General features: G+C 73.3%; 52 protein-coding genes, 1 tRNA gene and 1 pseudogene (2 of these 54 only partly in view). 31 read left to right on the top strand and 23 right to left on the bottom strand.

The window, feature by feature from the left end; genetic code table 11:
• A protein-coding gene (locus ACZ404_RS09095; protein ID WP_468437503.1) for a sensor histidine kinase crosses the window boundary here: on the bottom strand, positions 1-1,571 show its 5' portion. It extends 124 nt beyond the left edge of the window; 1,571 of the gene's 1,695 nt are visible here — the first part of the coding sequence; it begins with the start codon at positions 1,569-1,571; its stop codon lies off the left edge, out of view.
• A gap of 502 nt (positions 1,572-2,073) precedes the next feature.
• Between ACZ404_RS09095 and ACZ404_RS09090 the strand changes: the two genes are divergently transcribed.
• Positions 2,074-2,373 (top strand): SHOCT domain-containing protein, encoded by a 300-nt coding sequence (locus ACZ404_RS09090; protein WP_468437501.1) that lies wholly within the window; start codon positions 2,074-2,076, stop codon positions 2,371-2,373.
• A gap of 67 nt (positions 2,374-2,440) precedes the next feature.
• Complete coding sequence (locus ACZ404_RS09085; protein WP_468438134.1) at positions 2,441-3,361, top strand: DUF1918 domain-containing protein; 921 nt, start codon at positions 2,441-2,443, stop codon at positions 3,359-3,361.
• 345 nt (positions 3,362-3,706) lie between these two features.
• Here ACZ404_RS09085 and ACZ404_RS09080 read toward each other — a convergent pair.
• Positions 3,707-3,800: transfer RNA gene (locus tag ACZ404_RS09080), tRNA-Sec, on the bottom strand.
• Between the two features lie 35 nt (positions 3,801-3,835).
• Here ACZ404_RS09080 and selD point away from each other — a divergent pair.
• Positions 3,836-4,846, top strand: a complete 1,011-nt coding sequence (selD, locus tag ACZ404_RS09075) for a selenide, water dikinase SelD (protein WP_468437500.1) — start codon at positions 3,836-3,838, stop codon at positions 4,844-4,846.
• Between the two features lie 9 nt (positions 4,847-4,855).
• On the opposite strand, the gene fdh is transcribed toward selD, so the two are convergent.
• Positions 4,856-8,116 carry a formate dehydrogenase gene (fdh, locus tag ACZ404_RS09070; protein ID WP_468437498.1) on the bottom strand — a complete coding sequence of 1,087 codons (3,261 nt, stop codon included), beginning with the start codon at positions 8,114-8,116 and terminating at the stop codon, positions 4,856-4,858.
• A gap of 271 nt (positions 8,117-8,387) precedes the next feature.
• On the opposite strand from fdh, the gene coxB reads away from it, so the two are divergent.
• Genes coxB through ACZ404_RS09050 form a run of 4 tightly spaced genes read left to right on the top strand, consistent with a single transcriptional unit; the run spans position 8,388 to position 11,604 of the window.
• Positions 8,388-9,044, top strand: coding sequence for a cytochrome c oxidase subunit II (coxB, locus tag ACZ404_RS09065; protein WP_468437496.1), 657 nt, complete (start codon positions 8,388-8,390; stop codon positions 9,042-9,044).
• Complete coding sequence (locus tag ACZ404_RS09060) at positions 9,041-10,726, top strand: cytochrome c oxidase subunit I (RefSeq protein WP_468437494.1); 1,686 nt, start codon at positions 9,041-9,043, stop codon at positions 10,724-10,726. Before coxB ends, ACZ404_RS09060 begins: the two co-directional genes overlap by 4 nt.
• Positions 10,723-11,082, top strand: coding sequence for a hypothetical protein (locus ACZ404_RS09055; RefSeq protein ID WP_468437492.1), 360 nt, complete (start codon positions 10,723-10,725; stop codon positions 11,080-11,082). The genes ACZ404_RS09060 and ACZ404_RS09055 overlap by 4 nt, the downstream gene beginning before the upstream one ends.
• 6 nt (positions 11,083-11,088) lie before the next feature.
• Positions 11,089-11,604: a cytochrome c oxidase assembly protein gene (locus ACZ404_RS09050; protein ID WP_468437490.1), complete on the top strand. Its 516-nt coding sequence runs from the start codon at positions 11,089-11,091 to the stop codon at positions 11,602-11,604.
• Between the two features lie 3 nt (positions 11,605-11,607).
• Here the strand turns inward: ACZ404_RS09050 and nrfD are convergent, their stop codons facing one another.
• From nrfD to qcrB, 3 genes are read right to left on the bottom strand one after another with little or no spacing between them, the layout of a single operon-like run.
• Positions 11,608-12,627, bottom strand: coding sequence for an NrfD/PsrC family molybdoenzyme membrane anchor subunit (gene nrfD, locus ACZ404_RS09045; protein WP_468437488.1), 1,020 nt, complete (start codon positions 12,625-12,627; stop codon positions 11,608-11,610).
• Positions 12,624-13,649, bottom strand: coding sequence for a 4Fe-4S dicluster domain-containing protein (locus ACZ404_RS09040; protein ID WP_468437487.1), 1,026 nt, complete (start codon positions 13,647-13,649; stop codon positions 12,624-12,626). The genes nrfD and ACZ404_RS09040 overlap by 4 nt, the downstream gene beginning before the upstream one ends.
• Before the next feature lie 16 nt (positions 13,650-13,665).
• Complete coding sequence (qcrB, locus tag ACZ404_RS09035; RefSeq protein WP_468437485.1) at positions 13,666-15,303, bottom strand: cytochrome bc1 complex cytochrome b subunit; 1,638 nt, start codon at positions 15,301-15,303, stop codon at positions 13,666-13,668.
• A gap of 187 nt (positions 15,304-15,490) precedes the next feature.
• Here qcrB and ACZ404_RS09030 point away from each other — a divergent pair, with 187 nt between their 5' ends.
• The 3 genes from ACZ404_RS09030 (at position 15,491) to ACZ404_RS09020 (ending at position 24,502) form a co-directional block, all read left to right on the top strand.
• A complete protein-coding gene (locus tag ACZ404_RS09030) occupies positions 15,491-17,191 on the top strand; it encodes a thiamine pyrophosphate-binding protein (RefSeq protein ID WP_468437483.1) in 1,701 nt (566 codons plus the stop codon).
• Between the two features lie 260 nt (positions 17,192-17,451).
• The gene (locus ACZ404_RS09025) at positions 17,452-21,711 is read left to right on the top strand and encodes a HAMP domain-containing protein (protein ID WP_468437481.1); all 4,260 of its coding nucleotides are present in this window, start codon (positions 17,452-17,454) and stop codon (positions 21,709-21,711) included.
• A 415-nt stretch (positions 21,712-22,126) separates the two neighbouring features.
• The gene (locus tag ACZ404_RS09020; protein ID WP_468438132.1) at positions 22,127-24,502 is read left to right on the top strand and encodes a SpoIIE family protein phosphatase; all 2,376 of its coding nucleotides are present in this window, start codon (positions 22,127-22,129) and stop codon (positions 24,500-24,502) included.
• 13 nt (positions 24,503-24,515) lie between these two features.
• Here ACZ404_RS09020 and ACZ404_RS09015 read toward each other — a convergent pair whose 3' ends face one another.
• The 3 genes from ACZ404_RS09015 to ACZ404_RS09005 form a co-directional block, all read right to left on the bottom strand.
• Positions 24,516-24,872 (bottom strand): STAS domain-containing protein, encoded by a 357-nt coding sequence (locus tag ACZ404_RS09015; protein WP_468437479.1) that lies wholly within the window; start codon positions 24,870-24,872, stop codon positions 24,516-24,518.
• A 19-nt stretch (positions 24,873-24,891) separates the two neighbouring features.
• On the bottom strand, positions 24,892-25,332 hold the full coding sequence (locus ACZ404_RS09010) for an ATP-binding protein (RefSeq protein ID WP_468437477.1): 441 nt from the start codon (positions 25,330-25,332) through the stop codon (positions 24,892-24,894).
• A gap of 227 nt (positions 25,333-25,559) precedes the next feature.
• On the bottom strand, positions 25,560-25,733 hold the full coding sequence (locus ACZ404_RS09005) for a CsbD family protein (protein WP_468437475.1): 174 nt from the start codon (positions 25,731-25,733) through the stop codon (positions 25,560-25,562).
• Positions 25,734-25,890: 157 nt separating this feature from the next.
• Between ACZ404_RS09005 and ACZ404_RS09000 the strand changes: the two genes are divergently transcribed.
• From ACZ404_RS09000 to ACZ404_RS08990, 3 genes are all read left to right on the top strand, one after another.
• Complete coding sequence (locus ACZ404_RS09000) at positions 25,891-26,325, top strand: MarR family winged helix-turn-helix transcriptional regulator (RefSeq protein WP_468437473.1); 435 nt, start codon at positions 25,891-25,893, stop codon at positions 26,323-26,325.
• Positions 26,322-26,531 (top strand): hypothetical protein, encoded by a 210-nt coding sequence (locus tag ACZ404_RS08995; protein ID WP_468437471.1) that lies wholly within the window; start codon positions 26,322-26,324, stop codon positions 26,529-26,531. The genes ACZ404_RS09000 and ACZ404_RS08995 overlap by 4 nt, the downstream gene beginning before the upstream one ends.
• Positions 26,532-26,907: 376 nt before the next feature.
• Positions 26,908-28,080, top strand: coding sequence for a GAF domain-containing protein (locus ACZ404_RS08990; RefSeq protein ID WP_468437469.1), 1,173 nt, complete (start codon positions 26,908-26,910; stop codon positions 28,078-28,080).
• Positions 28,081-28,094: 14 nt separating this feature from the next.
• Here the strand turns inward: ACZ404_RS08990 and ACZ404_RS08985 are convergent, their stop codons facing one another.
• The 3 genes from ACZ404_RS08985 to mgrA form a co-directional block, all read right to left on the bottom strand.
• On the bottom strand, positions 28,095-28,718 hold the full coding sequence (locus tag ACZ404_RS08985; protein WP_468437467.1) for a DedA family protein: 624 nt from the start codon (positions 28,716-28,718) through the stop codon (positions 28,095-28,097).
• A gap of 40 nt (positions 28,719-28,758) precedes the next feature.
• Positions 28,759-28,926, bottom strand: coding sequence for a hypothetical protein (locus ACZ404_RS08980; RefSeq protein ID WP_468437465.1), 168 nt, complete (start codon positions 28,924-28,926; stop codon positions 28,759-28,761).
• 116 nt (positions 28,927-29,042) lie between these two features.
• On the bottom strand, positions 29,043-30,086 hold the full coding sequence (gene mgrA / locus ACZ404_RS08975; protein ID WP_468437463.1) for an L-glyceraldehyde 3-phosphate reductase: 1,044 nt from the start codon (positions 30,084-30,086) through the stop codon (positions 29,043-29,045).
• 126 nt (positions 30,087-30,212) lie between these two features.
• Between mgrA and ACZ404_RS08970 the strand changes: the two are divergent.
• Positions 30,213-30,389 (top strand): annotated as a pseudogene (locus ACZ404_RS08970) (MFS transporter); the annotation flags it as partial.
• 155 nt (positions 30,390-30,544) lie between these two features.
• Complete coding sequence (locus ACZ404_RS08965; protein WP_468437461.1) at positions 30,545-31,393, top strand: chitosanase; 849 nt, start codon at positions 30,545-30,547, stop codon at positions 31,391-31,393.
• A gap of 30 nt (positions 31,394-31,423) precedes the next feature.
• Here the strand turns inward: ACZ404_RS08965 and ACZ404_RS08960 are convergent, their stop codons facing one another.
• The gene (locus ACZ404_RS08960; RefSeq protein ID WP_468437459.1) at positions 31,424-32,044 is read right to left on the bottom strand and encodes a DUF4328 domain-containing protein; all 621 of its coding nucleotides are present in this window, start codon (positions 32,042-32,044) and stop codon (positions 31,424-31,426) included.
• Between the two features lie 189 nt (positions 32,045-32,233).
• Here ACZ404_RS08960 and pgm point away from each other — a divergent pair, with 189 nt between their 5' ends.
• Complete coding sequence (gene pgm, locus ACZ404_RS08955) at positions 32,234-33,874, top strand: phosphoglucomutase (alpha-D-glucose-1,6-bisphosphate-dependent) (RefSeq protein ID WP_468437457.1); 1,641 nt, start codon at positions 32,234-32,236, stop codon at positions 33,872-33,874.
• 57 nt (positions 33,875-33,931) lie between these two features.
• Here pgm and ACZ404_RS08950 read toward each other — a convergent pair whose 3' ends face one another.
• Complete coding sequence (locus tag ACZ404_RS08950; RefSeq protein ID WP_468437455.1) at positions 33,932-34,837, bottom strand: SGNH/GDSL hydrolase family protein; 906 nt, start codon at positions 34,835-34,837, stop codon at positions 33,932-33,934.
• A gap of 149 nt (positions 34,838-34,986) precedes the next feature.
• A complete protein-coding gene (locus tag ACZ404_RS08945; protein WP_468437453.1) occupies positions 34,987-35,217 on the bottom strand; it encodes a DUF5133 domain-containing protein in 231 nt (76 codons plus the stop codon).
• 260 nt (positions 35,218-35,477) lie between these two features.
• Between ACZ404_RS08945 and ACZ404_RS08940 the strand changes: the two genes are divergently transcribed.
• The 4 genes from ACZ404_RS08940 (at position 35,478) to ACZ404_RS08925 (ending at position 39,980) form a co-directional block, all read left to right on the top strand.
• The gene (locus ACZ404_RS08940) at positions 35,478-36,092 is read left to right on the top strand and encodes a DUF6417 family protein (RefSeq protein ID WP_468437451.1); all 615 of its coding nucleotides are present in this window, start codon (positions 35,478-35,480) and stop codon (positions 36,090-36,092) included.
• A gap of 128 nt (positions 36,093-36,220) precedes the next feature.
• Positions 36,221-36,865, top strand: coding sequence for a maltokinase N-terminal cap-like domain-containing protein (locus tag ACZ404_RS08935; protein ID WP_468437449.1), 645 nt, complete (start codon positions 36,221-36,223; stop codon positions 36,863-36,865).
• A 267-nt stretch (positions 36,866-37,132) separates the two neighbouring features.
• Positions 37,133-38,995, top strand: a complete 1,863-nt coding sequence (locus ACZ404_RS08930) for a M1 family metallopeptidase (RefSeq protein WP_468437447.1) — start codon at positions 37,133-37,135, stop codon at positions 38,993-38,995.
• A 145-nt stretch (positions 38,996-39,140) separates the two neighbouring features.
• Entirely contained in the window at positions 39,141-39,980 is an 840-nt protein-coding gene (locus tag ACZ404_RS08925; protein ID WP_468437445.1) for a lysozyme, read from the top strand.
• Positions 39,981-39,998: 18 nt separating this feature from the next.
• Here the strand turns inward: ACZ404_RS08925 and ACZ404_RS08920 are convergent, their stop codons facing one another.
• A complete protein-coding gene (locus ACZ404_RS08920) occupies positions 39,999-41,198 on the bottom strand; it encodes an SMI1/KNR4 family protein (protein WP_468437443.1) in 1,200 nt (399 codons plus the stop codon).
• A gap of 85 nt (positions 41,199-41,283) precedes the next feature.
• Between ACZ404_RS08920 and ACZ404_RS08915 the strand changes: the two genes are divergently transcribed.
• Positions 41,284-41,802 (top strand): molybdenum cofactor biosysynthesis protein, encoded by a 519-nt coding sequence (locus ACZ404_RS08915; protein ID WP_468437441.1) that lies wholly within the window; start codon positions 41,284-41,286, stop codon positions 41,800-41,802.
• Here the strand turns inward: ACZ404_RS08915 and ACZ404_RS08910 are convergent.
• Positions 41,786-42,910 (bottom strand): FUSC family protein, encoded by a 1,125-nt coding sequence (locus tag ACZ404_RS08910; RefSeq protein WP_468437439.1) that lies wholly within the window; start codon positions 42,908-42,910, stop codon positions 41,786-41,788. The two genes, ACZ404_RS08915 and ACZ404_RS08910, sit on opposite strands and share 17 nt — an antisense overlap.
• Positions 42,911-43,015: 105 nt before the next feature.
• Entirely contained in the window at positions 43,016-44,185 is a 1,170-nt protein-coding gene (locus tag ACZ404_RS08905) for an AI-2E family transporter (RefSeq protein WP_468438130.1), read from the bottom strand.
• Positions 44,186-44,415: 230 nt separating this feature from the next.
• On the opposite strand from ACZ404_RS08905, the gene ACZ404_RS08900 reads away from it, so the two are divergent.
• Positions 44,416-44,574: a hypothetical protein gene (locus ACZ404_RS08900; RefSeq protein ID WP_468437437.1), complete on the top strand. Its 159-nt coding sequence runs from the start codon at positions 44,416-44,418 to the stop codon at positions 44,572-44,574.
• Here the strand turns inward: ACZ404_RS08900 and ACZ404_RS08895 are convergent.
• From ACZ404_RS08895 to ACZ404_RS08885, 3 genes are all read right to left on the bottom strand, one after another.
• Positions 44,547-44,894 (bottom strand): ANTAR domain-containing protein, encoded by a 348-nt coding sequence (locus ACZ404_RS08895; protein WP_468437436.1) that lies wholly within the window; start codon positions 44,892-44,894, stop codon positions 44,547-44,549. The two genes, ACZ404_RS08900 and ACZ404_RS08895, sit on opposite strands and share 28 nt — an antisense overlap.
• Positions 44,895-45,004: 110 nt before the next feature.
• Positions 45,005-45,436: a DUF2267 domain-containing protein gene (locus tag ACZ404_RS08890; protein ID WP_468437434.1), complete on the bottom strand. Its 432-nt coding sequence runs from the start codon at positions 45,434-45,436 to the stop codon at positions 45,005-45,007.
• Between the two features lie 83 nt (positions 45,437-45,519).
• The gene (locus tag ACZ404_RS08885) at positions 45,520-46,011 is read right to left on the bottom strand and encodes a DUF1360 domain-containing protein (protein WP_468437432.1); all 492 of its coding nucleotides are present in this window, start codon (positions 46,009-46,011) and stop codon (positions 45,520-45,522) included.
• 197 nt (positions 46,012-46,208) lie between these two features.
• Between ACZ404_RS08885 and ACZ404_RS08880 the strand changes: the two genes are divergently transcribed.
• Positions 46,209-46,733 carry a hypothetical protein gene (locus ACZ404_RS08880; protein ID WP_468437430.1) on the top strand — a complete coding sequence of 175 codons (525 nt, stop codon included), beginning with the start codon at positions 46,209-46,211 and terminating at the stop codon, positions 46,731-46,733.
• Positions 46,734-46,743: 10 nt separating this feature from the next.
• Here the strand turns inward: ACZ404_RS08880 and ACZ404_RS08875 are convergent, their stop codons facing one another.
• Positions 46,744-48,171: a carotenoid oxygenase family protein gene (locus tag ACZ404_RS08875; protein ID WP_468437428.1), complete on the bottom strand. Its 1,428-nt coding sequence runs from the start codon at positions 48,169-48,171 to the stop codon at positions 46,744-46,746.
• Positions 48,168-48,800, bottom strand: coding sequence for a DUF3159 domain-containing protein (locus ACZ404_RS08870; protein WP_468437426.1), 633 nt, complete (start codon positions 48,798-48,800; stop codon positions 48,168-48,170). The genes ACZ404_RS08875 and ACZ404_RS08870 overlap by 4 nt, the downstream gene beginning before the upstream one ends.
• Positions 48,801-48,971: 171 nt before the next feature.
• Here ACZ404_RS08870 and ACZ404_RS08865 point away from each other — a divergent pair, with 171 nt between their 5' ends.
• The 8 genes from ACZ404_RS08865 to hypD form a co-directional block, all read left to right on the top strand.
• Positions 48,972-49,433, top strand: coding sequence for a phage holin family protein (locus tag ACZ404_RS08865; protein ID WP_468437424.1), 462 nt, complete (start codon positions 48,972-48,974; stop codon positions 49,431-49,433).
• Positions 49,434-49,465: 32 nt separating this feature from the next.
• Positions 49,466-49,834: a hypothetical protein gene (locus ACZ404_RS08860; protein ID WP_468437422.1), complete on the top strand. Its 369-nt coding sequence runs from the start codon at positions 49,466-49,468 to the stop codon at positions 49,832-49,834.
• A 66-nt stretch (positions 49,835-49,900) separates the two neighbouring features.
• The gene (locus tag ACZ404_RS08855) at positions 49,901-51,607 is read left to right on the top strand and encodes an enoyl-CoA hydratase-related protein (protein WP_468437420.1); all 1,707 of its coding nucleotides are present in this window, start codon (positions 49,901-49,903) and stop codon (positions 51,605-51,607) included.
• A 14-nt stretch (positions 51,608-51,621) separates the two neighbouring features.
• Positions 51,622-52,212: a hydrogenase maturation protease gene (locus ACZ404_RS08850; protein ID WP_468437418.1), complete on the top strand. Its 591-nt coding sequence runs from the start codon at positions 51,622-51,624 to the stop codon at positions 52,210-52,212.
• 62 nt (positions 52,213-52,274) lie between these two features.
• Positions 52,275-53,000, top strand: coding sequence for a hydrogenase nickel incorporation protein HypB (hypB, locus tag ACZ404_RS08845; RefSeq protein ID WP_468437416.1), 726 nt, complete (start codon positions 52,275-52,277; stop codon positions 52,998-53,000).
• Positions 52,997-55,351, top strand: coding sequence for a carbamoyltransferase HypF (gene hypF, locus ACZ404_RS08840; RefSeq protein ID WP_468437414.1), 2,355 nt, complete (start codon positions 52,997-52,999; stop codon positions 55,349-55,351). The genes hypB and hypF overlap by 4 nt, the downstream gene beginning before the upstream one ends.
• Before the next feature lie 3 nt (positions 55,352-55,354).
• Complete coding sequence (locus tag ACZ404_RS08835; protein WP_468437412.1) at positions 55,355-55,645, top strand: HypC/HybG/HupF family hydrogenase formation chaperone; 291 nt, start codon at positions 55,355-55,357, stop codon at positions 55,643-55,645.
• Positions 55,642-56,553, top strand: the 5' portion of a protein-coding gene (gene hypD / locus ACZ404_RS08830) for a hydrogenase formation protein HypD (RefSeq protein WP_468437410.1). It continues 234 nt past the right edge of the window; only the first 912 of its 1,146 coding nucleotides appear in the window; the start codon lies at positions 55,642-55,644; its stop codon lies beyond the right edge, outside the window. Before ACZ404_RS08835 ends, hypD begins: the two co-directional genes overlap by 4 nt.

Below are 56,553 nucleotides of genomic sequence, written 5' to 3'. Positions count from 1 at the left end.
CGGGTGATCGCCGGGTCGATTCCGCGGCCGTTGTCGGCCACATGCAGCCGCAGAGCGGAGTCGGTGACCTCGGCACCCACATCGACGCTGGTGGCATGCGCGTGCCGGGCGGCATTGGACAGGGCCTCACCGAGCACGGCCAGCAGTTGCTCGGCTTGTTCGGCGGATACGGCGGTGTCCAGCAGCCCTGTCATGCGGAGCGCGGGGGCGAAGCCGAGCGGTTCGACGGCCCGTTCGGTGGCCGCCACCAGTTGCGCGCGCAGCCCGCTGCCGCGCCGGGTCTGGTCGTGCTCGCGCAGGCCGTAGATGGTGGACCGAATGATCTTGATGGTGTCGTCCAGGTCGTTCACGACGCGCTGGATCCGTTCGCTGACCTGCGGCCGGTCGGAGACACGGCCCAGCGTGGACTGCAGCGACAGCGCGCCTGCGAACAGGCGCTGGATGACCAGGTCGTGCAGGTCCCGGGCGATCCGGTCACGGTCGTTGAGCACAACCATGCGTTCGGTGTCGCGCCGGTGCTCGGCGACGTCCAGGGCCAGCGCGGCCTGGTTGCCGAACCCGGTGACCATGCCGATGACGGCGTCGGTGAAGAGAGGACCGCCGGGTAGGTTCGCGACCTGCAGCACGCCGCGGACGTGCTCGCGGGTGCCGAGGGGGACGAAGAAGGCCGGCCCGAGCTCCACCACCGAGGCGCTGCCGCCTTCGGCGCGCGGATCGGCGCTGACGGCCTCGCTGGTGATCGTCTCGCCGGATGTGTAGACCTTGGCGGCCAGTGTCGAGGCGGGCAGCAGCAGCCCGCGGACCTCTTCGGCCGGCGCGCCCGAGGCGGCCTCGATGACGAGCTCGCCCTTGTCGCCGACCGGCACGGCCAGGGTGACCAGGTCCGCGCCGGCGATCTCGCGCACGGTGGTGGTGAAGGAGTCCAGCACGGCGGCGGGCTCCGCGCCGGACAGCAGGCTGCGGGTCAGTTCATTACTGGCCGCCAGCCACCGCTGCCGGCGGTGCGCGTCCTCGTAGAGACGTGCGTTGTCGATCGCCACGCCGGCCGCCGCGGCCAGTGTGCGCAGCACCGCCTCGTCGTCGCTGTCGAACTCCGTGCCGCTCTGCTTGTTGGTCAGGTACAGGTTGCCGAAGACCTGGTCGCGCACACGGACGGGGGCGCCGAGGAAGCTGGTCATCGGCGGGTGCCCGTCAGGGAAGCCGGCGGACGCCGAATGGTCCGCCAGGTTCGCCAGACGCAGCGGCTCCGGGTGCCGGATGAGCAACCCGAGGATGCCCTCCCCGCGCGGGTAGTGCCCGATGCGTGCGATGGCTTCCTCATCGATGCCGACGGTGACGAACTGCTTGATCGTGCCTTCCTCGCCCAGCACGCCGAGCGCCCCGTACTGGGCATCGACCAGGGAGACCGCGGACTCCACGATGCGGTACAGCACCACTTCCAGGTCGAGATCGGAGCCGACCGCCAACACCGCGTCGAGCAGCGTGTGGACTCGGTCACGGGCCGCCCGCACCTGGGCCACCTGCTGCTGCAGGTCGTCCAGCAGTACGTCCAGCCGCAGCTGTGGATACATCCCCGGCGCCTCAACCTCACGCGAACCCTGCGCGCGTTCGTCCACCACAGCTCCCCTCGCCGTCTCGCGGCACACTCCCCAAGGATGCCCGACGAGCCGAATCCGTTCGACGGGACCTGGCGGATAGCGTGGGCGCGACTCACGAACGGCGGGCTGCCGACGGGCCGTCGCACCGACCGGGCCGCTGACATCGGGCAGGTGAGCGTGCGCGGTGGCCACTGCGGAGAGGGCGCGCGGACCGTGTCGATGGACAGTGCGGGGTGTTCGACCCAGCCGTCCGTGAAGAAGATCCCGGTGGCGTCCGCCGGCAGGGGGTGGTCGTGGGCGAGGCGGGGCTGCCCGGTGTCGACGCCGACTCGTGCCGAGCAGGGCTCGGTGGCCCTTGAAGCAGGGCCGTCCGGCCCGTCGCACCTACGCCCGGCGGCGGGCGATGATGGATGCCGAGAGAGATCTGCCGCCGCGGGCCTCGTACCCCGGACGACCTGGGAAGGTGAGGCAGAAAATGATGTTCTGGTATGGCCACGGCATGAACGGCTGGGGCTGGTTCGTGATGTCGCTCAGCACACTGCTGTTCTGGGCGCTGATCATCACAGTCGGCGTCCTGCTCTTCCGGGCTCTGGCCCGCCCCACTCCTGCCATCGGAGGCCACGGCTCCTGGCGGAAGACGCCTCCGGGTAGCGGCCCTGAGCAGATCCTCGCCGAGCGGTACGCGCGCGGCGAGATCGACGACGAGGAGTACCACCGCCGTCTGGCCACCCTCCGTGGATCACCCAGGGACGCGGCCAAGCCCTCAGCCCCGTAGCCGATCGCCCGACCGTGGCTGGAACTCATAGAGACTACGAAATCACCTCGAGGAGACGGTGGCGATCATGCGAGCTCAACTCGGCGATCAACTCGTCATCGAAAGTCCGACGACGGGCACCACCCGGCGCGACGGCGAGATCGTCGGACTGCACCATGCGGATGGAACACCGCCGTACGACGTGCGCTGGTCGGACACGGACGAGGTGACGCTGGTGTTCCCCGGGCCCGACGCGCACGTCCGTCACCTCGAACATGAGCCGGGGGGTACCAGCGGGCCTTCCGGACGAGGCACTGCCGAGGCGGAAGGCGCGTCCTACTACACCCCACGGGAGACGCGACCGAACCCTGGCGACATCGGCCGGCGTGTGGCCGCTGAGCGCGAGCGACAGGGCCTGAGCAGGGAGGAGACCGCCCGCCGTGCCGTGATGGCGCCGGACTACCTTGCGTACCTCGAAGAACGTTCCCCGGCCGATCCAAGCCTGGCGACGCTCATCCGACTCGCCTCGGCGCTTGGTACCAGCGTCGCAGCCCTGCGCGGGGGCGGTGTCGAACTGCCGCCGGGCCAGGGCCACGCCCTCCTGCACCCTCAGCTTCGTGACCTCAGCCCCGACGAATGCCGCGCTCTGCTCTCCACCCACGGTGTGGGACGCGTAGCGGTGTCGACCCCCGACGGTCCGGCGGTCGTCCCGGTGAACTACGAGGTCATCGATAACGCGGTCGTCTACCGAACGATGCCCGACTCGGTCCCTGCAGCGGCTGTGGGAGCGGAGGTCGCCTTCGAGGTCGACCACGTGGACGAGGCCATGAGTCAGGGCTGGAGCGTTCTCGTCGTCGGTCCCGCGCGAGTCGTGACAGAGCCTGACGTTCGGCGACGGCTGGTGGAGCAGACCCACACCGAACCGTGGGCGGGCGGCAAGCGTGAGATGTGGGTGTCGATCCAGCCCAAGCGGCTCACGGGCCGCCGCATCAGGCCGGCCGACCAGTGACCCGCCCCGACGGGCGTACTCCTCGTGTTCCAGGAAGCACATCAGCTGCGGCCTGCACGATGGCCGACAGCAGCCCGTGCCGGTTCGCGAGTGGCGGGTGCGTTCGTCGATTCCGGTGAGGCGAGCGATGTAGCGGTGCGCCCATTCGGTCAGTGGCATGTCGCCGTCGAGTACGGTCACCTGGACGAAGCTCTTGCTCCGGCTGAGGTCTCGTCGCCGAACTTCTCGGTCTCCCCGTCGCCGCCGCGGCTGCCTTGGATGCTCGCCATGGCGGGAGGGTGGGGGAGTGGAGGCGTTGGGGTTGGGGCCGTGTTTGGCCGGTATTTACATCGGTACAGGTAGAGATCGGAGGCGGACGGGAATCGAACCCGCCTGCCCGAGATCCTCGGGCACCTCGGTTTTGAAGACCGGGAGGGCCACCAGGCACCCACACGCCTCCACCGCTCGCCCAGGCTAGTGCCCCAGGAGACAGCCATGACACCGACCCGCCAGGCGTCCGTCCGCCTCACGCAGTTCGCCCACGGCGGCGGCTGCGCCTGCAAGATCCCGCCCGGTGAACTGGAGGAGGTGGTCAGCGGCCTCGGCGCGCCGCTGCCCGGGGGCGACACGCCGCTGCTGGTGGGCATCGGCACCGGAGACGACGCCGCCGTCGTGGGGCTGCCGGGGCAGGGCACGGCCCTGGTGTGCACCGCCGACTTCTTCACCCCCGTCGTCGACGACCCCTACGACTGGGGCCGCATCGCCGCCGCCAACGCCCTGTCCGACGTGTACGCGATGGGCGGCCGGCCCGTCCTCGCCGTCAACCTCCTCGCCTGGCCCCGCGACCGGCTTCCCTTCGAGCTGGCCCGCGAGGTGCTGCGCGGCGGCCTCGACGTCGCGGCCGAGGCCGGCTGCCACGTCGGCGGCGGGCACAGTGTCGACGATCCGGAACCCAAGTACGGCATGGCCGTCACCGGTCTCGCCGACCCCGACCGGCTGCTGCGCAACGACACCGGCCGGCCCGGTCTGCCGCTCTCGCTGACCAAACCGCTCGGCCTCGGCGTGCTGAACAACCGTCACAAGGCCACCGGTCAGCGGTTCGAGCAGGCGATCGCCACCATGACCGCCCTGAACCGCGACGCGTCCGCCGCCGCCCTCGCCGCCGGCGCCACCTGCGCCACCGACGTCACCGGCTTCGGCCTCCTCGGCCATCTCCACAAGCTCGCCCGCGCCTCGGGTGTGACCGCCGTGCTCGACACCGCAGCGGTGCCCTGCCTGGACGGCGCCCGGGAGGCCGTACGCGACGGGTACGTCAGCGGTGGCACCCGGCGCAACCTGGAGTGGGTCGCGCCGTTCACCGACTTCGGGGACACCGACGCGGACACCCGGCTGCTGCTCGCCGACGCCCAGACCTCCGGCGGGCTGCTGGTCGCCGGGGAGATCCCCGGGGCGCCGGTGGTGGGGGAGCTGGTGCCCCGCGGGTCCCACACGATCGTGCTCAGGTAGGGCCGTCCCTCACGGCTCCGTTCCCGTCTCCTCGTCGATGCCCGCCCGGACCCGGTAGGCCCGCACCAGTTCCAGCGAGGCCGGTCCCCGCGGCCGGCGGCCCGGGCGGATGTCGACGGCGAACGCCTTCGTCTCCTGGATGTGCGTGTTCGGGTCCAGGGACAGATGCACCAGCTCGTTGGCCGCGTCCCCGGTGCTGTAGCCGTTCGGGCCCCAGTGGTAGGGCAGCCCCACCTGGTGCAGCGGCCGCCCGTGCACGGTCAGCGGCGCCATCCGGTCGGTGACCAGCACCCGCGCCTCGATCACCCCCCGGGCGCTGACGACGGTCGCCCAGCCGGTGTGCGTGAGGCCCCGTTCGGCGGCCAGCTCCGGGGACACCTCGCAGAAGAACTCCGGCTGCAGCTCCGCCAGGTACGGCTGCCAGCGCGACATGCCGCCCGCCGTGTGGTGCTCGGTGAGCCGGTAGGTGGTGGCCACGTACGGGAACACCTCCGAGCCGGGCTCACCCGCACTCGGCTGGTAGCGGTTGACCGGACGCGAGGGCATCAACTGCCGTACGGGGTTGCGCTGCTGGCCGTAGAGCAGGTTCGGGAAGGGGGAGTCCTGCGGCTCGTAGTGCGTCGGCAGGGGACCGTCCGTGAGCCCCGACGGGACGTACAGCCACGCCTTGCCGTCGGCCTGCATGATGAACGGGTCCGTGCCCGACAGGGCCTGCGGGCCGGTGGCGTCGCCGGGCGGCCGGTGGTCGGGCGCCTTGTCCTTCTTGAAGTCCGGGACGTCGTGCCCGGACCACTCGCCCTTCTCCGCGTCCCACCACACCAGCGCCTTGCGCTCGCTCCACGGCCTGCCCTCCGGGTCCGCGGAGGCGCGGTTGTAGAGGATGCGCCGGTTGGCCGGCCAGGCCCACGCCCACTCGGCCGCCACCCAGTCCTGCTCCCGGCCCGGCTTGCGGCGGGCGGCCTGGTTGACACCGTCGGCGTAGACCCCGCAGTAGATCCAGCACCCGCAGGAGGTCGAGCCGTCGTCCTTCAGCTCCTCGTACGAGGAGAGCGGCCGGCCCTCGGCGTCGTGGCCGTTGATCTCGGCGAGCACGGCCTCCGCGTCCGGCTCGGCGACCGCGCCCTTGGTCGGGTACTGCCACGCCAGGTCGAGCACCGGACGGTCCATCTCGTCGGCGGACCCGGCGAGCTTGTGCCGGATCAGCCGGCCCAGGTGGTAGGTGAACCACAGGTCGCTGCGCGCCTCGCCGGGCGGCTCCACGGCCTGGTGGTGCCACTGCAGCAGCCGCTGGGTGTTGGTGAAGCTGCCGTCCTTCTCGGTGTGCGCGGCGGCCGGCAGGAAGAACACCTCCGTGCCGATGTCCTCGGTGCGCAGCTCCCCGGTCTCGATCTCCGGTCCGTCCTTCCACCAGGTCGCCGACTCGATGAGCGAGAAGTCCCGCACGACCAGCCAGTCCAGGTGCGCCATGCCCAGACGCATCATCTTGGAGTTGGCGTTGCCGACCGCCGGGTTCTCGCCCAGCAGGAAGTAGCCCTTGCAGGTGCCCTCCAGCTGCGCCATGGCCGTCTCGTAGGCGGAGTGGGAGCCGGTCAACCGCGGCAGGTAGTCGAAGCAGAAGTCGTTCTCCTCGGTCGCCGCGTCACCCCAGTACGCCTTGAGCAGGCTCACCAGGTAGGAGCGCATGTTGCCCCAGTAGCCCCTGCGGGCCGCCTCGGCCTGCACGAAGGCGTCCAGGTCCTGCCGCTCGTGGGCGTGCGGCATCGGGATGTAGCCGGGCAGCAGGTTGAACAGGGTCGGGATGTCCGTCGAACCCTGGATGGAGGCGTGCCCGCGCAGCGCGAGGATGCCGCCGCCCGGCCGGCCGATGTTGCCGAGCAGCGTCTGCAGCACGGCGGCCGCGCGGATGTACTGGACGCCCACTGTGTGCTGGGTCCAGCCGACCGCGTAGGCGAACGCCGTCGTGCGCTCGCGCCCGGAGTTCTCCGTGACCAGCTCGCACACCTGCCGGAACAGGTCCCGAGGCACCCCGCAGATCTCCTCGACCAGCTCGGGCGTGTAGCGGGCGTAGTGCCGTTTGAGCACCTGGAACACGCAGCGCGGATGGGTGAGCGTCTCGTCCCGCTCCGGCCAGTCCTCGCCGATGTCGGCGCCGCCCGAGCCGTGCGACTCGCCGCGCGCCGCCTCGGACACCGAACTGCCGCCGCCGGTGCGCTCGTCGTACTCCTCGTCGCGCTGGCCCGAGGCGGCCTGCACCTCGCTGCCCTCGTACTGCCAGCTGCTGTTGTCGTAGGAGCGGCTGTCGGTGTCCAGGCCGGAGAAGACGCCGTCCAGGTCCTCGGTGTCCCGGAAGTCCTCCCGCAGAATCACCGGCGCGTTGCTGTAGGCCACCACGTAGTCGCGGAAGTACTTCTCCTCCCGCAGGACGTGGTTGATGATCCCGCCGAGGAACGCGATGTCCGAGCCCGCGCGCAGCGGCACGTGCACGTCGGCCAGCGCACTGGTCCGGGTGAACCGCGGGTCGACGTGGATCACCTTCGCGCCGCGCGCCTTGGCCTCCATCACCCACTGGAACCCGACCGGGTGGCACTCGGCCATGTTCGAGCCCTGGATGACGATGCAGTCGGCGTTCTGCAGGTCCTGCTGGAAGGTGGTCGCGCCGCCGCGTCCGAACGAGGTTCCCAGACTGGGAACGGTGGAGGAGTGTCAAACACGCGCCTGGTTCTCGATCTGGATCGCGCCCAGAGCGGTGAACAGCTTCTTGATCAGGTAGTTCTCTTCGTTGTCGAGCGTGGCCCCGCCCAGGCTGGCGATGCCGAGCGTGCGCCGGGTGCGGGTCTCGTCGACCTCCCACTCCCAGCCGGCCCGGCGCGCCTCGATCACCCGGTCGGCGATCATGTCCATCGCCGTGTCCAGGTCGAGCCGCTCCCACTCGGTGCCGTGCGGCCGCCGGTAGAGCACCTGGTGCTCGCGGGCGCTGCCGGTGGTCAGCTGGAGGCTCGCCGCGCCCTTGGGGCACAGCCGGCCGCGCGAGATGGGCGAGTCGGGGTCGCCCTCGATCTGGGTGACCCTGCCGTCCTGGACGTACACGTTCTGTCCGCAGCCCACCGCACAGTACGGGCAGACCGACTTCACCACCCGGTCGGCACTGGCCACCCGGGGCTCGAGCCGTGCGCTCGGCCCGCTCTTGGCGGCGGCACCCCGCCCCAGCGGGTCCGTCCCGGTGAGCTGGCGGTAGACCGGCCAGGAGCCGATCCACGTGCGTACACCCACGACGCCCTCCTCCCGCTCGGTGCCTCGATTCTCGCGCAGCGGCGCGCCCGCGGCATCCCCGGCCGCGGTGTGCGGCGGAGTACCCCCGTCGGTCCCGCCCAAACGGAGCGGGCAGGTGTGAGGCCCCGGTTCCTGGGGACTCCGCCGCTGCGGTGTGTCTGCGTGAGGACCGTACAACCCGACCGTAAGGTCCGGTTGGTCACGGTCCTGAGTGAAGCGACGGGAGCGATCGCATGAGGGTCAGGGGCGTCGAGGAGAGGGCGGCGGTGGGGTGAGGCAGCGTCATGTCTTCGGGACCGTGTTCACGGTGGAGACGGCGGTCGCCGCCTTCGTGTTCCTCGCCGTGGTCGTGGCGCTGGCCTGGGCCCTGCTGCAACGCCGGGCCGGCCGCCGGCAAGCGGCCTCCCCCCGGCCGGAGCGTCCCCGCCTCGAGGCCTTCTACGTCGCCGCACTCGCCGCCTTCGCCGTCTTCCTGGTCGCCTGGACCGCCTGGCAGAACCACGAGGAACACGACCCGCCCGCCGCCGCGCCGCCCCTGCGGGTCGACGTCACCGGCTTCCAGTGGTGCTGGTCCTTCAGCTACCCGCAGTCACCCGGGCACCGGACGGTCTCCGGCACCTGCCGCGGCGGCGACATGCCCACCCTCGTGGTCCCGACCGGCCGCACCATCCAGCTCCACCTGACCTCCAAGGACGTCATCCACTCCCTGTGGGTGCCGGACCTGCGCTACAAGATGGACGCCTTCCCCGACCACGTGAACACCTTCAGCCTCACCCTCGACCGGGAGGGCCGCTGGCGCGGCAGGTGCGCCGAGTTCTGCGGCCAGCGGCACTACATGATGGACTTCTGGATCAAGGCCGTCTCGCCCCAGGAGTACGACCGCTGGCTGCACGGCCACGGCGGCGGCACCGGGACGGCCCCCGCATGACCGTCGCGCCCCCCACCGCCGCACAGCGGGACGGCGACGGCCGCCCCGTGCCGCCGAGCGGCTGGCTCGGCTGGGTCTCCACCACCGACCACAAGCGGATCGGCCTGCTCACCGTCGGCACCGCCCTGCTCTACATGCTGGTGATGGGCGTCTTCGCGCTCTTCATGCGCGGCCAGCTCGCCCAGCCCGAGGAGACCTTCCTCGCCCCGCAGACCTACGACCAGCTGTTCACCATCCACGGCTCGGGCATGATCTACATGGTCATGACGCCGTTCGCCATCGGCATGGGCATCTACCTCGTGCCGCTCCAGATCGGCGCCCCCGGTCTCGCGATCCCCCGGCTGACCCTGCTCGGCTACTGGCTCTACGCCCTCGGCGGCCTCACCATGCTCGCCGGCTTCGCCACCCCCACCGGGGCCCACGCGAGCGGCTGGTTCTCCTACCCTCCGCTGGCCGACAGCGTGCACTCACCGGGCGCCGGCTCGGACCTGTGGATCGCGGGCGTGTTCCTCGCCGTCACCGGGACCATCGTGATGGGCTGGGCGGTGCTGTGGACCGTGCTGCGCCGGCGCACGCGGGGGATGACCATGCTGCGCCTGCCCGTGTTCTGCTGGTCGATGATCGCCTCCTGCCTGATGGTCATCGGCGCCTTCCCCGCCCTGCTGGCGGCCCTCGTCCTGCTCGCCGTCGGCCGCGCCGACCCCTCGGTGTTCGCGTCCAACGTGTGGAACATCGGCTACCAGCACATCTTCTGGTTCTACGGCCACCCGGTCGTCTACGTGATGTTCTTCCCGTACCTGGCGGCCGTCGCCGAGGTGCTCGCGGTGTTCTCCGGCCGCCGCTTCTTCGGCTACCGGGGCACCGCCCTGTCCCTGCTGGTCTTCGCCGCCCTGTCGATGAGCGTGTGGGGCCACCACATGTTCGCCACCGGCCAGGCCGCCAACGACTACTACTCGCTGACCTCCATCGCCCTGCTCGTCCCCGCCGGCGTGGAGTACTTCGGGATGCTCGGCACGATCCTCGGCGGCAGGCTGCGGCTGCGCACGCCGATGCTGTTCGCGCTCGCGTTCATCCCGCAGTTCCTGATCGGCGGCCTCACCGGCATCATGGTCGGCACCCCGGTGATCGACTACCACGTCACCGACAGCTACTTCATCGTGGCCCACCTGCACTACGTGCTCTTCGCCGGCAGCGCCTTCGGCCTCTTCGCGGCCGTCTACTACTGGTTCCCGAAGGTCACCGGCACCCTGCTCGACGAGCGCATGGGCCGCCTGCACTTCTGGCTGCTGGTCGTCGGCACCAACCTGACCTTCCTGCCGATGTTCTTCCTCGGCTACCTGGGGATGCCGCGGCGAGTGGCCACCTACGCCTCCTTCGACGGCTTCGGCCTGCTGAACCTGCTGTCCAGCATCGGCGCGGCCTTCCTCGCGGCGGCCATGACCGTGTTCGTCGTCAACATGCTCGGGACGCTGCGCAGGCTCTCCCAGGGCCGCGCGGCACCGGCCGGCGACGACCCGTGGGACGGGCACACCCTGGAGTGGGCCACCCCGTCACCGCCCCCGCGGCTCAACTTCCCGGCGGACCGCCCGCTGCCGCCCGTGACGAGCTTCGCCCCGCTGCTGGACCTGCGGCAGCGCCGGGCGCGTGAGGCATCGCCGGCCACCGGAGGGAGCGGCGCGTGAAACGGCATCTGTCCGTCGTCGTGGTCGCGGGCTGGGGTCTGCTGAACGGGGTGCTCCTCGCGGTGCTGGCGGTCTACCGCGAGAGCTCGCTGACCTACTGGCTGTGGGGGAGCGTCGTCCTGCTCATCGAACTGGCCGCGCTGGCGGTGCTGGTGTCCTCGCGCTCGGCCCCCGACGAGCACGTGCGCTACCGGGTGCCGGACCGGGGAGCCGGGGCCGCGCTGCCCGCCGCGTTCGGGCTGCTCACGCTCACGCTGTGCGTGATCTACAGCTACTGGCTGCTGGTCGTGGCGGTGCCGCTGCTGCTCCTCGCGGCCGCCCTGGCGGTGCACGGCACGACCGCCCGGGAGAGGTGAGCGGCGATGGACCACTCGGCGCACCCGTCCTCGCTGCTGCCGGTCCTGGCGATGGCCTGGTCGGGACTCCTCGTCGCCGCCGTGGTCCCGGCCGTCGTACGGCTCCTGCGGCGCTCCCCGCTCTGGGAGCGCATCAGCCTGCCCGCGGCCGCCGCCCTGCCCCTGCTCGTCCTGACGCACGCCTGGACCGTACTCGGCGACCACCTGGCCCTGCGGCCCCCGGGCGGCGCCCTGGTCACCGAACCGCTGCTGCTCGTCGCGGCCGTGCTGTTCTGGCTGCCTGCCCTCGCCCGCACCCGGCACCGGCTGAGCGACCCCGGCCGGTGCCTGTACCTGTTCCTCACCATGCCGCTGCTCGACCTGCCCGCCGTCGGCGTCGTCGCGTCCGGGCACAGCGCGGAGGGCATCGCCATGATCGTCGGCATGCTGCCCCTCGGCCTCACCGCGGCGACGGTCACCTGGTCCTGGGTGAACCGGGAGGAGCGCCAGGAGCGGGAGGCGCTGCGCGGCGCCGAGGCCTGACCCTCAACGGCCGCGCGCCGCCAGCCGCTCCCGCTGCGGCACGACCGTGTACTTCGGGTCCTCGGCGGACGCGACTCCGGCGTGGAACACCGCGAACCGCAGCGCCGCCGACCCGCTGAGCAGCGCCGCACCGGCCGCCACGGCGAGCCGCCGGTCGCGCAGCCGCCCGGACACGGCGGCCACCGCCGCACCGCCCGCCGTCAGGGCCTCCGCCGCCCGCAGCAGCCGCCGCGGCCTGCCCCGGTCGTAGGGTTCGGCGGCCAGACCCATGCGCTGCTGCATCATCCGGAACGAGCCCAGCTCGAGTGCGGCCCCGAGCACGGCCATCCGGCGCGCCGGGCCCGCCTGCCCGACCGGCGCGGCGGCCAGGGCGAGCCCGGCCGCCGCCGTGGCACCCGAGCCGGCGAAGACGAACGGCAGCTGCCGGTAGCCCTCGTGCCAGGAGGGCACCGCCGTGTCCGCGACCAGCACCGCCGTGTAGGTCGCCACCGCCGGTCCGAGGGCCGCCGCACCGGCCGTGGCGGCCGAGCCCGCCCACCGGTAACGGCGTGTCAGGTCGGCGGCCGCGGCGGCCAGCGTCAGCGGCGCGTACGCCGTCAGCAGCCACGACCCGACGCTCATCGGCGACGTCGGCTTGAAGACCCGCAGCATGTTCAGGAACCGGGCCGGGCGGCCCAGATCGTGCACGAGCGCAACCAGCGACAGGGAGATGGCCCCCGCCGCGCCCAGCTTCGCCGGACGGGCCAGCGCCGGCCGCCCGGTCAGCCCGGCCCCCGCCGCCAGCAGTGAGGACGCCCCGGCCAGCCCTCCCAGGTACAGGTAACCGGCGATGTCCAGCGGCTCCCAGGTCGGCTTGTTCAGCACCGGTTTGCCGTAGTACGAGGAGAACTCCGCCTCCGGCACCATCGGTTGCTCGCCCCGGCCACGGCGGCCCCGCCGGCGCCCGGCCCGCGCGCCCGTCAGGGCCTCGCGCCCCGGCCTCTCGCCCCGCACGCCGTGGCGGGTGACGTCCGAACCGCTCATCGCGGCCTCCTCGCGAAACTGGTGACGGCGAGCGCCACGAGCGAGACGGCGCCCAGCGCCGCGTGCCGCCACATGTCGGGCAGGTCCCGGGTGGTGACCACCGGGTCCGGCGGCAGGCCGTAGACCTCCGGCTCGTCCAGCAGCAGGAAGAACGCGCCGTCCCCGCCGACCCCGTCGTCCGGGCTCTCGCCGTAGAGCCGGGCGTCGGTCACCCCGGCCGCGTGCAGCTGCGCCACCCGGGCCGCCGCCCGCTCGCGCAACTCCTCCAGCGGGCCGAACTGGATCGACTCCGTCGGGCAGGACTTGGCGCAGGCCGGCTCCATGCCGACGCCCAGCCGGTCGTAGCACAGGGTGCACTTCCACACCCGGCCGTCGTCCTGGCGCTGGTCGATGACACCGTACGGACAGGCCGGCACGCAGTAGCCGCAGCCGTTGCACACGTCCTCCTGGACGACGACCGTGCCGAACTCGGTGCGGAACAGCGCCCCTGTGGGGCACACGTCCAGACAGGCCGCGTGCGTGCAGTGCTTGCACACGTCCGAGGCCATCAGCCAGCGCAGCTCGGTACGGCCGTCGGGCGACACCGGGGAGATCTCCCCGGCCGGGGCACCCGCGGGCGCCCCGCCGGGCGGGGGAGCGGTGGCTCCCGGGCCGGGGGAGGCCGCGTCGGTGCCGAGCCGGGTGGCGGCGGCGAACACGTCGACGTCCTCGTGCCCGACCCCGGGCTCCTGTCCGCCGAAGGGTTTGCGCTGCTCGATGAACGCCACGTGCCGCCAGGTGTCGGCGCCGAGGCCCTGCGTGTTGTCGTAGGACATCCCGGTCAGTTCCAGACCGTCCTCCGGGACGGCGTTCCACTCCTTGCAGGCCACCTCGCAGGCCTTGCAGCCGATGCACACGGAGGTGTCGGTGAAGAAACCCACCCTGGGCGGCGCGTCCGGGTAGCCCGCCGCGCCGGCCACGTCCGGCTGGGGGCCGTACAGAAGGTTCCCACGGCCCGCCTTCGCATCCTCGTCCCGGCTCATGCCGTACCCTCCTCACTCACGACTCGTCCCCCTCCTCGGGCACTTCCCCCGGAGCGGCGCGCACCCATTCCACGCGCCGTTGCTGCCACGCGGTGACCGGAAGCTCCACGCTCCTGCCGAAGTACCAGCGGCTGAGGGCGTTGCGGACGCGGTGCCGGTGGAACCAGCGCCAGGCCTCGGTCCCCTGGGCGCGCGGGCGCGGCGTGTCGCGCACCATGATCCGGTACGCCTCCTCACGGGAGAGCAGCGTCCGCGCCTGCTCGTACCCGCCGGCCGCCGTCCGCCGCACCTCCGCGGTGTCCCGGCCGTCCAGCAGCCGCCGCCGGTCGGCCGCCTGCAGCCCCAGACACGCCCGCTTGGTGGCGTGATAGGTCACGAAGGGCACGACGAACAGCCCGGCGCGCAGGGCATAGGTGAGCCACTCGAACGGGAGGCGGAAGACATGGGCCAGGACGTCCTGGCCGCCCGCCAGCAGCAGCACCGCGTAGACGGAGACGGCGGCGGCGCCCAGCGCCGTGCGGGTGGGCCGGTTGCGCGGCCGGTCGCACAGATGCTGCTCCGGACCCGGCCCGGTGATCCACCGCTCGAAGAACGGATAGCCGTACAGGACGAGGAACAGCACCGCGGGCAGCACCACGCCCGGCAGGAACACGTCCCAGACGATCGTGTGCCCGGCGAAGTCCGTCTCCGCCGCCGGCATCAGTCTGAGCGCGCCCTCCAGATAGCCCACGTACCAGTCGGGCTGCGCGTCCAGCGAGACCTGGTCGGCCCGGTAGGGGCCGAACTGCCAGATCGGGTTGATCTGGAACAGCGCGCCCATCGCGGCGAGGACACCGGCGAGGACGAGGAACAGCCCGGTGGACTTGGTGGCGTACTGCGGGACCAGCGCCTTGCCGACGACATTGCGGTTGGTGTGCCCGGGCTTCGGCCACTGGGTGTGCTTGTGGTAGACCACGAAGCTCAGGTGCACGGTGACGAGCGCGATCAGCAGGCCCGGCACCAGCAGGATGTGGGTCACGTACAGCCGCGGGATGATCTCGTGCCCCGGGTACTGGCCGCCGAAGATGAAGAACGACAGATACGTGCCGACGATCGGGATCGACAGCACGATCCCCTGCGAGGTGCGCAGCCCGGTTCCGGACAGCAGGTCGTCGGGGAGCGAGTAGCCGCAGAACCCCTCCAGCAGGGAGAACAGGAACAGCGTCACCCCGATCGTCCAGTTGACCTCACGCGGCCGCCGGAACGCCCCGGTGAAGAAGATCCGCAGCAGGTGCACGCCGATCGCCGCGACGAACAGCAGCGCCGCCCAGTGGTGCATCTGCCGCATCAGCAGCCCGCCGCGCACGTCGAAGCTGATGTGCAGCACCGACGCGTACGCCTCGCTGGTCATCGTGCCGCGCAGCGGCAGGTACGAGCCCGCGTACGGCCGCTCCGTCATGTCCGGGTGGAAGAAGAAGGTCAGCCAGACCCCCGTCACCACCAGCACCACCAGGCTGTAGAGCGCCAACTCGCCCAGCAGGAACGACCAGTGGTCCGGGAACGCCTTGCGCAGGAACTCCTTGCCCGCGGAGCTGACCGGCAGCCGCCGGTCCAGCGCGGTCACCAGCCGCTCGCCACGACCGTCGCCCCGGGGCGACTTCCGCTCGTCGGACACCGCCACTGTGCGCTCGCCCTCCGCCCCGTACTGGGTCCCTCACTCTCGGTGCTCTCCTTCGAGCCTGGCACGAGTGCCCCCGCTCCGCTCGTTCGAAACGATCCCGCCGGGCGCGCCGGCGGACCGTTCCGTTTGCGGCCGGGTGCATCCGGCTACCCGGGGTACGGACGTCCGGAGGGAGGCCGCTGTGGTGGATGCGTCCGAGGTCGTCGTCGCCGGGCTCCGGGCCTGGGGCGCCGAACGGGTGTACGGGGTGCCCGCTCTGGCGACCGACCCGCTGACCACCGCCCTGCGCGGCGGGCCGCACGCCCCCGAGTTCGTCCGGACGCGCACCGAGGAGTCCGCCGCCCTCATGGCCTGCGCCCACGCCAAGCTCACCGGCCACCTCGGCTGCTGCCTGGCCCCGGCCGGCGCGGGCACGCTGCGGCTGCTCGGCGGGCTGTACGACGCGGCGGCGGACCGGCAGCCCGTGGTGGCCCTCGTGGTGGAGGACGAGACGGTCCCGGCCGTGCTGCGCCGGCACGGCGGGCGCGCGGTGCGCCATCTCGCGGAGGTCTCCGCCTTCTGCGAGGAGGTGACCCGACCGGAGCAGGTGGCCGACGCCGTGCACCGCGCCGCGCGGGCCGCCCTCACCGACCGGGGCGTCGCCGGTCTCGTCGTACCGCGCTCGGTCCTCGCCGCCCCCGCCCCCGGCGAGTGGGACGGCGGCGCACCCGGCGCCTTCTGCCCGCCGCCGCGCCCGCCCGACCAGCGGGAGGTCCAGCGGGCCGCCCAGGTGCTGGACGAGGGCCGCCGGACCCTCGTGGTGCTCGGCAACGCGGGGCGCGCGGCGTCCGGGCAGGTGACCGGCGTGGCCGGCCTGCGCGCCGCCGGCGTGGCCACCACCCCGCTCGCCCGGGACGCCCTTCCCGACGACCTGCCGTACCTGGCCGGCGTGGCCTCTCCGCTCGGCAGCGAGGCCGCGCTGACCCTGCTGCGGGAGTGCGACACGCTGCTGCTGGCCGGCGCCGAGGACCTGGACCCCGCCCTGCTGCCCGCCCCCGACCGGTGCCGGATCGTCAGCGTCGACACCGAACCCGGCGACTGCCCGCTCGACGAGCGGCTCCCGGCCGTCCGGCTCTCCGGCGACGTCCCGACGACCCTGGAGGCGCTCATCCCGCTGCTGCGGCGCAGCACGGACCAGTCCTGGCGCTCCCGTGTCGAGAGCCAGGTCCAGGACTGGCGGGACGAGGGTCGGACCAGGGCGAACCGCTACTTCGGTACGTCCGTCAACCCCCGCTCGGTCGTCGCCGAGCTGTCCGCGCGGCTGCCGGACCGGGCCGTGGTGGTCACCGACAGCGGCACCGCACTGGACTGGTGGACCCGCCACCTCCAGCTGCGCGGCGGCATGCGCTCCCTGCTCTCGGGCCGGCTCGGCCTCCCCGGCGCCGCCGTGCCCTACGCCGTGGCCGCCCGGTTCGCCGTCCCGGACCGGCCGGTGATCGCGCTGGTCGGCGACGGCGCCTTCCAGGCGGGCGGACTGAGCGAACTGGCCACCGTCCGCCGCCATGTGGACCGGCTGGCGGACCTGCCCCCGCTGGTGTTCTGCGTCCTGAACAACGGCGACCTCAACCGGCTGACCTGGCAGCGCCGGGCCGCGGCCGGCGACCCCCTGATCCCGCTCTCCGCCGACGTCCCCGCCCTGCCCTACGCCGAGTGGGCGCGCCTGGCCGGCCTGCCCGCCGTCCGCTGCGACCGGCCCCGGCACGTGGCCTCCGTCTGGGCCGACGTGCTCGCCCTGCGCGGGCCCGTCGTCGTGGAGTTCGTCGTCGACGGCGAAATCGCGCCGGACTGGGCGGCGTGGCCCGCGGGCAGGGCCTGGGCACAGCGCGCCGCCGCCCTGCCGTGACCCCGGCGTGACTCCAGGAAAAACGCTTCGGGTACCCCGCTTCTCGGGGCTCACACATGTGACTTCGCTGGTCCGCGGAAGATGGCCGGTTGCTTTGTGGGCACCCGTGGAAGTGGGTTAGCCTGCGGCGTATTTTTCTCATCGAGCAAATCCGTGAACTGCGGAAATGCACCACACAATCGCCGGGCTGCGGTCTGCTCCCGGCAGTGGTTCCGAGCCTTCTGCGCGGAGGGCTCCTGGGGAGCGGAACGAGGGTGCGCATGGCCGGCAAGGCGACCGGGACGACCGACGTGGTCCCGGGCGAACAGGAACTGAGGCGGCTCCTGGCGGGGCTGACCGCCGTCCGCGACGGAGACTTCGGCAGACGCCTGCCCGACGACTCCACCGGACTGATGGGCGACATCGCCACGGTCTTCAACGGCATGCTCGACCAGTTGTCCGTGTTCACATCCGAGGTCACCCGGGTGGCCCGCGAGGTGGGCACCGAGGGCACCCTCGGCGGCCAGGCCGAGGTGCCCGGCGTCTCCGGCACGTGGGCCGACCTCACCGACTCCGTCAACGCCATGGCGGGCAACCTCACCACCCAGGTCCGCGACATCGCGCAGGTCGCCACCGCCGTGGCCAAGGGCGACCTCTCCCAGAAGATCGACGTACCCGCGCGCGGCGAGATCCTGCAGCTCAAGGAGACCGTCAACACGATGGTCGACCAGCTCTCCGCGTTCGCCGACGAGGTGACCCGGGTGGCCCGCGAGGTCGGCACCGAGGGCCGGCTCGGGGGACAGGCGCAGGTGCCCGGCGTCGCCGGCGTCTGGCGGGACCTGACGGACTCCGTCAACTTCATGGCCGGGAACCTCACCAATCAGGTGCGCAACGTCGCCCAGGTGACGACCGCGGTGGCGCAGGGGGACCTGTCGCAGAAGATCACGGTGGACGCGCGGGGCGAGATCCTCGAACTGAAGAGCACCATCAACACGATGGTGGACCAGCTGTCGGCGTTCGCCGACGAGGTGACCCGGGTGGCCCGCGAGGTCGGCACCGAGGGCCGGCTCGGCGGTCAGGCGGACGTCAAGGGCGTGAAGGGCACCTGGCGGGACCTGACGGACTCGGTCAACTTCATGGCCGGCAACCTCACCAATCAGGTGCGCAACGTCGCCCAGGTCGCGACCGCGGTGGCGCAGGGCGATCTGTCGCAGAAGATCACGGTGGACGCGCGGGGCGAGATCCTCGAACTGAAGAACACCATCAACACGATGGTGGACCAGCTCTCGGCCTTCGCCGACGAGGTGACCCGGGTGGCCCGCGAGGTCGGCACCGCCGGCAACCTCGGCGGACAAGCCACGGTCCGCGGTGTCTCCGGCACCTGGAAGGACCTCACCGACAACGTCAACGTGATGGCCTCCAACCTGACCGGTCAGGTCCGCTCCATCGCCCAGGTCGCCACCGCCGTGGCCCGCGGCGACCTCTCCCGGAAGATCACCGTGGAGGCCGAGGGCGAGGTCGCCGCGCTCGCCGACGTCATCAACACCATGGTCGACACGCTCTCCGCGTTCGCCGACGAGGTCACGCGCGTCGCCCGCGAGGTCGGCACCGAGGGCCGGCTCGGCGGCCAGGCCCACGTGCCCAACGTGGCCGGGACCTGGAAGGACCTCACCGACAACGTCAACTCCATGGCGAACAACCTCACCAACCAGGTGCGCAACATCGCGCTGGTGACGACCGCCGTGGCCCGGGGCGACCTGTCGAAGAAGATCGACGTCGACGCCCGCGGCGAGATCCTCGAACTGAAGACGACCATCAACACGATGGTGGACCAGCTGTCGGCGTTCGCCGACGAGGTGACCCGGGTCGCCCGCGAGGTCGGCACCGAGGGCCGGCTCGGCGGTCAGGCCGAGGTCGAGGGCGTCTCCGGTACCTGGAAGCGGCTGACGGAGAACGTCAACGAGCTCGCCGGCAACCTCACCCGGCAGGTCCGCGCCATCGCGGACGTGGCCAGCGCCGTCGCCGAGGGCGACCTGACCCGCTCGGTCACCGTCGACGCCTCCGGCGAGGTCGCCGACCTCAAGGACAACATCAACTCCATGGTGGAGTCCCTGCGCGAGACCACCCGCGCCAACCAGGAGCAGGACTGGCTCAAGACCAACCTCGCCCGCATCTCCGGCCTGCTGCAGGGCCACCGCGACCTGAGCGTCGTCGCCGAGCTGATCATGGACGAGCTGGTGCCCCAGGTCTCGGCCCAGTACGGCGCCTTCTACCTCGCCGAGGACGGCGCCGGCGGACCCGAGCTGCGCCTCGTCGGCTCCTACGGCCGGCCCGAGGACGATCCCCGCCCCGACCGCATCGCCTTCGGCCGCTCCCTGGTCGGCCAGGCCGCGCGCAGCCGCCGCACCATCGCCGTCGACAAGCTGCCGGCCGGGTACGTCACCATCTCCTCCGGACTGGGACGGACCGAGCCCACCGCCCTGTTGCTGCTGCCCATCGTCTTCGAGGAGCAGGTCCTCGGCGTCATCGAACTCGCCTCGGTCACCGCCTTCACCCAGATCCAGCGCGACTTCCTCGAGCAGCTGGTGGAGACGATCGGCGTCAACGTCAACACCATCGTCGCCAATGCCCGCACCGACGAACTGCTCGAGGAGTCCCAGCGCCTGACCAGCGAACTGCAGTACCGCTCCGCGGAGTTGCAGGCACGCCAGGAGGAGCTGCAGCAGTCCAACGCCGAACTGGAGGAGAAGGCCTCGCTGCTCGCCGAGCAGAACCGGGACATCGAGGCGAAGAACCTGCAGATCGAACAGGCCCGGCAGGAACTCGAGGCCCGCGCCCAGCAGTTGTCGCTGGCCTCCCGCTACAAGTCCGAGTTCCTCGCGAACATGAGCCACGAGCTGCGCACCCCGCTCAACAGCCTGCTCATCCTCGCCCAGCTGCTGGCGCAGAACCCCTCGCGCAACCTCACCCCGAAGCAGGTCGAGTACGCGGGCATCATCCACTCCGCCGGCTCGGACCTGCTGCAGCTGATCAACGACATCCTCGACCTGTCCAAGGTCGAGGCCGGAAAGATGGACGTCAGCCCCGAGCGGGTCCAGCTCCGCCGGCTCATCGAGTACGTCGAGGCCACCTTCCGGCCCATGACCTCGCAGAAGAGCCTCGACTTCACCGTGACCACCGCCCCCGGCGCCCCCGCCGACCTGCTCACCGACGACACCCGGCTGCGGCAGATCCTGCGCAACCTGCTGTCCAACGCGGTGAAGTTCACCGAGCAGGGCGGCGTCGAACTGCGCATCGAGCCCGCACCGGACGACGAGGTGCCCGCAGGCGTCGTACGGGGCGGCACCGTCGTCGCCTTCCGGGTCGTGGACACCGGCATCGGCATTCCGGAACAGCAGCGGGAGACCGTCTTCGGCGCCTTCCAGCAGGCCGACGGGACCACCAGCCGCAAGTACGGCGGCACCGGCCTCGGCCTGTCCATCACCCGGGAGATCGCCCATCTGCTCGGCGGCGCCGTCACCGTGGAGAGCACCCCCGGCCGGGGCAGCACCTTCACGCTGTTCCTGCCCGTCGCCCGGGCCGACTTCGAGGACATGCTGCGTGCCGCGCCGAAGCCGCCCGAACTGTCCGGGGCCGTCGCCGCACCGGGCCCCGAGGTGACCGACGGCGCGCCGCCGGTCACCGCCCGGCGGCAGCGGCCGCGCCGTCTGCTCGTCGTCGAGGAACGCCCGCGCGGGCTGCTCACGCTCGTCGCCGAGAGCGTCGTCGGCGACCTCGCGCAGGCCCGGCCCGACGGCGCGGGCGGCACCCCCGTCGACATCATCACCGCGGTCGGCGCCCAGGAGGCGGCCGGTGCGCTGGCCGCCGAGCCCTGCCACTGCGTCGTCGTCGAACTCGGCGCCACGGACGGGGAGTCCGGGCGCTTCCTGGAGGCGCTGCGCGGCGACTCGGCACTCGCGAGCGTGCCCGTCCTGGTGCACAGTTCCCACCGCACCGAGCCGCTCACCGAGGACACCGCGGGCGGATCGCTGGAGTACCTGTACAGCCTGGACGAGCTGCGCGAGCGGATCGCGCTGCACCTGTCGGCGGAGGAGCCGGGCGAGGTGCTCACGCTGGTCCGCGGCGACGAACCGCAGGTGACGCCGGTCCACGAGGTCGACGACCGCACCCGCGGCCGTACGGTCCTCGTCGTCGACGACGACGCCCGCAACCTGTTCGCGCTCAGCGGCATCCTCGAACTGCACGGCTTCCGCGTGCTGCACGCGGAGAACGGGCGCAAGGGCATCGACACGCTGGTGGCCAACCCGGACGTGGAACTCGTCCTGATGGACGTGATGATGCCCGAGATGGACGGCTACACGGCCACCGCCGAGATCCGCAAGATGCCGCAGTACGCGGACCTGCCGGTCATCGCGGTGACCGCCAAGGCCATGCAGGGCGACCGGGAGAAGAGTCTCGCCTCGGGCGCCAGCGACTACGTCATGAAACCGGTGGACACCCATGACCTCATCGCGTGCGTCCGGCGCTGGCTGCCCGCATGAGGACGCCCCCGAAGCCCCGACCGACCCCGGGCCGAGGAGCAGCTACCCGGTGAGCACCTACGATTCCCCCGCAGACCGGCCCGAGGTCCCCGGCCCGGTCGGCCCGGCCTGCGAACCGACCGCGGCCGTACAGGCGACCGGCCCGACCGAGCCGTCCGGGCCCGTCGGGCCCGTCACGACGGCTGGGCCGACCGAGCCGTCCGGACCGCTAGAGCCCCGTCCGGCCGCCCTCGGCCCGATCCCGCCGGGCGCGGGACCGCGCCGCGAGCCGGGCCCCGGTCGGGCCGGCCCGCCGCCCGAGCCGGACGTGCCCTGCGTACCCGGCACCGCCGAGCACTCCGCGTCGCCCGCGCCCGGCACGGCGCATATCGAGGAGGCGGCCCCGCCGGGGGCGGCGACGGGGGAGAGGCCCGAGGTGGGGGAGCTGGATCTGGGCGGGGTCGAGCTGCCCAAGGTGCCGGCCAGTTCGCCGGTGGGGCGGCTCGCCGCCACCGTCGAGCGGCTGCGGCGGGAGGTGCGGGCCGCGCAGGCGGAGGCCGAGGGGCGGGCCCTGATCGAGCTGGCCAAGGGCATCCTGGTGGAGCGCCTCGGCTGCGGCCCGGCGCAGGCGGCCCGCCAGCTCGCCGAGCTCACCGAGCAGGCCCGTGTGACCCCGCTGGAGTTCGCGGTCGAGGTCATCAACCAGGCCGCCCGGGACCGCGTCTCGGAGGTGGCCAGCGCCTTCCTGACCGCCACCGCGCGGCCGGAGGAACCGGTCGAGGAGTCCGCCGCCGTACGGCTGCGCGCCGCCGAGAGCGGAGTCCTCGCGGCCCACGACGCCCAGGCGGTGGCCGACTCCCTGCTCCAGCACGCCCTGAGCCCCCTCGGCGCGGTGGCCGTCGCCATCTGGGCCGTCGGTTCCGACGGCTCGCTGACCCTCGCGGGCAGCGCCGGCTTCGCGCCGGCCGAGGCCGCCCGCTGGCGCTATGTCCCGCCGGACGTGGCCACCGTGGCCCGGCGCGGGCTGACCGAACCCGACGGGCAGTGGCTGCCGTCCCTCGCCGAGTCCGGGCTGCCCACCATCGGCCGCCGGGACCTCGCGGACGGCGCCCGCGTCGCCGTACCCGCCGGTGCGGGCGGCCGGATCCACGGCGTGCTGGAGATCGCCTGGCCCAAGCCCGAGGGTCCTCAGCCGCCGCAGGTGGTCCGGCAGATCGAGGCGCTCGCCGAACTGTGCGCCCACACCCTGGAGGCCCACGCACCGCTGCCCGGCACGAGTCAGGACCCCCGGGTGCTGCCCGACGCGGTGGAGCTGATGGACCTGGCCGACGGGCTGCACGACCCGGCGCTGGTGCTGGTCCCGCACCTCGACGACACCGGTCGGCTGGTCGACTTCCGCATCCAGCATGTCAACGGCCGCTTCCTCGACCCTGCGGGCCGCCCGCGGGCCGTCGTCAGCGGCGCCCTGCTGCTGGAGGCGTACCCCATGGCCGCCGGATCCAGCGAGCTGTTCCAGCGGGTGGAGCGGGTCTACGCCACCGGCGAGCCGTTCCGCGCCCACCGCATGCGCCTGACCGCGCTGGTCGACGAGGTGCCGCTCGCGGCCGTCGCCGACATCAGCATCAGCCGGCACGGCTCCGGTGTGCTGCTGATCTGGCGCATCGAGGACGAGACCGCGCGCCTGGCCAGCCTGCTCCAGAACGCCCAGCGGCTCGGCCGCATCGGCGGCTTCGAGGAGAACCTGCTGACCGGCGAGATCACCTGGAACAGCCAGCTGTTCAGCCTCTACGGCCGCCCGCCCACCAGCGTCCCGGTCCCGCTGGAGGACCTGCCCACGCACGCCCATCCCGACGACGCCGTCACCATCGGACGGTTCCTGCGCACCCTGCTGCACCACCGGCGCCCGGCGTCCGCCGCGTTCCGGCTGCTGCGGCCCGACGGGGTGACCCGGCACATCCGGGTGGTGGCCGAGCCGGTCCTGGACACCGACGGCCAGCTGTTCGTCGTACGCGGCGCCTACCAGGACATCTCCGCCCAGCACTGGACCGAGGTCGCCCTCGCCGCCACCCGCGACCAGCTCGCCCACACCGAGCAGCAGGCCGACGAGCGCAACCGCCTGGCCCTGCAGCTGCAGCACGCCATCATGCCCCCGGCACAGACACCGCTGCGGATGCCGGACCTCAAGGTGGCCGTGCGCTACCGGCCCGCCGAGACGGAGCAGCTGGTCGGCGGCGACTGGTACGACGCCGTCGTCCTGCCCTCCGGACTGGTGCTGCTGTGCGTCGGCGACGTCGCCGGACACGGCATCGAGGCGGCGACCAGCATGGTCGTGCTGCGCAACGCCCTGCGCGGCCTCGCCGTGACCGGCGCAGGTCCGGCGCAGCTGCTGTCCTGGCTGAACATCGTCGCCCACCATCTCACCGGTGCCGTCACCGCCACCGCGGTCTGCGGCCTGTACGACAGTGAGCGGCGCACGCTGCGCTGGGCGCGGGCCGGGCATCTCCCGCCGGTCCTGGTCCGGGGTGCTCAGGCCCAGGCCCTGCCGCGGCTCAGGGGCCTGCTGCTGGGCGCCGTACCGGAAGCGGTGTACGAGGAGACCGAGGTGCAACTGGCGGCCGGGGACACTCTGCTGATGTACACCGACGGTCTGATCGAGCGCCGGGACCGCTCCGTGGAGGAGTCGCTGTCCCACCTGCTGTCCACCGCCCGCTCGGCGCCCGGCAGCCTGGACCAGCACCTGGACCGGCTGCTCACCTACAGCAGGTCCGACACCGACGACGACACCTGCATCGTGGGCATCCGGCTCGCCTGAGCCGGGGCCCGGGTCAGGCGGTTCCGGTGCCCGTTCCCGGTGTCCCGTCCACGGGGGCCGTGAGGTGGTCCAGGGTGTTGGTGAGGTCCAGCATGCGGTTCAGCGCGGTGGGCCGCTCGTCCAGGTGAAGCTGGGCGCGGGCGGCGCCGGTACGGCGGCGGACGGCCAGCAGGGCGGCGAGGCCGGAGGAGTCGATGTGGGTCAGCCCGCGGAAGTTGAGGCGCACATGGCTGAGCCCCGGCGCGGCGGCGAGGCGGTCGGCCACGAAGTCGACCAGTTCACCGCACGTGGAGTAGTCGAGGTCGCCGGCGATGTGCACCGTCAGCGCGGTGGGACGCGGGTCCGCGGTGAGTGTCAGCTCAGTGGCCATGCCGGCAGGTTTACACCCCTCACCCGGCGGTGAGGGCGACGGTGGTCGTGACGCGCTTGCCGTGGGCCAGCGGGGTGACCTCCAGGCCGCCGGTGAGCATGTTCACCAGATGCAGGCCGTGGCCGCCGACGCGGCGCGGATCGGCAGGGCGCTGCCGGGGCGGCTCCGGGGAGGTGTCCGTGACGGTGATGCGCAGCGCCGTGGAGTCGGGCGACAGCTCCAGCCGGAGTCCACAGGGGCCGGGGGCGTGCTTGACGGCGTTGGTGACGAGTTCGCTCACGACGAGCTGGGCGTCCTGCACGGCCCGCCGCACCGGGGTGGGCCGGGCCCGCGACAGCAGGGCGTGGACCGCGTCTCGCGCGTCGGCGATGCAGGAGACGCCGGCGTCCCAGGTGCGGCTGAAGCGCAGGGGCGCGGGGCGGGTCCGCATCGTCGTGTGCGTCCTGAGGGGAATGTCCATACCTCGTTGCCCTTTTTCCTCCGGGGTCAGGGCCCCCTTCCTGTGGCCTGGGGGGCTCGTGCCGTCTCCTGTCCCGGCTACCCGCTGGACGGCCGGTCAAAGGGACGATCCCGGGGAATCCTCCGGTTGCCCACCCACGCCTGGTGAGCCGCCCCGTGCAGGTCCACGGGCAGGCCCGGGACATCCGTCCTGCGGATCTCCCGGGCCTGCCCGAAGCGGTGTCCCACTCAGTGCTTGAACGTGTCCTTGGTCTTCTCCTTGGCCTGCCGGGCGTCGCCGCGCGCGCCCTCCATGCGGCCCTCGGCCTCCATGCGCTCGTTGCCCACGGCGCGGCCGACGGCCTCCTTGGCCTTGCCCTTGGCCTGCTCGGCCTTGGCCTTCGCCTTCTGGTTGCCCGCCATCGGATGGTCACATCCCCACGTCTGGTCGGTGTGTGGTCCACTTCCGGTTTGCCGCTCTGCCGCTGTCCAAACCCCTCACCTCCGCGACGGAAGGGTCGCCACGCATGACTCACCCATGGTTGAACAGTCCAGACTGATAAACCTATTGTTATTACCCGTGGAGGCAGAGGAGAACATGGCGGCGCTCGCCGCCGCACTGCGGCTGGCCATGGGCCGGATCGTCCGCCTGCTGCGCCAGGCGCACGCGGTGGGGGACGTGACCCTCTCCGGCGTCTCGGTCCTGGCCCGGCTGGCCGCCGCCGGACCGGACTCGCCCGGCTCGCTCGCCGAGCAGGAGCGGGTCCGACCCCAGGCGATGGCCACCACGCTGGCCGGACTCGAACAGCGCCGACTGGTCAGCCGTACCCCGGACCCGACCGACGGCCGGCGGTCCATCGTCTCGGTCACCGCAGCGGGCCGGGCGGTCCTCGAGGAGCGCCGCTCCGAGTCCGTCGACCGGCTCGCCCGCGCCCTGGACGACTTCACCCCCGAAGAGCGCGAGGCACTGCGTGCCGCGCTGCCCCTGCTCGACCGTCTGGCGGACCGGCTGTGACCGCCCACGGCCCGGACCCCCGGGACCCCGCCCGCCACGCTCCGGCCGCCCCGCGCACGGGGCTGCGGCACCGGCTGCTCGCGCGCCGGACGGACACGCCTTCCGGTCCCGGCTACAAGTGGGTCGCGCTGTCCAACACCACGCTCGGCGGCGGGACCACCAGCGACGACACCCGCACGACCAACCCACCCGCGCGCGTCCGCTAGGGCTTTCGTTCGGATCAGGCCGGATCAGGGAGCGGGGCCCGGTGGTGGGGGTACCTCCCACGTCTTTCGGGCAGGGGGAGGTGCGGTGCCAGGGCCCGCGAGCCCGGCCTGACCAAGCGAGAGGCCCTGGGTCCCGTCGGCGCACTCCCGGCGCCTGCCCGGCACCCTGCTGCGCTGATCGGGGGTCCGGCCTCCGCCGCCCCCGCGCATCCGCGCTGGGCCGCTCGCGCCGCCGGAAGCGTCAACCGGCCGCTGTGCCTGCTTGCCTTTCGATGACGGTGGGGAAGAAGGTGTGGGACGAGAGGGAGCGGCCGGGGGCATCGGACCGACCGAGGTGTGGCATGGGCGTGCGTGCGAAGACCGCGGGTGGGACGCCGTGACGGCGGCCGCCTCGCTGACGGTGCAGGCGGTGGCCGAACGGGCGGTGCTGCTGCGCGTGTCGGGGATCCTCGACGGCCCCGGCGCCGGAATGCTCGGCCCGCAGTTGCGGGCCGGCCGGCCGGGCCTGCGTGTCGTCCTGGACGTCTCCGGAGTGCGCCGGGTGAGCGGGACGGCCCGCGACGCCCTGGCCGCGCACACCCGGCACCTCGTCCCCACACCCGTCCTGGTCGCCGGGGCCCGGCCCGAGGTGCGCACCGCCCTCACGACCGCCGACCTGTCCGGCATCCGGCTGTACCCCACGCTGGAGGCGGCCCTCGCCGCCGTGTGCGCCAGGGACACCCCAGCCCGGGAGCCGGCGGATGCGCTGTTCGGTGACCTGCACAGCGAGGTGTTCGGCCTGCGGGCGAAGGCGCGCACCAGCGGGCTGATCGGCCTGGCCCAGGGCATCCTGCTCGCCCGCTACCGGCTGCCCGACCCCGCCGCGGCGTTCGCCCTGCTGCGCGAAGGCTCCCAGCACCACAACGTGCCACTGCGCGTGCTCGCCTCGGCCGTGGTGGCAGCACCGCCGCCGCAGCCGACGGGGGAGTGGTTCCCCGGCCGCCTGCACCTCCCGCCACCGGTCCTCGCCCTGCCCCTCGCGGACCGGGCGGACCCGCGCGACCGCCGGCAGGTGCTGAGCGCCGCGGTGCGCGCGGCGGTGACCGTGGCGGACGCCGACGCCGCGGAGATCCACCTCACCGACCACACCCAGGACGACGCGCTCGTCCTGGAGGCCCACCACGGGCTGGACCCGGCTTACCGGGACTGCCTCGCCCTGGTCTGCGGCCCGCCCGCGGTGTGCGCCCGGGCGCTCGCGGACGGCAAACCGGTAACGGTCGCCGACGTGGCCGCCGAACCCGACCTGGCGGAGCATCCCGTCGGCCGGGCCACGCTCGCCGCCGGCATCCGTGCCCTGTACGGCACCCCCATGATCACCGCCGAGGGCGACCGCAACGGGGTGATCACCGTGCACCGGGCGGAGCCGGGCGCCTGGCTCGGGCCCGGGCGGCAGGCCGCGCTCGACTCCCTGGCCGGGGAGCTGGCCGGCTGGCGCTCCTGGTACCGGCGCACCGTCGTGCTGGACGCCCTGGAGTACTTGCACGCCCACGGGAGCGGCCCGGGCGCCTGAGCCGGGCCCCGCGGTCAGCGTTCGCGCCGCCGCCGCAGGAGGCGACGTACGACGAGGGCCGCGACGAGCACGGCGAGGCCGGCCAGGACGTAGACCTGGTAGCGGCTGATCTCGTCGTAGACGGTGTCGATGTGACTGCCCGCGAGGTAGGCCAGGGCCGACCACAGGCCGACCCACAAAGCCGCGCCGAGCGCGTTGAAGACCAGGAAACGGCGCCATGACATGCCGGCCGTGCCCGCGATGATGCCGTTGGCCTGGCGCAGCCCCTCGACGAAGCGGGCCGCGGTGACGACCTTGCCGCCGTGGCGCCGGAAGAACTCCTCGGCCGCGTGGAGCCGCTTCGGCGTGAGCAGCACGTACCGGCCCCAGCGGTGCACGAAGGCGCGCCCGCCGCTGTGGCCGATGAGATAGCCGATGTTGTCGCCGATCACGGCCGCCGCGAAGGCGATGCACGCCACGGCCACGACGTCCAGCCGGCCCGCGCCGGCATAGACGCCTGCGGCGATCAGGATGGTCTCGCCGGGTGCCGGGACCCCGAAGTCCTCCACCAGGATCACCGCTCCCACGGCCCAGTAGCCGTAGTGCCCGAGCAGCGGGGCCAGATGGGCCAGGGGGCCCGGAAGCGGAGGGGCGGCCATGCCCCCACCGTACGCCGCGGGAACCGCCCGCCCGGCGCCCCTAGGGGCGGTCGTCCTCGCCCGGGTCGGGCTGGCAGCTGTGGCAGAGCTCGTGCTCACCGTCGCGGGTGACGACCGTGCCCCAGCCGAGGCAGTGCTCGCAGTCGCGGGCCAGGCCGAGATCGGGGTGGGGAGGCAGGAAGGGGGTGCGGGATGCTCCGTACGCCATACGGGGAGCGGCTCCTTGGATCAGTGGTCGAGATCAGGGGGTCGCGGGCGGAACTGCTTCCATTATGTCCTACTTTTTCCTTATGTCCATTGGCTCGTGTCACTCAGTGCCAGACATCACCCGAGATTCCCCAGCCGGGCCTCCCGCCACAGGTCCACGCCGCCCTCGGTGGCGTACGCGTCGATCTCGGCCAGTTCCTCGGCGCTGAAGCCGGGGTTCTCCAGCGCGGCCACGTTCTGCTCCAGCTGCTCGGTGCGGGAGGCGCCGATGACCAGCGAGGTGACCCGCTCGTCGCGCAGCGCCCAGGCCAGCGCCATCTGGGCCAGGGTCTGGCCGCGCCGGGCGGCGATGCCGTTCAGGGCCCGCAGCCGCCCGCGCATCTCCTCGGTCAGCCAGGCCGGGTCGAACGACGTGCCCCGCGCGGCCCGCGAGTCCTGAGGGACGCCCTCCAGGTAGCGGCCGGTCAGCAGGCCCTGCGCGAGCGCGGTGAACCCGATGACGCCGAAGCCCTCCTCCTCGGCAGCGTCCAGCAGTCCGTCGGTCTCGATCCAGCGGTTGAGCATGCTGTACGACGGCTGGTGGATCAGCAGCGGGGTGCCCAGCTCGCGCAGGATCGCGGCCGCCTGCCGGGTCCGTTCGGTGTCGTAGGAGGAGATCCCCACGTAGAGCGCCTTGCCCTGGCGGACGGCGGTGTCCAGCGCGCCCATCGTCTCCTCCAGTGGCGTGCTCGCGTCCAGCCGGTGCGAGTAGAAGATGTCCACGTACTCCAGGCCGGTGCGCCGCAGCGACTGGTCCAGCGAGGCCAGCAGGTACTTGCGGGAGCCGCCGCCCTGCCCGTACGGGCCGGGCCACATGTCCCAGCCGGCCTTGGTGGAGACGACCAGCTCGTCGCGGTACGGCGCGAGGTCCTGGCGCAGCAGCCGGCCGAAGTTCAGCTCGGCGGCGCCGTACGGCGGGCCGTAGTTGTTGGCCAGGTCGTGGTGGGTGATCCCCAGGTCGAAGGCGCGCAGCGCGATCGCGCGCTGGGTCTCGAAGGAGCGGTCGTCGCCGAAGTTGTGCCAGTAGCCGAGGGACAGGACCGGGAGGTCCAGTCCGGAACGGCCGGTGCGCCGGTAGCGCATCGTGCCGTCGTAGCGAGCGGGGTCCGCGACGTGGGTCATCGGGTCGTCTCCGGGTGGTGCCGTAGGGGGTGCCCGCCGTGGGTGCGGCGGCTCGTCCACCCTGCGCCCGCATGATCCGGAAGTCCAACCGATGCCCCCTATGGGATTGAGTGTTCCGGCTTCTGAATGCTGGCCGGCGTCATCGGCCTGCTGACCGTCAGGTTCCTCCCGGAGAGCGCCCAGGTGCCGCTCAAGGGTTCCCGGCCGATGGTCGGTTCGGCGCAGGAGCGGCGCGAACTCATCACGGCGTCACAGGAGTTGTACGCCCGCAGCCGGGACCGGGCGACCATGCGCGGCAGGTGACGCGCAGGGGCGGCCGGGCCGCGCTGTTCGATCCTACGAACTTCTCGTGGGACGGGTGACCGTTCCAGGGCACCTCTGATAGGAAACTTTCCTACCAGTGCATCCGTACTCGGTACGGACCAACGTCCCACCCCCCACTGCCGCTTGGAGTCCCCGTGACGCACGCCGACCGCGAACCGAAAGTCTCCGCCCGCCCTGCCCGCCCCTCCCGCCGGACCGTCGTCGCCCTGCTCGGTGCCGTCGCCACCGGTGCCCTCATCGGCGCCGAACGGGTCATGGCGGCACCCGAGGCCGCGCCGGGCCTGGACGACCCGGCGAAGAAGGAGATCGCCATGCGGCTGGTCTCCAGCGCGGAGAACTCCTCCCTCGACTGGAAGGCCCAGTACAAGTACATCGAGGACATCGGCGACGGGCGCGGCTACACCGCCGGCATCATCGGCTTCTGCTCCGGCACCGGCGACATGCTCGACCTCGTCCAGCTCTACACCGACCGCAGGCCCGGCAACGTCCTGGCCAAGTACCTGCCGGCCCTGCGCCGGGTCAACGGCAGCGACTCGCACGACGGTCTGGACCCCGACTACCCCAGGGACTGGCGCAAGGCCGCCCAGGACACCGCCTTCCAGCAGGCGCAGAACGACGAACGCGACCGCGTGTACTTCAACCCCGCCGTCTCCCGCGGGAAATCGGACGGCCTGCGCGCCCTCGGCCAGTTCATCTACTACGACGCCATCGTCATGCACGGCGACGGCTCCGACCCCACCAGTTTCTCCAGCATCCGCAAGCGGGCCCTGCGGGCCGCCAGGACGCCGGCGCAGGGCGGCGACGAGACGGCGTACCTCAACGCCTTCCTGGACGCCCGCGTGTGGGCCATGAAGCAGGAGGAGGCCCACAGCGACACCAGCAGGGTCGACACCGAACAGCGGGTCTTCCTGCGCAAGGGCAACCTTGATCTGAACACTCCGCTCGACTGGAAGGTGTACGGCGACAGTTACCACATCGGCTGACCCGCGGTGGATGCGGCGCCGGTGCCCGGGCTACGACGGCTGCGCCGCACCCGCCGGGCCCGGCACCGGGGCGGCGGTGCGCAGCGCCGACTCCTGACGGGCCGTCACGCGCTGGACGACCACGAGCGCCAGGGCGCCCGCCACCACATCGAGGGCCTGCGACACGACCAGGAGGACCAGCGACGTGCCCTGCCCCAGCGCGGTTCCCGCCGTGGCGACCACCGCGTGCCCCGCCCAGGCCGCCCACCAGACGTTCACCAGGGCCACGTCCCGCCCGCGCTCCTGCGCATCGGCGGCGCCGGCGCGGTGGACGGCCAGGACGAGCCCGCGCGGCGCCCAGAGGTTCACGACCGGGACGAGCCAGCACAGCACGGCCCAGGCGGGGGAGCCGGGGACGGCACCGGGGGACAGCAGTTCCGCGGTGCGCCGGCATCGGCTGAACCACACCAGGAAGAGCACGATCGCGAGCGTCATGACGTACACCGACACCATCGACGCGGTCCCCGACTCGCTCAGGGGCGTGCGCTCGGGATGAAGTCGGTGCCCCCGCAGGGCCACCGCCCGGTACACCTCCGCGCAGGCCGCGGCGGCCACGGCGGCCTGCGCGCAGCGGGCGAGCGGCCAGGGGCCGCGGCCGGTGGGTGCGGTCACGGCACCATCCCGTTCGTCGAGAGCGGTCACGCGCCGGCGTGGTGCGGCGGTGATGATCGGAGGACCGGATCATAGGACAGTCGGGCCGGGTTCCGCCCGGCCCGGCCGGGGCGCACTCGCGGCCCGCGCCTCCCACGGGGAAAGATGGGTCCCGAGCGATCGATCACACCGATGCGGAGGAACGGACTCATGCCGCACGAGCGAGCGGGCCGGCCGGCCGGTCCCGAGGACCTTGTCGACGTGGCCCGGCTGGTCACGGCGTACTACGCGCTGCACCCGGACCCGGCCGACCCGGCACAGCGGGTGGCGTTCGGCACCTCGGGGCACCGCGGTTCGTCCCTGGCGAGCGCCTTCAACGAGGACCACATCGCCGCCACCAGCCAGGCCATCTGCGAGTACCGCGCCGGCCAGGGCGTGGACGGCCCGCTGTTCCTCGGCGCCGACACCCACGCACTGTCCGAGCCGGCCAGGGTGACGGCGCTGGAGGTGTTCGCCGCCAACGAGGTCACCGTGCTCCTCGACAGCGCCGACGGCTACACGCCGACCCCCGCCGTCTCGCACGCCGTCCTCACCCACAACCGCGGCCGCACCTCCGCACTCGCCGACGGCGTGGTCGTCACCCCCTCGCACAACCCGCCCTCCGACGGCGGTTTCAAGTACAACCCGCCCAGCGGCGGCCCGGCCGCCTCCGACGCCACCTCCTGGATCCAGGACCGCGCCAACCAGATCATCGCGGGCGGTCTGAAGGATGTACGGCGGCTGCCCTACGCCCGCGCCCTCGCCGCCGAGACCACCGGGCGGTACGACTTCCTCGGGTCCTACGTCGGCGACCTGCCGGGCGTTCTCGACCTCGACGCGGTCCGCGCGGCCGGGGTGCGCATCGGCGCCGACCCGCTCGGCGGGGCGTCCGTGGCCTACTGGGGCCGGATCGCCGAGCAGCACCGCCTCGACCTGACCGTGGTCAACCCGCACACCGACCCCACCTGGCGGTTCATGACGCTGGACTGGGACGGCCAGATCCGCATGGACTGCTCCTCGCCGTACGCGATGGCCTCCCTCATCGAGCAGCGCGACCGCTTCCGGATCGCCACCGGCAACGACGCCGACGCCGACCGGCACGGCATCGTCACCCCGGACGCGGGCCTGATGAACCCCAACCACTACCTCGCCGTCGCCATCTCCTATCTCTACCGGCACCGCGAGCAGTGGCCCGCCGACGCGGGCGTCGGCAAGACGCTCGTCTCCTCCTCGATGATCGACCGCGTCGCCGCCGACCTCGGCCGCCGACTCGTGGAGGTGCCGGTCGGGTTCAAGTGGTTCGTGGACGGACTGGTCGGCGGCACCCTCGGGTTCGGCGGCGAGGAGTCGGCCGGCGCCTCGTTCCTGCGCCGGGACGGCTCGGTGTGGACCACCGACAAGGACGGCATCCTGCTGGCCCTGCTGGCCTCCGAGATCACCGCGGTCACCGGCCGCACGCCGTCCGAGCACTACGCCGACCTGACCGACCGCTTCGGCGCCCCCGCCTACGCCCGTATCGACGCGCCCGCCACCCGCGAGGAGAAGGCGCTGCTGGCCAAGCTGTCACCGGCCCAGGTCACCGCCGACACCCTGGCCGGCGAGGCGGTCACCGACGTGCTCACCGAGGCGCCCGGCAACGGCGCCGCCATCGGCGGGATCAAGGTCAGCACCGCCAACGCCTGGTTCGCCGCCCGCCCTTCGGGCACCGAGGACGTGTACAAGATCTACGCCGAGTCCTTCCTCGGCCCGGACCACCTCGCCCGGGTGCAGGAGGAGGCCAAGGGCGTGGTCCAGGCCGCGCTCGGCGGCTGACGGTTCGTGCGGCGGCCTCCGCGACGCGCGCGCGGAGGCCGCCGCACGGCGCGCGGTTCAGCGGTGCCCGCGCCCGTGCTCCAGCCGGTTCAGCACGGCCCCGGCCATGGCGGCCTCGCCCTGGGCGTTGGGATGGGCGGGGGCGGCGGGCGCGGCCGGCCGCAGCGGCTCGATCCAGCGGTCCGCCGGTGCCTTGCACATGTCGTGGCCGACCGTGGGGCCGTAGGTGTCGACGTACTCCACCCGGTTCCAGGCGGCGACCATGCGCAGCATCAGGTTCAGCCGCTTCTCGGTGTCCCGGAGGTAGGGGAAGTCCTTCGCGGCGAACGGCACCGAGGGGAAGCAGCCGCTGCCGTCGTCCGGCAGCAGGTCCGGGTAGCCGACGAGGAGCACGCGCGCGTGCGGCGCCCGGGCGTGCACGGCCCGCAGCACCCGGTCGACCTTCGGCGCGGTCTTGAGGATGCCGACGGCCAGTTCGTCGTATCCGGAGGCCTCGTAGGAGCGCTCGCAGGGATTGCCGGACGGGTCCTGGGCGGCGAGCCGGGCGCAGGTGGAGATGATCGGGCCGAAGCCGACGTCGTTGCCGCCGATCTGCACCGTCACCAGGTCGGTGTTGCGGTCCAGCGCGTCGAGTTGGGGCCCGTTGCTGCCCTGCGCCTGCCACATCTCGTTCGTCGTCGCCCCGGCGCAGCTCACGTCCCTGAACGCGGTCGCCCGGGTCCGCGCCGCCAGCAGCGAGGGGTAGTTGTGGTCGGAGCGGGCGCAGTTGGCGTCCACCTGGGTGGGGATCACCGGTCCCGAGGTGTAGGAGTCCCCGAGGGAGACGTAGGTGAGATCGCGGCCGTGCGCGGCGGCGGGTGTCGTGGAGGCGGCGACGAGGGCGCAGCCCCCGAGTGCAGCCCCGAGGACGGCGGCCCGCCGCCGGCCTCTCGCGCCGTCCGTCCCACGTGTGTCGATCGCCATGGAATCCTCCCCCTGAGGCCGGTACACCGCGCGGGACCGTGGTCCCGCGCGCTCGACCGGCCCTGTATACCGTCCGGTTGGTCACCCGGACCAGAAGCGCGACCGAAATTGACGGCATCGGGGGAGGGAGCTCCCGGCGGGGCGTGCCGTCAGACGGACGGGAGGAGGGAGTCGTCCTCCGGTCGGGCCCCGGACAGGCGGTGCCGGGCGGCGATCACCGCCATGTCGGGGTCCTTGGTGCCCGTGGCCACGCACAGCGAGTAGGAGACGTCCGCCAGCCGCTGCCGGGCCTGCGGCGTGCTCTCCTCGGCTCCGAGCAGCGTGAGCGCCTCGTACTGGGCGATGAGGTCCTTCAGTACCGCGGGGTGTGCCATCAGCATGAGTCCGCCTCCCTGTGCGCGGCCGGTAATGATCACTCGGCTGCGCGGATACCCGCGTTCCGGCCCGGCATGCTCACGGGCCGCCCCGGTCGGCGTCCGGGGCGCGGAGGACGCCCCTCGGCGCACCCGGCCGCCTTCCGGTTCCCCTGCGGGCGCGGTTTCGCCCGATCGGCGTACGGCCCCCGGAATATGCCACCGGCGCGCCGCCCGAGGGCTACGGTCACGGAGTCGGGAACGGACGACACGAGGGGGTGGCTGTGGTGAGCCATGAGACCCTGCTCGCCACGCTGGAGGCGGTGCACCGCATCGCACGGACGGCCGCGCACGGCTGGGCGCTCGACGCGCACGCGGTGCGGTTGCGCTCTGCCCTGGCCGAGCCGACGCGGCTGGCTCTGGTGGAGTGGGCCGACCGGGACACCCGGGCGGAGCTGTCCGCCCTGGAGGGCCGTCCCGTGCGCCAGGCGGTGCGCCTGTCCGCGCACGGGCGTGACGTGCTCGCCTACGCCGGGCCGCGGCGCCGCCCGAAGTCCCGGGCGCCGGTGCCCGGCCCGGGCCAGCGGCTGGTGGAGCTGAAGCCCTCGCAGATGACCGCCCTGCGCACCTACCTCCGCCTGGCCGGCCGGCTGCACCAGCGGCCCGCCGAGGGCCTGGCCGAGCAGGTGGACGCCGCCGTGTTCCACCGCGCCGGCAACCGGTGGCGGCTGCTGCTGACCCGGCGGCAGATGGAGTCGGCCGCCTACGGCTTCTGGCTGCACCGCGTCGCCTCCTCGGCGACCGAGGCCAACGACTTCGGCCGCGAGTACGACGTCACCTACCGGCCCGCGCACGGCGAGCGGCAGTCCACGGCCCCGCTGCCTCCGGCACCCGCCCGGTGACACCGGGCAACCCTTCGGCGACCGGGCCGAGTTGACGCCGGAGCCGCCGGGGGCGCGGCGGTGAGCTGGGGAGACGGTGTGGAAAGCTGCGAGGGTCCGCGTCAGCCCCATGGAGGAGAACCACCGTCATGGCCGTCATCCACCGCACCACGATCCAGCCGACCAAGCTCGAACTCCTCACCGCCTGGCTGCCCACCCGCCCGTGGTACCGCGGCGGCGGTGAAGCCCCCGTGCTGGAGAAGTCCGGCGGCTTCCGGCTGGACGATCCGGAGGGCGAGGTGGGCATCGAGTTCCTGGTCGCCACCGACACCTCCACGCCCGAGCCGACCGCCTACCTGGTCCCCTTCACCTACCGCGGCGCCCCCCTGGCGGGCGCGGAGGACGCCCTCATCGGCACCATGGAGCACGGCGTGCTGGGCAAGCGCTGGGCCTACGACGGCTGCCACGACCCGGTGCTGGTCACCGAGCTGCTGTCGCTGATCCAGGGGCGGGCCCGGGCCATGGCGCAGAGCATCACCGACACCCCGGACCACGACGTGACCCGCGCCTACGCGGGCGAGCCGTTCGACGCGACGGACCTCACCCCGGCGCCCGTCGACGACGCGCAGGGCACCCGCCTCGCCGCCCCGCACGGCACCACCCTGCGGTTCCACCGCGTCCTGCAGCCCGGCGCCGGCCCGGCCGAGAGCGCCGCAGGCCATGTCGCGGGTGTCTGGAACACTCCGGACGGCACCCGTACCGGCGGCGTTCTCATGACGCTGAGCACCGACTGACTCCCGCCGACCGCCCGGCGTTCCCCGGGGGTTGGGCAGCCGGCGCCCGCCCCGGGGAACGCGGCCCCTCACTTCCCGCCTCGGTATGGCATGACCCGGTCAAATCTGTCACGCTTTCGGCAACCGCCGCCCCGACCCCAAGAGGCGCGGAGCAGCTCTCACCGCACGGCCCGCGCAACCCCACCCCACGGCCGCCCCGGCGCACCCCAGCCGACCGGGCGGCCCTCGAGCAGGCCGGGATCCCGGCCGCCGCCAAAGGAGCAGCGTGTGAGATCGACCCCCCACAGGGCACTCGCCGCCGGCGCGTTCACCCTCGCCGCACTGGCAGCCCTCTCCCTCCCCGTCACCCCCGCCGCCGCCCAGCCGAACCAGGCCCCGGCGGCCGCCGACTGCACCCCCGCCCAGGCCGTCGCCAACGGCGGCTTCGAGAGCGGAACCAGCCCCTGGACCGCCTCCCCGTCGAGCCTGATCACCAGCCGCACCGGCGAGAGCCCGCACGGCGGCACCGCGTACGCCTGGCTGGACGGCACCGGCGCCACCCGCACCGACACCCTCTCCCAGAGCGTCACCGTCCCGAGCGGCTGCTCCGGCGCCACCCTCACCTTCTGGCTGCACATCGACACCGACGAGACCACCTCGTCCACCGCCTACGACAAGCTGACCGCCAAGATCGGCAGCACGACGCTGGCGACCTACTCCAACCTCGACGAGAACACCGGCTACGTGCAGAAGTCGTTCGACGTGTCCTCGTTCGCGGGCCAGACCGTGAACCTCTCCTTCACCGGCACGGAGGACTACAGCCTCCAGACCAGCTTCGTCCTGGACGACATCGCCCTCGACACCTCCGGCGGCAGCACGCCGCCCCCGGCCGACGCGGTCCGTACCCCGGCCGCACCCTCGTACACCGTCAGCCTCAGCAGCGACACGAGCGGCACCGCCTGGAACGGACACGAGAGCGTCACCTTCACCAACGCCTCTGCCACCGCGCTCGGCGAGGTCTACCTGCGGCTGTGGGACAACTACCACGGCACCTGCTCGGCGATGCCCATCCAGGTCACCCACGTCACCGGCGGCACCGCGGGCGACCTCTCGGTGAACTGCACCGCCCTGAAGGTCACCCTGCCGGCGCCGCTGAACCAGGGCCAGAGCGCCACCATCGGCTTCGACCTCGGCATCACCGTGCCCAGCGGCGCCGACCGGTTCGGACACGACGGCGCGTTCAGCTTCATCGGCAACGCCCTGCCCGTGCTCGCCGTCCGCGACGGCGCCGGCTGGCACCTCGACCCGTACACCAACAACGGCGAGTCGTTCTACTCCCTGGCCGCCGACTTCCGGGTGACCCTCGACCACCCCGCCTCTCTGCTGGTCCCGGCCACCGGCACCTCCACCGACACCCCCGGCACCAGCGGCCGTACCGTCACCACCGCCACCGCGAGCAAGGTCCGCGACTTCGCCTGGGCCGCCGGACCGTTCAGCAAGATCTCCGGCACCTCGGCCGCCGGAGTACCGGTGAACATCTACTCCGTCTCCGGCATCAGCTCCTCCAGCGCCCAGTCGATGCTCAGCACCGCCAAGTCCGCCGTGGACGCCCACGCGGCACGTTTCGGCGCCTACCCGTACGGCGAACTGGACGCGGTCATCGACAACAACTACTGGTTCGGTGGCATGGAGTACCCCGGCTTCGTCCTCGACCTCGTCAGCACCACCGCGCTCACCCACGAGATCGGCCACCAGTGGTGGTACGGCATCGTCGGCGACGACGAGTACACCAGCCCCTGGCTGGACGAGGCGTTCACCGACTACTCCACCGACCTCGCGCTCGGCAAGACCGGCAGCAACTGCTGGAGCGGCGTCTCCTGGGCGTCCAGCGCCGAGAAGATCACCAACTCCATGGCGTACTGGGACGCCCACTCCTCCCGGTACTCCACCGTCGTCTACGGCTACGGCAAATGCGCGCTGCACGACCTCCGGCGCGTCCTCGGCGACACCGCCATGGCCAAGCTGCTGAAGGACTACGCGGCCGCGCACTGGTACGGCGTGTCGACCACCGCGGAGTTCAAGGCCGCCGCCCAGGCCGCCACCAGCACCGACCTGACCTCCTTCTGGACCCAGCACCGCATCGAAGGCTGACCCCTCGCCGGCCGGTCGGGGGCGGTGCCCGCCGGGCGCCGCCCACGACCGCCGGGCCACTCACATGGCGTAATCCCCGGCCGGAACGGCGCCGTTGGGCCGCATCCGGAGTGCGGTGCTGTCCGACTGCCGGTCAGATGGACATGTGCGAAGCCCTGTACCTCTCCCCGGCCGCCGCTCACGCCGGTCCGTCACCGGCGCCCTGACCGGCCTGCTGCTGATCCTGTCCCTGGCCTCGGCCGCGCCCTCGTCGGCCGAGGCCCCACCCGTGCGCGGCAGCGCCTACATGGGCATGGGAGTGCTCGCCCACGACGGCGCGAGCGCCGTCACCGACGGGACCGAGACGAACCCGCGGGTGACGCTGACCGAGGGCGTGGACGTCTCCAGCCACCAGGGTGACGTCGCCTGGGCGACGCTGTGGAGCAGCGGCATCAAGTGGGCCTACACCAAGGCCACCGAGGGCACGTACTACACCAACCCCTCCTTCACCCAGCAGTACGACGGGTCCTTCGACGCCGGCATGATCCGCGGCGCCTACCACTTCGCGACCCCCGACACCACCGGCGGTGCCGCCCAGGCCGACTACTTCGTCGACCACGGCGGCGGCTGGTCCAAGGACGGCAAGACCCTGCCCGGCGTCCTCGACATCGAGTGGAACCCGTACGGCGACGCCTGCTACGGCAAGTCGCAGAGCGGGATGGTCACCTGGATCCGCGACTTCCTGAACCGCTACAAGTCCCGCACCGGCCGCCACGCCGTCGTCTACACGGCGACCAGCTGGTGGACCGACTGCACGGGCAACTACAGCGGCTTCGGTGCGACCAACCCGCTGTGGATCGCCCGGTACGCCTCGAGCGCCGGGACGCTCCCGGCGGGCTGGTCGGCGTACACCATGTGGCAGTACACCTCCTCCGGCCCGACGGTCGGCGACCACGACCGGTTCAACGGCTCCGTGGACAAGGTGCGCGCCCTGGCCACCGGCTGACACGACACCGTCCGGCACTCACGGCCCGGGCTCCTCGTCGAAGGTCTCGAAGGCGGCGAACTCGACGGGGTCGTCGTCCTCGTCCAGCACGCACAGGCCCACCGTGGCCAACCTGCCGCGCTGCCAGGCCAGGAGGGTGTCGATCAGACCCGCCTCCAGCGGCGGCCCCTGGTCGGCGTGGCGGGGCCAGACGACCAGCGGCCAGTCGTCGGGACGGTCGCCCTCGGTGAGCCAGCCCAGGTAGTCGCCGTCGATGGAGTCGGCGAAGGGCAGGAAACCGCCGGGCGCCGGGAAGGCGGCCAGCGGATACCACTGCGGATGACCGGACTTCAGCGACTCGTACGCCTCGAGGGCCTCCTCGACGAAGGCGGTGAAGCGCGGTGCCGTCGTCCGCAGCGGCTCGGGGAAGCGCAGCCAGTCGCTCCAGCAGCCACCCCCGTACACCGTCATCAACCGCACGTACTCCTCGGGCAGCGGCGTGCCCAGCTGCTCGAACAGCTCCTCCCAGGTGCCGTCGCCGAGGCGCGGCCTCGCCGGGGGCGGGGTGAGCAGGCGCAGGGCGTCCAGGCCGGTGCCGGTCTCCAGGGCGACCGTGCGCTCGGTTTCCGTCAGCCGGGGCGGGACCGGGACGGGCGGCGTCCAGGGCGCGGCCGTCGCCAGGAAGGCGGTGCGCGCGGCCGAGCCGGGCAGCGGACCCATCAACGGGCCCGGCGGGGAGGGCGTTTCCCAGGTGTCGCGGACGGTGTGGCGCAGATAGCCGGTCAGCGTGAGGCCGTAGCGGTGCCAGGGGAGCAGTCCGCTGCCGGGCACGGCGCCCCGATGGGCCACGACCACCGTCCAGGCGTCGGGATCGTCGGACACCGAGGTGTCCCAGAACAGCGTGTCCCCGCCCCGGCTGCAGCCCCAGGCCAGCAGCCCGCCGGGCTCCGGGTGCAGCGCCGGCCGCTCGCCCTCCGGCAGGGCACGCGCCGCGATCCGGGCCTGCCGGTGCGTGTCCCCCAGCCACTGGCCGTAGTCGAACCTCCCCGGCTGCGCGCACGGCACATGGATCCAGAGGAACTCCCCGAAGTCCAGCGGCCCGTACCGGTCGGCCAGCCGCTTGTAGTCGCCGGGCAGCCGCGTGCCCAGCCACTCCTCCACGGCCGCCCAGTCCACCGGGACGGGCACGGGCGGGCGTCCGGGGTGCGGCTCGGCGAACTCGGCCAGGTCCAGGGTCAACGGGGGCCTCCGGGGTCGATCATGGTGATGCGCGGGATTCTGCCATCGGGGGGTCCGCCGGGGGACAGGGCCTAGGCTCGGTGATGTGCCGTACGTGGACATCGTGGAGCTGCTGGTCTCGCCCGTGCACCGGCTCGCGGGCCGGCCGGGCGACGGCCTGCCCGGGCTGCCGCCGGACGAGCTGGTGACGACGGCCGAGGTCCGCGCGGGACTGGGCATCGTCGGGGACCGCTACTTCAACCGGGCCGCCCACCGAAACGCCTCCCTCACGCTCATGGCCGCGGAGCGCCTCCCCGGGCCCGCTCCCGCTGCCGGGGGAGCCCTGCTGCGCACGCGGCGCAACGTCCTGCTGCGCGGCGTGGACATCGACGCGTACGTCGGGTCGACGGTCTTCCTGGACTGCGGCACCGGGCCGGTGGAACTGGAGGTGCGCAGCGCGGCCCGGCCGTGCGCGTGGATGGACACCACCCTGGGGCCCGGAGCCCAGCGGGCGCTGCGCGGCGGCGGGGGAGTGCGCTGCCGGCCGCTGACCGACGGGATCCTCGCCGTGGGGCCCGCGGAGTTCGGGGTGCTGAGCGGGACGCGGCTCAGGGCGCCGAGGTGACCAGCTGGTCGGCCAGCCGGTTCGCCTGGGCGAGCAGGGCGCCGTAGGTGGCGACCTCGTCGGGGTCGTCCGTCGTGGAGCGGGCCAGGTCCCGGCGCAGCTCCTTGAGTGTCGCCCGCAGCTCGTCCACCGCCTCGCGCAGCCCGTCGTCGCTCCCGTGGCCGAACCGGCTGTGGCTGTAGAGCCGCAGGGCGCGGGCGGTCCGGCGCAGGAACGCGGCGTAGTGGCGGGCCAGTTCGGGCTGCGGACGCGGCGCCGAGCGGTCCTCGGCGGCGGCCTCGAGCACCGTGCGGGTCACGCCCGCGGTGTGGACGGCCGCGTAGTCCAGCACCACCAGCGCGTCGTCGTACCCCTTGCCGGGCAGCGGTGCCGCGCCGCTGCGGCGGCGCAGGTTGACCCGCAGGCTCTCCCGGCCCCGGTCCACCGCGGCGTGCGCCTGCTCCACCAGGCGGTGCAGGCGCAGTGCGCGCTCGTGCCAGTTCCCGGCGTCCTCGGCGTCCCACCGTCCCTCGGCCAGCCCGTCGGCGACGGCCCGCAGGATGTCGTGGGCCTCGTCGGACGCGTCCCGCAGCACGGCACGGGTGTCGTGCACATACACCGGGGGCCGGATCAGCGCGTTGACGGCGATGCCGACCACCGCACCGAACAGCGCCTCGCCGAGCCGGGCCGCGGAGGTGGTGACGGAGACCGTTCCGTTGGTCAGGACGAACAGGGCGCCGGTGGCCGCGTAGATCCCCTGGCTGCCCAACCGCCGCCAGTGCCCCAGCAGGATCGCGAGGGGCAGCACCACCGCCATCGCGGCCACCGTGCTGGGCAGCAGCAGCCCGGCCGCGGTCGCCACCACCGTGCCGGCCGCGATCGCGGCCAGCTGCTGCAGACCGTGCCGGATCGACCGGTACACGGTCGACTCCACCAGCACCACCGCCACCCACGGCGCGACGAACGCCACCGGCGCGTGCAGCCACCAGCCCGACACCGCCCAGGCCACCCACGCCGCCAGCGCGGCCTTCAGCGCCTGTACGGCCGTGTCCCGCTCCCGCGACGGCCCCGCGCACGCCCGCCGCACGGCGGCCACCGCGGCCGGACCCCCACGCCACCTCACCTGCATACCACGCCCCACGGCGCACCGTCCGTGCCCACACTTCGCATGCGCCCACGAGTAGCCACCGACCCGCGGGCCACGCCTGTGACACGTCCCGCCCGGGCAGGACGGCTACGGCGGCGGTGAGCGCAGGGCGCGGTGCACCGCCCACGCGACCGAGACGAACGGCACCGCGACGACGGCTCCGATCACCCCGGCGACGATGCTGCCCGCGATGACGGACACGGCGACGACGAGCGGGTGGAGGCGGACCGCCCAGCTCATCACCAGCGGGTGCAGCACATGGCCCTCGATCTGGCCGATGACGACGATGAGCGCCAGCACGGCCCCGGCCGTGAGCGGGCCGCGGCCGGCCAGGGCCACGATGGTGGCCACGCCCAGCGCGACCGGGGAGCCCACCAGCGGCACGAAGGCGGCGAAGAACTCCAGCAGCATCAGCGGCAGCGCGAGCGGCACCCGCAGGGCCAGCAGAGCGGCGCCGACGAGGACGGCGTTGGTGGCCGCGACGATGATGATGCCGCGCGTGTAGCCGGCGAAGGTCCGCCACGCCGCGCTCCCGGCCCGGTCCCAGGCCGACCGCGCACCGCTGGGCAGCAGCTGGTCGCGCATCCAGCACCACAGCCGCTCCCCGGAGTGGATGAAGAACACGGAGGCGAAGAGCGCGAGCGCGCCGCCGGTGATCACCTCGACGATCCTGCCCAGCTCCGAGACGGCGTTGCTGAGCAGACTGGCCCGGTGCGCGGACAAGTAGTGCGTCACCTGGTCCTGCAGCGCCGCGAGCCGGCCCGGACCGATCCGGAACGGCGGACGCCGCAGCCACTGCTCGATGCGGTGGAACCCGTCCCGGAAGTCGCCCACCAGCCTGCCCGACTCGTTCACCACCGCTTCGCCGACGAGCGCCAGCAACCCCATCAGCAGCAGCAGGCTGCCGACCAGCGACACGGCGACGCACAGCGGCCGGGGCAGCACCCGGTCCAGCAGATCGGTGAGGGGGCGCAGGACCGAGGTGACGACCAGGGCGAGGAACAGCGCCACGGCGATCAGCTGGAAGCGGCCCAGGATGATGAAGACGCCGTAGACGACGATGCCGACGAGGATGAGCCGCCAGGCGTAGGCGCCGGCGGTCCGCAGCCACGGCACCGTGCGCCCGGCCCACGCAACGGGTGCGGCCTCCGGCGCCGGGCGCGGGGTCGCCGGCAGCCGTGGGGAGTGGGCCGGCCGGCTGCCCAGCACCGCCGCCCGCCGCCCGCGAGCCGTCCACCGCCCCGCACCGCCCACCAGGCCACCCGCCTCCGATTCCGCTTCCGTTCCTGACGGACCGTCACCCGTCAGGGACTACAGAACGGTAAGGGCAAGCCCGGGCACCGGCCGCACAACGCGCCCGGACCCCCTCCACGCCGTACCGGCTCCTTGCGGCGGGGACGGTCACAGGAACTTCACAGCTCGTGGGAGTTGGGCGGGCCGTGTCAAGGGCACTCGGGCCAGGTCGCCGGCAGGGAGGGGTCCCGCCCATGATCACCGTCGCACTGCTGCTGCTCCCCGTGCTCAGCCTGCTGCTCTACGGACTCGACCGGGTCGAGGACCGCTGGGTCACCAGGCCACCCGCACCCCGCCACGCCCGGCGCCGGTCACCGGCCGGGCGTCACTGGCCGTGGCCGCACCGGCGGTAGCGGTCGATCGCCCGGCCCAGTTCCGCCCGTTCCGCTTCGGGGAGCGGGTCGCCCTGGGCGTAGCCGAGGATGTGCTCGGCGACCGTGCGCAGCTTGGTGTTGGTGCGCTGGGAGACGTCGCGCAGCGCCCGCCAGGCCTCCTCCGGCGCGATCTGCCCGAGGACCACGACGGCCCCGATGGCCTGGTCGATCACGGCGTGCGACCGCACCGCGTGCTGCAGCTGCCGGTTCTCGGCCAGCAGCAGGTCGCACCTCTGGGCGAGGTCGGTGGCGGACAGCAGGAGCAGCGGCTGGTTCCGGGACAGGGCGAAGAAGGCCATGGAGCACCTTTTCGGACGGGGGTGACACTCCAACACCTGCCCCCGGCGGCCGCTTGCACACGCATCGACCGGCCCGGGCGACCACCGTCACACCGGCCGGCCCGCGGAGCTCAGTCCGGCTCCCCGCCGTCCTCGGCGCGCCCCACGGGCAGCAGGTCCCGGATGTCCGCGGGCAGCGCTCCCGCCATGCGCTCGGTCAGCTCCGGGGCGAGGGCGGCGTCCAGCACCTCCAGTACGGCGGCGGCCTCGCGCAGCGCCGTGTCCTCGTCCGTGCCGGCCCGGTCGGCGATCCGGCCGGCGAACACGGTCAGCCCGAACCGCTCACCGGCCGTGCCGGCGTCGGCCCCGGCGGACGCCGATGCCGCCTCCCGCATGGCGGACGCCATGTCCGGCGGAAGCTGAGCGGCCACGTGGCGGGCGAGCCCGGACGGCAGCCGTTCCGACAGCGTGCTCACCACCGCGTGCGCCGCCCGTTCGGCCGACCCCCGGTCGGGCAGCCGGGCGAGCGCCTGCACCTTTCCGATCATCTCGTCGTGATGCACGGTCCGGCTCCTTCCTCGCGAGCGCGCGCGCGGACGGGCGGATCACCGGCGCCCGTCCGCCCGCGCCGCGGTCGCCGGTGCGCTCAGTCCTCCGTCGTCTGCTGCGTCCAGGTCCAGGCGTACTGCAGCCAGTCGGCCACCGTCAGCGCGCCGAAGCCGCCGCAGACCAGGCGGGTCAGGCGGGGTGAGGCGGCGTACGAGCAGACCAGGGCCGTGGCCGTCCAGGCCGAGGTGCAGAACGGGCAGGACAGCAGGTCGCCCACCGCCCGCCGCAGCCCCCTGCCCCGCGGCTCGTCCATCACCTCGCTCGCCTCGCCCTCGCCGGAACGGCGCGTGAACGGGGCGCGCACGAAACTCGTGATCCTGTCCCGGGTCAGCAGCCGGGACGTCTTGTACGCGGCGGTGCCGAGCAGGGCGACGTCCCACGGCGGCACCTGCTGCGGCAGCCGGACACCCCGGGACCGGGCCACCAGGGCATACGTGCCGACGGCCGCCGTGAACGCGGAGGCGAGCGCGGCGTAGCCGCCCAGGGGGACGTCACCCTGGTCGTCGTAGTGTCCGGCGTCCGTCGTCATGCAGCCTCCCGGTACGGCCCGCCCGGTGGCGGGGCCGCACCGAGTTCCCCCGGTTCCCGGGGAGCACACGTGTCCGGCGCCCCCGACGTGGCCGAGACCACATATGACGAAGCTCCCAGGGGCCCCTGCCGCACGGCACCCGCGGCTACCGTGGCCGTCGAGTCCTTGTCTCCCTACGCCCCTCGGACGGCCCGGCAGTGCCCACGGATCTCACCCCCCTCATCGCCGCGACGGCCCGCTGGCTGACGCGCTCCTACCCGCCGAGCGGCGGCGCGCTGGCCACGGCGCTGTGCGAGGCGCAGGCCCGGCAGGCGGTGACCGTCGCGGCGTGGCTGCGGTACCCGACCGAGATCGACGCCGGCCTCGTCACCCTGTCCGGCCCGGGCGGCGCCGCCCGCCTCGACTGGGTCACCGGCGCGGACACCGACGACGCCGACGACGAGGAATGGGGCTGGCGCACCTGGGTGGACGAGGTCGTGGCGAGCTGGGCCGCGACCCTGCTGACCGACCCGGAGCTGGCCGTGCAGGCCGTCGACGCCCTGGACGGCGGCGAGCACACCTCCGGCCCGCCGGTCGAGTTCCGCCGCCTGCTCGACCCCGACGACAGCGACCGCCGCGCCGCCGCGCTGCTGCGCCACCCCGACCTCCTCGCGCCGGTGGCCGAGCTGCACCAGGACCAGCTCATCGACCGCCTCCAGCAGGGCCCGGCACTCGCCGCCTGACGCCCACGCCCTACTCCTGCGTGGGCAGCCACGCCCCGTGCAGCCCGAGAGGCACCCGGACGGGGATGCGTACCCGCGCCAGCGGCCCGCCGGCCGGATCTTCGGCGGAAAAGACGAGCAGCATGCTGCTTGCGTCCGTGCGGTCGGTGGCGAAGGCGAGCCAGTAGCCGTGCCGGTCGTCGGCGTGGCCGGGGGAGGGGGCGAAGGAGGGTTCGCCCACCGACAGGTCGCCGCCCGCCCAGGACTGCGGGGTCGCGGCCGGATCCCCGGTGTCGTACCACCGCAGCGCGTCGAACTCGCCCGGCAGCAGCCCCGCCACCCGCCCGCTCCGCGCGGCCACCGCGACGCGGCCGTGCCGGCGGCCGATCCGGCGGTCGTCGATGCGCGGGAACTCGATCTCCGCGTCGTCCAGGGGCGTACGGCGCATCCGGCCGGACGCCGGGTCGATCACGGCGCTCATCAGCCTGCTGCGGTTGTCCTCCCCCTCCGGCTCGTCGCCCAGGGACAGCCGGGACCACTGCACGTACTGCAGCACCACCGTGCCGTCGGCCACGTCGTAGGCGTTCACGGTGTGCCACAGCCAGAAGGCGTCCTCGTGGGCCCAGCGCACCGGTGAGCCGTCGCGCGGGATCAGCGCCACCCGGGTGCCCGCCTCCGGGCGCCAGTCGATCAGCGAGCCGCCGCCCAGCGCCGCGGACAGGTCGAAGAACACCGGGCCGAGCACCAGCACCAGGTACCGGGCGGTGAGCGCCATGTCGTGGATCATCACCGGCGCGTCCAGCCCCGGCACGGGCGTCGGTCCCCGGGCGACCGTGCCGTCGGGCGCCACGAGCGACCAGGTCAGGTAAGGCGGCTCCAGCGCGTAGCAGAACACCGCCATCTCCCCGGTGACCGGGTCGGTCTTCGGATGCGCGGTGATCCCGGCCGGCAGCGCACCGCCGAAGGTCTCCCGGCCGAGGGTGTCCAGCTCCGGCGACATGCGGAACGGGCACGCCGACTCGGCGAGCGCCAGCAGCCGACCGGCGTGCCGGACCACGTTGATGTCCGGCAGGTCCTTGAACGTGTGGGCGAGTTCCGGGCCCACCTCCTGCGGCCCCGGCGTGATCAGCGACTCGATGCCGCCCCACAGCGCCCGCCCGGCCCGCTCCTCCGCGAGCAGCGCGGGAGTGCGCACGAAGCGGTTGCGGTACCGGGCCCGGCCCTGCTCCATCCACACCCCGTGCAGCATGCCGTCGCCGTCGATCGGATACAGGTACGAGCCGATCGGGGTGAACCGCGGATTGGGGCCGTTGCGCAGATAGACGCCGTCCAGGTCGGCGGGCAGCTCGCCCTCGACCGCCAGTGCGGCCACGTCGACCTCGTCGGTCACGGGGGCGAAGCGTCCGGACAGATGGGCCACGCGCGACGGGTCGAAGGAGCGTACGGCGGCACCGGTCATGGCGCCTCCCCGGACGGGGAGCGGGCCGAGCGCTCAGCAGCGGCACGCTGGGACTCCGGGTAGCGGCGGGTGAAGTTGACGGCCCACACCAGCAGCACCACCGGCAGCACCCAGTTCAGCCAGTCGCTCTCCGACGGTGCGCGCACGGCCAGCCAGCCCAGCACGGCGATGACGACGAACACCAGCCCCCACACCGCCGTCAGCACCCTGTTGACGTGCTTGAAGACCGGCGACTCCCAGACCTCGGGCGGGGTCGTGCGGCGGGCGTACTGCTCCGTGAACGGGCGGAACGCCAGCGACCCCAGGGCGATGACGGCGAGGGCACCGCTGGAGATCACCTGCGCGTACGTCTCCACCCCGGCCAGCTCCGACCGGTCCAGCGCCAGGGCCAGCACGCTGAGCACGGCGAAGAAGACGATGCCCGCCACGTCGAGCACCCCGATCCGGCCGCGCAGGATGTCCTGGCCGGACAGCGCGACCGCGGTGACGAGCGCCGCCAGTGCCGCGAACTCCCAGGTGCTGGGGCCGGAGACCACACCGAAGACGATCCACGGGGCGAAGGAGAGGAAGACACTGCCGAACCCGACCGGCGCGGACGTCCGGTCCCTGGTCGCCTCTTGCTGTGCCATGGCGATCACATCCGTCGCGGTGGAGCAGGCCCCCGGGGCGCCCGGAGCCCGGACTTCCATGCTGCCGCCGCCCGCGAGCCCCCGCATCCGCGCCCGCGCGGTGTCGGACCGGCCTGCGCGGGTACTGCGGCCCGTGCACGGACGGTACGGCCACGACAGGAGGCGGGTGCGATGCGGACGCGAGGCGACGGCACGGCGTCGGCGGCGGGCGGCATGACGGACGCCGCGGCACGGCTGGCCCAGGACACCGCCGAACTGGCCCGCCGGGAGATCCGGGCGGTCCAGGAGGAGGCGATGACCGCGCTCAGGCGGTTCGGCGCGGGCGGCGCGCTGCTCGCCGGAGCCGGCACCTGCGGCGTGCTCGCCCTGTGGTCGGCGCACGAGACGCTGCTGCGCGGACTGGAGTCGGTCATGCCCCGGGGCCGTGCCGCGGCCGTGCTGACATTCGGCTACGCCACGGCCGCCGCCGCCCTCGCGGTGGCCGCCCGGGAGCGGGTGCGGGCGGCGGCCGAGGCGACCGCCGGGGCCATGGAGAAGGAGGCGGGGGAGCTGGAACGAGAGCACGGTGACCTGCCGCAGACGCCGGGCACGCCCGGAGCGACGGCGGGCGGGGAAGCCGGGACCCAGCCCTGAACGCCGTGTACCGCACGGGGTAGGCCTGGCCCATGACCTTCAAGAACCCCGTCCACCGTGGCGGTCCGAGCCGGGGCCGGTTCGACCAGCTCGCCGAGTACGCCTCCAACTTCACCAGCTCCCCGGCGTTCTTCCTGTTCTGCCTGCTCCTCGTCGGCTTCTTCGTCGCCGCCCACGCCGCCCACCTGGACATCGAACTGCTGCTCCTGGCGGGCGAGTCCATGACGGCGGTGACGCTGCTGCTGCTCGCGCTGCTGAAGAACGCCGAGGTCCGGGCCGAGCACGCCATCCAGCGCAAGCTCGACGCGATCGCCGGTGCCCTGCTCGAGGCGCACAAGGACGAGCGGGGCCGAGCCTTCGAGGACCTGCGGAATGCGATCCGAATGGAGGAAGAGACCTGAGCGGGGCGGGCGAAACGCCGCAGGGGTTCTTCACGGCACCCCGGTGAAGGACGAACATGCCGTGTCATGGACATTTTGCTGGTCGCCAGCGCGTTCAACAGTCTCTCCCAGCGGGTGTACGCCGAGCTGTCGGACCGGGGGCACCGGGTGGGCGTCGTGCTCGCCACGCACGGAGCCGACCCCGTCCTGGCCGCCGTACGCGAGCAGCGCCCCGACCTGATCGTCGCGCCCATGCTGAAGACCGCCCTGCCCGAGGACGTCTGGCGGGAGCACACCTGCCTGATCGTGCACCCCGGGCCACCCGGCGACCGCGGGCCCTCGTCGCTGGACTGGGCGATCGCCGAACAGGCTCCGTCCTGGGGCGTGACGGTGCTGCAGGCCGAGGCGGCCATGGACGCCGGAGACATCTGGGCGGCGGAGCCGTTCCCGGTGCGGCCCGTCGGCAAGAGCGACCTGTACCGCAACGAGGCGTCGGACGCCGCCGTGGCCGCCGTCCTGCACGCCGTCGAACGGTACGCCGACGCCTCGTACAAGCCCCGGCCGCAGACCGACGACTCCGTCCGCGTCGTCTGGCGCGACTTCTTCCGGCAGGAGCGGCGCCGCATCGACTGGGAGAACGACAGCACGGACACCGTCCTGCGCAAGCTGCGGGGTGCCGACTCCCAGCCGGGCGTGCTCGACGAACTCCTCGGCCACGAGGTGTTCCTGCACGGCGGGCACCCCGAGGACGAGCTGCGCGGCCGCCCCGGCGACCTGCTCGCCACCCGCGCGGGCGCGGTGTGCCGGGCGACGCGTGACGGTGCCGTGTGGATCCCGGAACTGCGCCCGCGCAAGAACTCCGGTGACCCGGCGCCCTTCCGGCGTCCGGCGGCCTCGGTGCTCGCGTCCTTGTCCACCGACCGGCTGCCGGAGGTCCCGGTCCCGTTCGAGCTGCCCTCCGACCGCCGTACCTGGACCGACATCCGCTACCGGCAGCGGGGCGACGTAGGCTTCCTCGACTTCTCGTTCCCGGGCGGGGCGATGAGCACCGGCCAGTGCCGCAGACTGCTCGCCGCCTACGAGGAAGCGCTCGCCCGGCCGACCTCCGTGCTGGTGCTGGGCGGGGCCCGGGACTTCTTCTCCAACGGCATCCACCTCAATGTCATCGAGGCGGCCGCCGATCCGGCCGAGGAGTCGTGGGCCAACCTGAACGCCATGGACGACCTCGTCGAGGCGGTGCTGCGGACCACCGACCGGCTGGTGGTGGCCGCGCTCGCCGGCAACGCGGCGGCCGGTGGTGTCATGCTCGCCCTCGCCGCCGACCAGGTGTGGTGCCGCACCGGCGCCGTCCTCAACCCGCACTACCGGCGGATGGGGCTGTACGGCTCCGAGTTCTGGACGTACACCCTGCCCCGCCGCGCCGGCGCGGACACGGCCCGCCGGCTGACCGCCGAGGCGCTGCCGGTGAGCGCCGCGTCGGCCGAGCGGCTCGGCCTCGTCGACCGGCTGGTGCCCGCCGGGGCGGGGGCGTTCACCGCGGAGGTGGAACGGCTCGCCGCCGGGCTGGCCGCCGCCCCCGACCTGCGGCGACGCATCGCCGTCAAGGCCGCGGCACGTCACGCCGACGAGGAGCTGCGTCCGCTCGCGGACCACCGGCGCGACGAACTCGCCCGCATGCACGCCATCTTCTTCGACCCCGCCGCGCCGTACCACGCCCTCCGCTCGGCCTTCGTCCGCAAGAAGCCCACCGGCTCCCCCCGCCCGCTCACCCCGCCTCCCGGGAACCCGGAGTGACCCCGCTCCGCCCCGTGACGCCCTCCTCCGCGCGGCTGCTCGTCGCCGGGGTCGGGAACATCTTCCTCGGGGACGACGCGTTCGGGCCCGAGGTGATCCGGGCCCTCCAGGAGCGGCCGCTGCCGGACGAGGTGGAGGTGCGGGACTTCGGGATCCGGGGGATGGACCTCGCCTACGCGCTGCTGGACGGGTACGACACCGCCGTCCTGGTCGACGCCGCCGCCCGCGGACACGCCCCCGGCACCCTCAGCCTGATCGAGGCGGAACCCCCGGACGGCACGGTCGTGCCGGAGGCCCACGGGATGGATCCGGAGAAGGTGCTCGCGCTGGCCACGCACCTGGGTGACGAGCCGCTGCCCCGGGTCCTGGTGCTGGCCTGCGAGCCGGGCCTGCTGCCGGGCGGCGACGAGGACATCCTGCCGGGACTGGGCGCGGCCGTGCGCGAGGCCGTCGGCCGGGCCGTCGACGCCCTGCACACCCTGGTCCCCGTCCTGCTCGCCGATCCGGCCGCACCGGCCCCGCCGTTGGGCCGCCCGATGGAATCCGGGCCCCCGCGCGCGGCTGCGCTGCCCGGGGTTCACCCCGGCGCGGCCCAAGATCGATGAGACCCCGGTCCGTACGGGACACGGCCGGGGCTCCGCTTCCCGAACGGTGAGGAGCTGCGCCCATGTGCCGGTCCGACGTCAAGCAGGCCGTCCTGGCGAAGAACGACGACCTGGCCGCGAGCCTGCGCGACGAGTTGACCCGGCAGAGCGTCGCACTGGTCAACCTGCTCTCCAGCCCCGGCAGCGGCAAGACGGAGCTTCTCGGCCGTGTCCTGGCGCTGGCGGTGCAGCGCGGCACCGGGGTCGCCGCGCTCACCGCCGACCTGGCGACCGAGAACGACGCCGTGCGGCTGGCCCGTTCGGGCGCCCCCGTCCAGCAGCTCCTCACCGACGGACTCTGCCACCTGGAGGCCCGGCAGGTGCGCGGCCGCCTCGAGGGCTGGCTGCCCGCGGACACCGCGGTGCTCTTCGTGGAGAACGTCGGCAACCTCGTCTGCCCGGCGTCGTACGACCTCGGCGAGACCCTGCGGATCGTGCTGATGGCGGTGACCGAGGGCGAGGACAAGCCGCTGAAGTACCCCACCGCGTTCGGCTCCGCGCATCTCGTCGTCATCACCAAGACCGACCTGGCCGAGGCGGCCGGTTTCGACGAGGCCGCCTTCCGGGCGAACGTCCAGCGCGTCAACCCGGGCGTGGAGATCGTACGGTCGTGCGCGCGCACCGGCGACGGCGTCGACACCCTCCTGGAGCGCGCCCTCGCCGTCCGGGACGGCGCGCCGCCGCACCGGCCCCCGCTCGCCCCGCACCCCCACGGCCACCACCACCCCGCGTCCGCGGCCCTCTCGTGACGGCGCCCGTCACCGGCCCGGTCCGCCGCCGGATCACCGTGCGCGGCACCGTGCAGGGCGTCGGCTTCCGGCCGTATGTGCACCGCCTGGCCGCCGACCTCGCGCTCGCCGGCTTCGTGAGCAACACCGCGAACGGCGTGCTCATCGAGGTCGAGGGCCCGGCGCGGGACGTGGGCCGGTTCTACGACCGGCTGTCCGAACAGCCGCCCCCGCTCGCCACCGTGACCGGCGTCGGCTGCGAGGACCTGCCCGCCACCGGCGCCACCGGCCCGTTCGCGATCCGCTCCACCGAGCGCTCCCCGGGGCGCACCCAGCTCCCGCCCGACACCGCGACCTGCGCCGACTGCCTGCGCGAGCTGGCCGATCCGGCCGACCGCCGCCACCGCCACCCGTTCATCACGTGCACCCACTGCGGCCCCCGTTTCACCATCGCCACCGCGATGCCGTACGACCGCGTGGCCACCACCATGGCCGGCTTCCCCCTCTGTCCCCACTGCGCCCGCGAGTACGGCGACCCCGCCGACCGGCGCTTCCACGCCCAGCCCGTCGCGTGTCCCGACTGCGGCCCGCGGCTGAGCCTGATCCCCGCCGACGGCACCGGGGTCCGCCCGGCCCGGGACGCCGAGGCCCTGGCGACGGCACGGGCCCTGCTCGGCGCCGGGCGGATCGTCGCCGTCAAGGGCGTCGGCGGCTACCACCTGGCCTGCGACGCCACCGACCCGCGCGCCGTCGATGCCCTGCGTGCCCGCAAGGAGCGGGGCGGCAAGGCCTTCGCGGTGATGTGCGCCGACCTCGCCACCGTCGAGCGCATCGCGGTCGTCTCCGACGCCGAACGCGCCCACCTCACCGGCCCCCGGCGCCCCATCGTCCTGCTGCGCAGGCGCGTCCCGGCCGACGGTCCCCGCCTCGCCGACCAGGTCTGCCCCGGCAGCCCGCACGTGGGCGTGATGCTGCCCTACACCCCCGTGCACACCCTGCTCCTCGGGCTGCCCGGCGATCCCCCCGGCCCCCGGGTACTGGTCATGACCAGCGGCAACCGCTCCGGCGAACCCATCGTCACCGACGACGCCGAGGCGCTGACCCGGCTCGCCGGGCTGGCCGACGCCTGGCTGGCCCACGACCGGCCGATCGCCTCGCCGTGCGACGACTCCCTGCTGCGGGTGCGGCCCGACGGCAGCCCGCAGGTCCTGCGCCGGTCGCGCGGCCATGTGCCCCGCCCGCTCGGGCTGCCGCTCGCGGTGCGGCCCACGCTCGCTGTCGGCGGCGACCTGAAGAACGCCCTGTGCCTGGGCGAGGGCGACCAGGCCTGGTTCGGCCCGCACATCGGCGACATGGGCGACCTGGCCACCCTGGAGGCCGCCGGACGGGCCGAGGAGCACCTCGCCCGCCTCACCGGCGTCACGCCCGAGCGCATCGCCGCCGACCGCCACCCGGGCTACCGCTCGACGGCCCGGGCACACCGCCGCGCCCGCCAACTCGGCCTGGCGAGACCCGCGTTGGTCCAGCACCACCACGCCCACATCGCCTCCGCCATGGCCGAGCACGGCCTCGACGGCACCACTCCGGTGATCGGCGTCGCCTTCGACGGCACCGGCTACGGCGACGACGGCACGGTGTGGGGCGGTGAGGTCCTGCTCGCCGGCTACACCGGCTACCTGCGCTTCGCCCACCTGGACCCCGCCCCGCTGCCCGGCGGCGACGCGGGCGTGGCCAACCCCTGCCGGCTGGCGCTGGCCCGGCTGTGGGCGGCCGGGCTGCCCTGGTCACCCGACCTGCCGAGCGTCCTGGCCTGCACCGACGACGAACGGGCCGTACTGCGCCGGCAGTTGGAGCGGCAGGTGGCCTGCGTGCCGACCTCCAGCATGGGCCGGCTCTTCGACGCGGTGTCCTCCCTCGCCGGCGTGTGCCACCGCGCGGGCTACGAGGCGCAGGCCGCACTGGAACTGGAGGCAGCGGCGGCCGGGGCCTGGCACGCGGACGCGGCGGCGTACCCCTTCGGTCTCAGCGGCGGGGAACCGGTCGTCTGCAGCCCCGCACCGGCGCTTCGGGCGCTGCTCGAGGACCGGCGGCGCGGCGTTCCGGCACCGGTGCTGGCCGCCCGCTTCCACCGGGGCGTCGCCCGGGCCGTCGCGGAGATCTGCCGCCGGGCCCGCGCCGCGACCGGACGTGCCACCGTCGCCCTGACCGGCGGCGTCTTCGCCAACGGCCTGCTGGAGGAGGAGTGCGCCGCCCTGCTGGCCGGGGACGGGTTCACGGTCCTGCGGCACGGCGAAGTCCCCCCGAACGACGGCGGGTTGGCACTCGGCCAGCTCATGGTCGCGGGAACAGCAACCAACCACGAGACGGAGTGACCCATGTGTCTGGCCGTGCCCGGCAAGGTCGTCGCCATCGACGACGGCGCCGACCCGCTCACCGGGCTGATCGACTTCGGCGGCGTGCGCAAACAGGCGTGCCTGGAGTACCTGCCCGATGTGCGGGTGGGGGAGTACGTCATCGTCCACGTCGGCTTCGCCCTGCAGCGCCTGGACGAGGAGTCGGCCCGGGCGTCCCTGGAGCTGTTCGAGCAACTGGGGCTGCTGGAGGAGGAGTTCGGTGACGCCTGGGAGCAGGCGGCCCGGCAGGAGAGCGGGAGTGAAATCCGGTGAAGTACATCGACGAGTTCAACGACCCCGAGCTGGCGCGCCGGCTGCTGGACGAGATCCGCGCCACGGCCACCCGGCCCTGGGCGCTGATGGAGGTGTGCGGCGGCCAGACGCACTCCATCATCCGGCACGGCATCGACCAACTGCTGCCCGAGCAGGTGGAGTTGATCCACGGCCCCGGCTGCCCGGTGTGCGTCACGCCGCTCGAGGTCATCGACAAGGCGCTGGAGATCGCCGCCCGGCCCGAGGTGATCTTCTGCTCCTTCGGCGACATGCTGCGGGTGCCCGGCACCGACCGGGACCTGTTCCGGGTCAAGGGCGAGGGCGGTGACGTCCGCGTCGTGTACTCCCCGCTCGACGCCCTCGACCTCGCCCGCAAGAACCCCGGCCGGCAGGTGGTGTTCTTCGCGATCGGCTTCGAGACCACCGCCCCCGCCAACGCCATGGCCGTCCACCAGGCCCGCCGCCTCGGCCTGGACAACTTCAGCCTGCTGGTGTCGCACGTCCGGGTGCCCCCGGCGATCGAGGCCATCATGACGGCGCCGACCTGCCGGGTGCAGGGCTTCCTCGCCGCCGGGCACGTGTGCAGCGTGATGGGCACCGCCGAGTACCCGGAGCTGGCCGACAAGCACCGGGTGCCGATCGTGGTGACCGGTTTCGAGCCGCTGGACATCCTCGAGGGCATCCGCCGCGCCGTCCACCAGCTGGAGCGCGGCGAGCACCGGATCGAGAACGCCTACCCCCGGGCCGTGCGCGACCAGGGAAACCCGGCGGCCCTGCGCATGATCGAGGAGGTCTTCGAGGTCGCCGACCGCTCCTGGCGCGGCATCGGCCCCATCCCGGCCAGCGGCTGGCGGCTGTCCGACGCCTTCCGCGCCTACGACGCCGAGCACCGCTTCGACGTCACCGGC

The sequence above is a fragment of the Streptomyces sp. NPDC030798 genome, assembly GCF_055572275.1.
This window is presented reverse-complemented; position numbering and strand designations above follow the sequence as displayed.

Excerpts from the sequence above, each read along its gene's own strand:
- ACZ404_RS08885 (WP_468437432.1), bottom strand. The coding sequence starts at position 46,011 with ATGACGACGGACGCCGGACACTACGACGACCAGGGTGACGTCCCCCTG.
- ACZ404_RS09010 (WP_468437477.1), bottom strand. The coding sequence starts at position 25,332 with ATGGACATTCCCCTCAGGACGCACACGACGATGCGGACCCGCCCCGCG.
- ACZ404_RS08855 (WP_468437420.1), top strand. The coding sequence starts at position 49,901 with ATGGACATTTTGCTGGTCGCCAGCGCGTTCAACAGTCTCTCCCAGCGG.
- nrfD (WP_468437488.1), bottom strand. The coding sequence starts at position 12,627 with ATGAGCGGTTCGGACGTCACCCGCCACGGCGTGCGGGGCGAGAGGCCG.
- ACZ404_RS08900 (WP_468437437.1), top strand. The coding sequence starts at position 44,416 with ATGATCACCGTCGCACTGCTGCTGCTCCCCGTGCTCAGCCTGCTGCTC.
- ACZ404_RS08945 (WP_468437453.1), bottom strand. The coding sequence starts at position 35,217 with ATGCTGATGGCACACCCCGCGGTACTGAAGGACCTCATCGCCCAGTAC.
- pgm (WP_468437457.1), top strand. The coding sequence starts at position 32,234 with ATGCCGCACGAGCGAGCGGGCCGGCCGGCCGGTCCCGAGGACCTTGTC.
- ACZ404_RS08910 (WP_468437439.1), bottom strand. The coding sequence starts at position 42,910 with ATGCAGGTGAGGTGGCGTGGGGGTCCGGCCGCGGTGGCCGCCGTGCGG.
- ACZ404_RS08875 (WP_468437428.1), bottom strand. The coding sequence starts at position 48,171 with ATGACCGGTGCCGCCGTACGCTCCTTCGACCCGTCGCGCGTGGCCCAT.
- ACZ404_RS08985 (WP_468437467.1), bottom strand. The coding sequence starts at position 28,718 with ATGGCCGCCCCTCCGCTTCCGGGCCCCCTGGCCCATCTGGCCCCGCTG.
- ACZ404_RS08860 (WP_468437422.1), top strand. The coding sequence starts at position 49,466 with ATGACCTTCAAGAACCCCGTCCACCGTGGCGGTCCGAGCCGGGGCCGG.
- ACZ404_RS08835 (WP_468437412.1), top strand. The coding sequence starts at position 55,355 with ATGTGTCTGGCCGTGCCCGGCAAGGTCGTCGCCATCGACGACGGCGCC.
- ACZ404_RS09090 (WP_468437501.1), top strand. The coding sequence starts at position 2,074 with ATGATGTTCTGGTATGGCCACGGCATGAACGGCTGGGGCTGGTTCGTG.
- ACZ404_RS09040 (WP_468437487.1), bottom strand. The coding sequence starts at position 13,649 with ATGAGCCGGGACGAGGATGCGAAGGCGGGCCGTGGGAACCTTCTGTAC.
- selD (WP_468437500.1), top strand. The coding sequence starts at position 3,836 with ATGACACCGACCCGCCAGGCGTCCGTCCGCCTCACGCAGTTCGCCCAC.
- mgrA (WP_468437463.1), bottom strand. The coding sequence starts at position 30,086 with ATGACCCACGTCGCGGACCCCGCTCGCTACGACGGCACGATGCGCTAC.
- ACZ404_RS09085 (WP_468438134.1), top strand. The coding sequence starts at position 2,441 with ATGCGAGCTCAACTCGGCGATCAACTCGTCATCGAAAGTCCGACGACG.
- ACZ404_RS08950 (WP_468437455.1), bottom strand. The coding sequence starts at position 34,837 with ATGGCGATCGACACACGTGGGACGGACGGCGCGAGAGGCCGGCGGCGG.
- ACZ404_RS09050 (WP_468437490.1), top strand. The coding sequence starts at position 11,089 with ATGGACCACTCGGCGCACCCGTCCTCGCTGCTGCCGGTCCTGGCGATG.
- ACZ404_RS09005 (WP_468437475.1), bottom strand. The coding sequence starts at position 25,733 with ATGGCGGGCAACCAGAAGGCGAAGGCCAAGGCCGAGCAGGCCAAGGGC.
- hypB (WP_468437416.1), top strand. The coding sequence starts at position 52,275 with ATGTGCCGGTCCGACGTCAAGCAGGCCGTCCTGGCGAAGAACGACGAC.
- ACZ404_RS09025 (WP_468437481.1), top strand. The coding sequence starts at position 17,452 with ATGGCCGGCAAGGCGACCGGGACGACCGACGTGGTCCCGGGCGAACAG.
- ACZ404_RS08865 (WP_468437424.1), top strand. The coding sequence starts at position 48,972 with ATGCGGACGCGAGGCGACGGCACGGCGTCGGCGGCGGGCGGCATGACG.
- ACZ404_RS09060 (WP_468437494.1), top strand. The coding sequence starts at position 9,041 with ATGACCGTCGCGCCCCCCACCGCCGCACAGCGGGACGGCGACGGCCGC.
- ACZ404_RS09015 (WP_468437479.1), bottom strand. The coding sequence starts at position 24,872 with ATGGCCACTGAGCTGACACTCACCGCGGACCCGCGTCCCACCGCGCTG.
- ACZ404_RS08895 (WP_468437436.1), bottom strand. The coding sequence starts at position 44,894 with ATGGCCTTCTTCGCCCTGTCCCGGAACCAGCCGCTGCTCCTGCTGTCC.
- ACZ404_RS08870 (WP_468437426.1), bottom strand. The coding sequence starts at position 48,800 with ATGGCACAGCAAGAGGCGACCAGGGACCGGACGTCCGCGCCGGTCGGG.
- ACZ404_RS08980 (WP_468437465.1), bottom strand. The coding sequence starts at position 28,926 with ATGGCGTACGGAGCATCCCGCACCCCCTTCCTGCCTCCCCACCCCGAT.
- ACZ404_RS08935 (WP_468437449.1), top strand. The coding sequence starts at position 36,221 with ATGGCCGTCATCCACCGCACCACGATCCAGCCGACCAAGCTCGAACTC.